Here is a 54,457-nt window from a genome sequence, read left to right as displayed (position 1 = left end):
GGGCCCCGCGGCGGGCCCGGCATGCGCGAGATGCTCGGCGTCACCGCCGCCGTGGTCGGCCAGGGCCACGAGGACGACGTGGCGCTGCTGACCGACGGGCGGTTCTCAGGGGCCACGCGGGGTCCGATGATCGGCCACGTCGCGCCCGAGGCCGCGGCGGGCGGTCCGATCGCGCTGCTCGAGGAGGGCGATACCGTCACCGTGGACATCTCCGATCGTACCCTGTCGGTCGACCTGAGCGAGGAGGAACTCGATTCCCGGCGCGATCGCTGGGAGACGCCGTCGCCGGCGTACGAGAACGGCGTCCTCGCGAAGTACGGCGCCACGTTCGGTTCGGCCGCCAACGGCGCGGTGACCAACCCCGGCGTGAAGCGCGAGGCGAACGAGCAGTGAGAAGCCGGTGGCGGCGGGGCCGAACCCGCCTCACCGATTGACCAGGACGATCCCGATCAGCGCGACCCCGGCGAGAACTATTCCGATCCCCGAGAGACCGGTGCCGAACGCGACGTCGGCGATGGTGTGGACGACGCCGACGAAGCCGAGACCGAGCAGGAACAGGCTGATCGCGATCGACCGTTTTTCCATGCCGACGCGTAGGACGCCGCCGGCATCAACCCGTCGCCGGGCGTCGAAACCGGCGGCGTTTATGTCGCTTCGCCGGCTCGTCGAGACCGTCAATGACCCTGCCCGTCCACGATCCCGTGTTGATCTTCGGGCTCGCGATGATCGTCTTCCTCGTCGCGCCGCTCGTCCTCCAGCGATACGAGCTCCCCGGGATCGTGGGGGTCATCCTCGTCGGCGCGGCGATCGGGCCCAACGCGCTCGGCGTTCTCGAGCGCGACGAGACGATCGTGCTGCTCGGACAGGTCGGGCTGATCTACCTAATGTTCGTCGCCGGCCTCGAGATCAACCTCGATCAGTTCTTCGCGAAGGCCGACCGGAGCGCCGTCTTCGGGCTGCTCTCGTTCGTCGTGCCGCAGGCCGTGGGAATGGTAGCCGGCGTCTGGGTGCTCGATCTCTCGGTGCCGTCCGCCGCGCTGTTCGCGTCGATCTTCGCCTCGCATACGCTGTTGGCCTACCCGGTTGCCAACAGGTTGGGGATCGTGGGCGACGAGGCGGTGACGGTCTCGATCGGGGGCACCATCCTGACGGACACGCTCGCGCTGCTGGTGCTCGCGGTAGTCGCCGCCTCGGCACAGGGCGCGCTCGACGCCGCGTTCTGGGTTCGCCTCGTCGTCGGCCTGACGCTCTTCTTCGCGGGCGTCTGGGTGATCGTCCCCCGTCTCGGCGAGTGGTTCTTCCGGACGCTGGACGAGGAGAGCTACTTCGAGTTCCTGTTCGTGATGGCGGTGCTGTTCGTCTGTGCGTACCTCGCGGAGGTCGCGGGCGTCGAGCCGATCGTCGGCGCCTTCCTGGCGGGGCTCGTGTTGAACCGGCTGATCCCCGAGAGCGGGCCGTTGATGAACCGCATCGAGTTCGTCGGCAACGCGCTGTTCATCCCCTTCTTCCTGCTCTCGGTGGGGATGCTCGTCGATCTGGGTGCGCTCGCGGACGGGCCGAGGACGCTGGTGATCACGGCGGTGCTCGTCGTCTCGGTGCTGGCGACGAAGCTCGCGGCCGCCTGGCTGACCGGCGCGCTCTACGGCTACAGCACCGACCAGGTGCTCTCGATGTTCGGCCTCTCGCTCGGGCAGGCCGCCGCCGCGCTCGCGATCGTCCTCATCGGGTTCGAACTCGGGATCGACGGCTTCGATCAGGAGATGATCAACGCCGTCGTGCTGATGATCCTCGTCGCGAGCCTCGTCAGCCCCGCCGTCGTCGAACGCGCCGGGCGAGGGATCGCCCGCTCGACCGACCGCGGAGGCTACGATCCCGACGCCGCACCCCAACGGATCCTGATTCCGCTCTCGACGGACTCGGAGCACCGCGAGAAGCTGGTCGACCTCGCGCTGGCGATCCGCGATCCACGATCCGTCGAGCCGCTCCGCGCGCTCACCGTCGTCCGACCCGGCGAGCACGCGGAGGCCGGGGTTGCGCGGGCGGAACGAGCGCTCGAACGGTCGGCGGAGCACGCCGCCGGTGCGGAGGTGCCGGTGAACACGCAGACGCGGATCAACCACAACGTCGCCTCGGGGATCGTCAACGCGAGCGTCGAGAACCGGATCACGACGCTGGTGATCGGGTGGGACGGCGCGCGCTCGCGACGCCAACGCGTCTTCGGCGACACGATCGACCAGGTACTCCGGCGGACCGACCGGCTGGTGTTGGTCTCGCGCGTCCGCGATCCGCTCAACACCGCCCGCCGGATCGTCCTCCTGCTCCCGCCCGGGATCGACGCCAACGCCGGCATCGCGGAGGCACTCCACGCCGTGAGCGTCGTCGCCGGCCACACCGGCGCGCGGGTGCGGGCCGTCGTCGTCGAGGACGACCCCGAGCGTTACGAGCCGTTGTTCGACCGGATCGAGCCCGAGGTCTCGGCGACGTTCGAGCGCGTCGCCGACTGGAAGGCGCTGCTCGCGCTGCTTCGCGACGAGCTCTCTCCGAGCGATCTCGTGGTCTGCATGAGCGCTCGTCGCGGCAGCCTGGGGTGGCACCCGCAGCTCCAGACGCTGCCCAAGAGCGTCTCGACGCTGTTCGAGGGGAGCTTCATCGTCGTCTACCCCGCACGGGCGAAGCGCGACGACGATCGACGGTTCCTCCGGCTGCGGTAGACGGTCGGCTCCACCCCGATGGACTCGTCCTCGAAACGCGTCGACGGGTTTCGGCGCGGCCGACGAAGATATAAGCGGGCGGCCGCCGAACGCCGGATCGATGTCCATCGACGCGTTTCTCGAGGGGTTCACCGAGCGCGACTGGCAGGAGATCGACGCCGACGGGAGCGAGCGGGTTCGCTTCGCGATGGTCGGGATGGGCTGGTGGACCACCGAGGAGGCGATCCCCGCGGTCGTGGGGAGCGACTTCTGCGAGACGACCGTCGCCGTCAGCGGCTCCGTCTCGGATCCGAGCGAGGTGGAGGCGACCGACGTCGAGCGCGCGATCGACTACGAGGAGTTCGTGGCGGGCGAGGCGGCAGACGCCTACGACGCGGTATACGTCTGTACGCCCAACGCGATGCACCTCGATCACGTCCGTGTGGCCGCCGAACTGGGGAAGGACGTCCTCTGTGAGAAGCCGATGGAGGTCTCGACCGAGCGCGCCCGCGGACTGACGGCGGTCTGTGAGGAGGAGGACGTCGCGCTGATGATCGCCTACCGCGTCCAGACCGACCCCGCCGCGCGGCGGGCGCGCGAACTCCTCCGCGATGGGGTGATCGGCGAGCCCGTGAGCGTCCACGGCGGGATGTCCGACGAGATGCTGAGCTTCGTCGACGACCCCGATCACTGGCGCCTCGATCCCGAGCTCTCGGGCGGGACGACGATGCTCGACATCGGGATCTATCCCCTCAACACGACGCGGTTCCTGCTCGACGCCGAGCCCGTCTCCGCGTACGGCCGCACGCGGAGCGACCAGCCGGAGTTCGAGGGCGTCGACGAGCACGCCAGCTTCGAGTTCGAGTTCGAGGACGGCGTCCTCCTCACCGGATCGGTGAGCCACAGCGCGTGCGAGGAGAGCCACCTCCGCGTCGTCGGCACCGACGGGCAGCTCCTGCTCGATCGGATCTTCTTCCCCGGGCGACCGCGGGAACTCGTCGTCGAACGCGAGGGAACGCGCTCGCACGTCACCTTCGATCAACGAAACCAGATGCGAGAGGAGTTCGACTACTTCGCCCACTGCCTGTTGACCGAGACGGAGCCCGATCCGAGCGGCGAACACGGTGTCGGCGACGTCCGCGCGATCGAGGCGGTCTACGAGGCTGCCGAGCGCGGCGAGCGGATCGAGCTATAGCGCTACAGCGGGTTGGGCCCGTCGTCGAGCGGGCTCTCGACGTCGAGCCCGTTCTCCGCGAGCAGACGGACCGCCAGCCGATCGTGGAGGAAACGCTGCTCGTCGACGTCGAGCCCGCGGTAGGTCACCTCGGTGATCCAGCCCACCGTTTCGAGGTCGGCGCCGGCCTTGTGAACGAGCATCGTGTCGGCCTCGTCGCTCTGGGCGATGTCGTCCTGGCCCTCGAGATCGATAACGACGAACTCGTAGCCCTCCAGGTCGCCGTCGAGTCGCTCCTTCAGATAGCCGTTCGCGTACTCGGCGGCGACCTCGGCGTCCTCGACCGAGCCGTCGGTTCGTGCGGGAAAGATCGCCTGGCCGACCGATCCGGAGTGGAGCCGATAGACCCCCCGGGAGGTGTGCATGTCGATCAGACAGTCGGGGTCGTGGCGCTCGAGTTCGTCCCAGAGCGCCCGGGCGATCTCGGTGGTCGGCTCCTCGCCGACCGGGAACTGGCGGTTCAGGTTGCCGTCGGGGCCCTCGCGCTCGCGCGTCTCGACCGCCGGCGCGTTCGCCTCGGGGATCACGACCAGCCGTCCCGCGGAGAGTCCGTAGTCGGGGACGAGGCGCGCCGCCTCGATCCCGCCGACCTCGTTCCCGTGGACCCCGCCCAGCACCATCCCCGTCGGACCGGCGCCCGCATCGAGCACGTGAACGTCCGTCTCGTACTCGGTCCCCTCCATGATCGCGTACGTCTCCCGATCGAGTCCGGACGACTCGTTCGTCGAGTCGTTCGCGTCGTCGGTGTCGTTCGAGCCGTCCGTCCCGCCGGAGGCGCCGCTATCGTCGATGCAGCCGGCGAGCGCACCGAGCGTTCCGGACCCGATGCTCGTCAGCAGGCGCCGTCGGGAGACGAAGGGGAGGGTCATGGAGCGGTCTATGCCCGCTCGAGCTATAAACGACTCGTGGCCACTCGACGGGGGAACTTCCGCGTGCACCTCGACCGGGGCTCGAGACCCGCCTCGCGGCCGGGGACGTCCGGGGTACCGAGTCGAACGGTGCTCGTGCTCGCGTTCGGCCGATGCACTTTTTGCGACAAGTATCGAATAAAATTTGAATGTCCAATTCATGAGAACGCTTCGCGAAACCGGTTCGTCGTCCGAAGCGGACACGCTCGACGCGGACCGGTCCGACCTGGGGCCGACGGCCACCGCCCGTACGCTGCTCGAGGCGTACTACCTACAGGACGAGCGGGAAGGGTGTCTCCTACTCGGAAAGCCCCAGGAGGCGGCGGCCGCCGGGGCGAGGGCGCTCGACCGGATGGCGACCACCTACGAGGTGGAGTTCCCCCACGTCGATCGGCGTCGAGCGCGCCGGGCCGGCGAGTCGTTCATGCGGGCGTTGTTCGTCCAGGACGAGATCGAGAACTGGGAGCTGTTGCGGCGCGAGGCCAGGTCCGATCTCGGCGACGTGCTGGTGAGCGACCCGAGCGCGTCGTACGGGTCGAACCCCGCGGCCGACGTCCGGTGGGGACTCGTCAAGACCTACCTCCGGGAGGCCTGCGAGCGAACGGGGATCGACGAGCGCTACGCCGAGAGACAGACGGAGTTCTGGCTGCTCCACGGACAGCTCGACGAGTACTGGGAGGAGCTCGCGCTCGAGGCACACGAGTACAAACTACGGGCGATGGTCGAGGACCCGCCGAACGAGGTCGTCGAGCGGACGGGTGCCCGGTTCGTCGACGGCGTGAGGATTCACGACGGCTGGAGCCACCGGAACGAGTCGAACGACCTCCGCGAGGCGATCGAACTCGTCGCGGAGTACTACCGGGAGGTCTTCGGGCTTCGATCGAATGAGTGAACGACCATGACCGGCTTCGACGTCCGGGTGTACGAGAGCGCCTTCCGGAGCATCGACACCCCGGCGCTCATCACCGACACCGGGCTCGTGATTCGGGACGTAAACGAGGCGGGCCTGGCGTTCACGGGCTACGAGTACGAGGAGTTCGTCGGACAGTCGGCGACCCTCATTTCGGAGGACGAGGAGATCTACGCCGAGATCGTCGAGACCATCCTCGACGACGAGCCGTGGAGCGGGGACTTCGAGCTCCGGACGAAGGGGGGAGACACCGTGTTCGGCCAGGGCTCCGTCGCCCCCGTGGTGCTGGACGGGGAGACGAAGGGCTACGTGGCGGTGTTCATCGACACGACCAGACAGCGTCGCTACGAGAACGCGATGGACGTCCTGAATCGCCTGCTACGACACGACCTGCGAAACGACCTGAACGTGGCGTACGGCCACCTCCAGAACGCACAGTCGCAGGCTGACGACGAGGACGTCTCCGACGCTCTCGAGCAGGTGGAGGTGGCCCTGTCCCGCGTGATCAACAGAAGCGAGCGAGCCCGGAACCTGGGGGCGCTCCTCGAGCAGGCCCACGAGCTCGACAACCGACCCGTCCGGCTCGACCAGGTGTTACACGAGGCGCTCATCGAGGCGATCAACCGGTTCGAGGACGCCCACTTTCGCTTCGAGACGTTCCCCGAGATCCACGTCGTGGCGGACCACCTGCTCAGAACCGTCTTCAGCGCCGTCCTCGAGAACGCCGTGATCCACAACGACGCGGACTCGCCGATCGTCGACGTCGACGTCGAGGAACGCGAGGAGGACGTCGTCGTGCGCGTGACCGACAACGGCCCCGGCGTGCCGGAGGGAACGGCGGACCTGATCTTCGGCCGCGAGGAACTGGACCAACTCCACCACGGGAGCGGCATCAGTCTCTTCTTCGCCGACACCGTGGTGAAGAGCTACAACGGCGACATCGACGTCGATACCGACCGCTCGGAGGGGGCGGAGTTCCGGATCAGACTGAACAAGCCCTCGAAGACCGACCGGTAGACGACGGTCGGCCGCCGAGGGGGCGATCAACGCGGCGGGTGCTCCTCCGTTCGCGTCGCCCCGAAGGGGTGGGACCGCCGAGAGTCGAACACCGTCGTTTCGCTCCGCTCACGACGAGCTTCGGCCTCGCTTCGCTCGGCCGACATCGGCCGCTCCGCGTCGAGGCGACGCTCGTCGTTCGTAACGGATCGGCGCGGAACGAAAGTGCGCCGCGCGATCAGTGGGACCGCTGAGAGTCGAACTCAGGTCCTACCGACCCCATCGGCAGAGGATACCACTACCCCACGGTCCCGTGTTCTGGACGAGGGGAGTCGCTTAATTAAGCGCTTCGCTTCCCGTCTCGCACGCCGGGGAAACGAACTAACCGTCGGGCCAGCTAGTCGGAGACATGACCGACCCGACCGAGCGACGACGGATCGAGGTCGACGGGCACGAACTTCGATATCTGCGCGCGGGCGAGAGCGGATCGCCGGTGCTCCTGCTCCACGGCGGGCAGATCGACGCCGCCCACGTCATCTGGGGGGAGGCGATCGAACCGCTCGCCGAACGCCACCGGGTGTTCGTCCCCGACCTGCTCGGCTACGGCTACAGCGACGCGCCCGACGTCCCCTACACCACCGAACGCCACGTCACGATGGTCGAGGGGTTCATGGACGCGGTCGATCTCGACCGGGCGCGCGTGGCGGGCGTCTCGATGGGCGGGGGGATCGGGATCGGCCTCGCGCTCCGATCACCCGATCGGGTGTCACGGCTCGCGACCGTCGCGAGCCACGGCCTCGGCCGGGACCTCCCGAACGGGAAGCTCACCTACCTCATCTCGCGTCAGGGAGCCACCAACCGGCTCTCGGTCGCACTGCTCGCGCGCAGTCGTGCGGTGACGAGAGCCGGGCTCGCGGCGCTCGCGGCCGACTCCGCGAGCATCGACGACGAACTCGTCGAGCAGGTCCAGGAGCTCGCGCGGCTCCCGAACGCCGGGCGCGGCTACCGGAGCTGGCGACGAAACGAGGTCGGTGTGAGGGGCTTCCGAACGGACTACACCGACCGGCTGGAGGGGCTCGAGATGCCGACCCTGTTCGTTCACGGCACCGAGGACGAGGTGTTCCCGGCCGAGTGGTCCGAACGCGCCGCTCGGATCGCGGACGGCGAATCGCTGCTCCTCGAGAACTGCGGTCACCTGGTCCCCCGCGAGCGTCCCGCCGCGGTGAACGATCGACTGCTCGAGTTCTTCGCCTAGACCAGCACGCGCTCGAGTGCGACCGCCCGTCCGGCGTCGGCGTCGGGATCGCCGACCAGCCGGCCCAGACAGACCGCCGCGCCGTCGGGGGTGTAGCAGGCGACCAACGGTTCCTCGTCGGGATCGCCCTCCGAGTCGATCACGCCCGGCGCGTACACCTGTGCGCCGTTGGCCACCTCGCGGGCCGCGCTCGGCGCGATCGTCACCCGCGGGAGGTGGACGAGCGCGTCCTCGGCGGGTCGAAGCGTCTCTCGAAACGGCTCCTCATCACCCCCCTCGGCGAACTCGATCGCGTCGACGAGGTCGTGCATCGAGCGCAGGTCGGTGTCGTCGAAGGGGTCGGTCGCCGTCCGCCGCAGGTGGCCCATGTGCGCGCCCGTGCCGAGCGCGAGGCCGACGTCGTGACAGAGCTTCCGGACGTAGGTACCGCTCTCGCATCGAATGCGCAGCAGCGCCTGACGGTCCCGGACCTCGAGGAGGTCGAGCGCGTGGATCCTGCGGGTTCGAAGTCGACGCGAGACGGCGCTCTTTCTGGGCGGCTTCTGGTAGATCTCGCCCTCGAACTCCGCGACGACGTTCTCGACGTCAGTCGGCGCCGGCCCGTGGAGTTCGAGCACCGCGACGTACTCCTTCTCTCCCTCGAGGAAGACCTGTGCGAGCCGGGTAGCCGTGCCGGTCAACGCGGGCAGACAGCCGGTCACCTTCGGGTCGAGGGTACCCGCGTGGGCGGCCTTTTCGACGCCGAGCGCGTCGCGAATCCAGCCGGCGACCTGGTGGGCCGAGGGGCCGGCCGGCTTGTCGAGGTTGACGACGCCGAACTCCCGCAGTTCCGCGAGCGAACGTTCCTCGGGCGGGCCGCGAAGCGCCATCAGAACTCGTAGCGGACCCCGTCGACGGGGAACGCTCCCTCGTCGGTCTGAGGATCGTATGCCTCGGCGACCGCGACGAGGAGTTCGGTCGTCTCCGCGGGGCCCCACCGGGCGGTGTTCAACGTCAAGTCGTAGATCGAGAGGTCGTCGATGTCGATGCCGTAGTACTCCCGGTAGCGAAGTGCCTCACTCTCGGCCCGGGTGACGGTCTCCTCGCGGGCCTGGTCGATCGGCTTGTCCTCGCGCGCCGCGATCCGTTCGGCGCGCACGTCGAGAGGGGCGTCGAGCCAGATCCGCAGGTCGGCGTGTTCGGCGGCCATCCAGCCCGAGAGCCGTGACTCGAGAACGACCTCCTCGCGCGTCTCCCCGATCTCGCGAAGCCGCCGATCCAGGTCGCGGTCGATCGAGTCGTCCTCCTCGGCGAGCGCGTTGAACTCGCCGAGCGACATGCCTCGTTCCTCGGCGAGGTCGCGAAAGACGTCGCCTCCGCTGACGTGCTCGTAGCTGAGCGCGTCGGCGAGCGCGGCGGCCGTCGTGCTCTTGCCGCTGCCTGCCGGGCCCGAAACGGTCAGTAACATATCCGATCTCTTGCCGAGAGGTTGAAAGAGGTTTCGTCAGCCGGTCGGCGACGTGCTGACGTTGAGCGACTTGCGGAGGATCTGGGTGAACGCCATCGAGCAGACGAAGTACCAGACGATCCACGCCTCCATCGGCCCGATCACGCCCGAACGCCAGCTCTCGATCTCGCCCACGATGGGGAAGACCGCCGTCTCCAGCGTCGACGGATCGCCGTCGAGCAGCTTCCAGTACATCCAGAGGAAGACGGGGATGGTGAGCAGCATGATCCACACCATCGGCCGGAACTGGGTCTTGAACATGTCGAGCTGATCGCCCATCGCCTCCATCTGCTCCTGCTGGATGCGCTCCATCGCCTCGTCGTCGCCGCGCTCCTTCGCGCGCTCGCGTTTCTCCTGGATCGCCTTCATCTGCTCCTGGTACTCGCTCATCTTCGAGGTATCCATCAGGTTCGCCTGAAGCAGCGTCGAGTAGAGCCCCGTGAAGAGCGCGAGCACCAGGATCACGGCGTAGAAGGGCAGTACGGCGTTGAGCGGACCGATGAACGTGTCCATCGCGCCGCCGATCGCGCTTCGCGCGGGCCCCCACGCGTAGCCGAGGAAGGTCAGCGCGACGCCGCCCGCGGCGACCTTGTCCCACTTCGTCCAGGAGGCGTCCTCGTCGTCGGCGTCGCTGGTGGCGCTCTCGGTCGTCGAGACGGTCTCCCCGGACTCGTTTACGACCGAGCGGACCTCGTCTGGGTCCCGAAGCTCGAAGCCGTGTGTGCCGTCGACCAGCAGCCCCTTCTCGATCATGCGGCCCCACTGGCCGCTCGTGATGTCGTCGCGGACGTCCGCCCACTCGACCTCGTGCTGGCCGCCGTCGGTCTCCCGAAGAACGACCGCGACGGCGTCGGCCATGTCGGGGTTCGTCTCGACGAGCGATTCCACCTTCCCCGCGGTTCGTCCCATTATCCCGTCCGTAGGAAATCGGGGCTAATCAACCTGTTCGTCTGGGCTTTCGTCCGACCTACGCCGTCCGTTCGTTGACCGCCTCACGGATGTCGTCCCAGACTTCATCAGGACTCTGCTCGCCGTCGATCCGGACGTAGCCCTCGTGGTCCTCGTAGTTCTCGATCACCGGCTTCGTGTTCTCCTCGAAGACGCGAAGCCGCTCTCGCACCGTCTCCTCGGTGTCGTCGTCGCGCTGTTCGAGCCGTTCGCGGATCTCCTCGTCGTCGGGCATGTCGAACTCGACGTGGTAGTTGTCGCCCGTCTCCGGGTCGACGCGCCGGCCCGTGAGCCGGTCGACCAGCGTCTCCTCTCCGACCTCGAGGTGGAGCACGACGTCGAGCTCGGTGATGCCCTCGAGGTACTCGACCTGCGACTCGTTTCGCGGGTAGCCGTCGAGGACGTAGCCGTCCGCCGACTCGAGCGCCTCCTTGACGATCTCGTTGACCAGCTCGTCGGGGACGAGCTCGCCGGCCTCCATGTACTCGCGGGGCGTGCCGTGTTCGGTCTCCACGTCCTTGTTCTCGCGGAGCGCGTCGCCCGTCGTGACGTGCTCGAGGCCGTACTCCTCGGCCAGTCGCTTGCTCTGGGTTCCCTTGCCCGCACCGGGGGCGCCGATGATCAGTATCTGTTGGTCTCCCATATCAGGGGCCAATCCCGTCCAGCGTTAAAGAGATACAGGACCCAGCATGGCTTGCGACCCTCCGAACGGAAACGACACGGTGAAGTCCGCGACGGGCGATCCTCTTACCAACGGATGACACCGAGCCAGCGAAGCGAATCGGGTCCCTTCGGCCCGCTCCAGGCGGTCGGCGACCGGCTCGTGGAGCGCTGGTGCCGGCTCGATCGGGGCTGGCAGGCGGTGCTTCTGGGATTGGGGATCGTCGCCACGCAGTTGCTCGTTCAGGCCGTCTGAATGGCCGATCGAACCCTCCGAGGACAGCTCCCGGGACTCGGGCTCCTCCTCGGCATTGGCGTGACGGCCCAGGCCGTCGCCGCGACCGTCGGCGGGAACGCACTCGTGCTCGCGATCCTCGCGGGCGTGGCCATCGGGAACGCGCTCGGCACGCCCGCGTGGGCAGCCCCCGGCGTCCGGAACCACTCCCTCTTCCTCGAGACCGGGATCGTGCTGCTCGGCGCGTCGATCGCGATCGACGACCTGATCGGCGCCGGTCCGCGGGTGCTCGGGCTCGTCGTCGCCACGGTCGCGTTCAGCCTCGTGCTCGTCGAGGCGATCGCTCGCGGCGCGTTCGGCCTGCGCGAACGGACCGCATCGCTGCTCGCGGCGGGAACGAGCATCTGTGGCGTCTCGGCGGTCGCGGCGGTCGGGCAGGTGATCGACGCGCGCGGCGACCAGCTCACCTACGCGGCCGCGACGATCGTCCTCTTCGACGCGATGACGCTGGCGGTCTACCCCGCCCTCGGCGGGCTGCTCGGGCTGGGCCCGCGCGAGTTCGGCGTCTGGGCCGGCCTGAGCATGTTCAGCACCGGCCCCGTCGCCGCCGCGGGGTTCGCCCACTCGCCGGAAGCGGGTCAGTGGGCGACCGTGACGAAGCTCGCGCGCAACACGCTGCTGGGCGGCGTCGTCGTGGCGTACTCGCTCGCGTACGCCACGCGAAAGGCGAACGATCCCGGCGTGAAGCGCCTGTGGCTCCAGTTCCCGAAGTTCCTCGTCGGTTTCCTGCTGGTGGCGCTGATCGCGAACAGCGGCGCGCTCACCGCCGCCTCGATCGACGCGATCGGCCGGGTCTCCGAGTGGCTGTTCGTGCTCGCGTTCGTCGGCCTCGGCCTCGAGATCCGCCCGACGCGAATGCGCGAGAGCGGGCTGGCGCCGGTGGCGATCGTCCTGTGTGCGTTCTGTCTCATCAGTGGGGCTACGCTACTGGCCGTCCGGACGGTGCTCTGACGCCGGCGGCTTCGTCGGCCTTTTGTCCGGGCCGCCGTAGACCCGTACGTGAGCCGATTTCGCGCCGACTCGCCCGACGAACGCGAGGCGCTGTTCGCCGACGCCCTCTCGGCCCATCGCGAGCGCGCCAGCCCCTTCTGTACGTTCGAACTCGAGACGGCGGAGGACGAGGAGCCCGCCTGGATCCAGTTCGGCGACGGAACGGTGAACCTCGACTGTTCCGACGAGGAGCTCGACAGGCTGGAGGGGCTGCTCGAGTCGTTCCCGGCGTTCACGATCGAGGAGCTCAACCGCCCCGAGAGCGCCGAGGGGACGAACGTCAGGATCAGCGCGTACGCCGACGAGGAACGCATCGCGATGCTGATCGAACGCTGTTTCCGCGAAGTGTACGGACGGCGGGAGGGGTACGCGGTCTGGGCGACGGAGGTGTAGGCTACTGCTCGATATCGACCGGTTGGGCGGCGAACAGCCACGCCTCGGCCGACGCTCCCGAGCGGAGTTCGAGCCCGTCGTTGCGGTAGTACGCCGTGATGCGGTCGACCGCGTCGAGTCCGGTGGCCATACGCGTCGTTCGCCACGGAGGGTCGTTATTACTCGTCGCCTACGTGCGGGAGGCCCCCCGTAGATCACGGTTCGCGCTCGAAGCGTCGTCGTGCGTTATCGCGCGCATAACCGTGAACTCGAGGAACGGCCGGAGTCGATCGACCGGCGCGGCGGAACCGCTATCGAGACGGCGTCGCCACGGACGGTTCGAGCGGAGCCGCCGTCGCGGATGGGCGGACGCCGGTCCAGTTCGGCCCGCGGCGACATGGAAACGCATATTACGGACTCGCAGAACGTCTCTACCGGGAAGTCGGACGCGGAACGCGGTTCGAGAGGTGGCACGAGACATGCACTACTGCACTGAATGTGGCTGGTCGACGGAGGGGACCGGTCACGTCAGCGAGCACGAACGGAACCTGCGAGCGATCGAACACCACGTCGAAACGGGACACACCGTCGTCTCCCGTTCGCCACCGGCACGATCACAGGATTCGACTGACGACACATCCGACCGTCGTCCCGCGAAGTGAGGATCGTCGGGCGGTCGGCCTCGCCGAACGACGGCGGTCGGCGTCGACGGGGAGACGTCGGGGTCACTCCCGGGAGCCGCGAAACGGTCGCACCAGACAGACCGACCGCTCGGCCAGCTCGTCGTCGAGCACGAACTCCACCGTCTCGCCCCGCTCGAACAGCGGTACCGAGGTCGCCGGCCCGTCGTATCTCGGGAAGAACTCCCTGGGGACGGTTATCGAGCGGTTCTCGTCCAGCGTCGAGTAGGAGATCGAATGGAACCACTCGTCCTCTAGAAACGGCTCGCGGTGCTTCGAGATCGCCGCCGCGTCGTCCGCCTCTGAGTACGCCCAGAACACCAGCTCTCCCGGGTCGACGATGCGCTCGTCGATCAGCGCCTCGGGAAGGACGACTCGATCGACCTTCCGGCGAATGTTTGCAGTTAGCATGCACCACGATACGGCGACCTCGGTAAAAAACGCTCACCCGGCTCGATGCGGAATCCGGATGGGTGAGGCGGGGGAGGCTACTCGAGTCGCGATCCCCGCGGTGCACGCCCTCTCTCGCGTTCGAGGACGACGTGTTCGGCCTCGATCCCCCGTCGGTCGACCAGCCCCGCCGTCGGAGCGGAATGGGGGACCACACGTAAGGGTGGGTGAGACTGCCGGCCCAGTGACTAAGGACGTGCATCGAGTCGACGTACTGTGAACCAAGTAGAGCGAGAGACGGAGATCGAGGGAGTCGACGTCGCCGGGCCGGCGGACGCCCAACCGATCGTGTTCGTCCACGGTGCGATGTTCACGGGAAAGATGTGGGCGCCACAGCGCGACGCGCTCTCCGAGGAGTTCCGGGTGATCGCACCTGATCTCCCGGGCCACGGCGCGCGGTCGGACGAGACGTTCCGGCTGGAGCCGGCGCTGGACCTGCTCGACGAGGTGATCGACACGTTAGCCGGCGGCCACGCGATCCTAGTCGGCCTCTCGCTCGGCGGCTACGTCTCGACCGAGTACGCGAGCCGCCACCCCGAGAAGGTCGACGGGCTCGTGGTCACGGGAAGCAGCGCCAACCCCGTCGGCCGGATGAAATTGGTCACGCGGGCCGTCGGCGGCGTCTCGCGTCTCGCGACCAGGAGCGATCGCGTCGAGCAACGCGTCCGGAACGCCGGGGAGAAGTGGGTCCGGGAGCGCGACCTCTCCCCCGAGATCAAGGAGGAGATCATCGATGCCGGGATCTACCCACGGCAGTTCGGCGAGGCGGGCCCGGATCTCGAAGGGAAGGACTTCCGGGCTGCCCTGGCCACCTATCCCGGGCCGACGCTCGTCCTCAACGGGTCGCGAGACCTCGTCATGCAGCGAGGGGCAGAGGATCACGCCTCGGCCGCGAACGACTCCTACCTCGCCTCCATCGACGGCGTCGGGCACATCGCTAACCTCCACCGGCCGGAGACGTTCACCGACGCGATACGGCGGTTCAGCACCGAGATCGTCGGCGCGTCGGACGACGAATCGACGGATATGACCGCGTGACGTCGCCGAGGCGGCCGTCCACCGCCCGAGGGTTCCGGTAGTCGGCGTCCGGCGGATCGAGAACGAGTAGCGCGAGAGCGGTCAGGCCGAAACTACAAGCGACGCCGTTGCGTACGCTCGGACATGGCTCAGGAGCTCGCGGACCAGGAGTGTGAGGCGTGTACCTCGGATAACGAGCCGCTCTCGGAGGGCGAGTACGCGGAGTACCTCGCCCAGCTCGACGACGAGGTCTGGGAGGTGGTCGACGATCACCACCTCGAGGGCACCTACGCGTTCGAGGACTTCCGCGATGCCCTCGAGTTCACCTACGAGGTCGGCGAGCTCGCCGAGGAGGAGTGGCACCATCCCGACCTCCACCTCTCATGGGGCGAGGTGCGCGTCGAGATGTGGACCCACAAGATCGACGGTCTCCACAAGACCGACTTCGTGATGGCCGCCCGGATGGACCGGATCCACGAGGAGTACGCGCCGGAGTGATCGACGGTACGGACTCGTGATCGATCGGCTCCACGATCGATCGGCGAGACGCTTCGACGGCGACGGGACGCGCGGCTAGATCGCGGTCGAAACCGTCGGCCAGCACGGCCGACGGGACGGTGATCGAGCGGGCGAACGACCCGTCGTCGCTACCTGCGGAACCTCTTCAGGAGCTTCCGGAGCGCTTTGAGGGTGAGGATTCGCTTGAGCAGGCTTTTGAGTCCTACGTTCATACCGGTAGTTGACTGCTCGATCACTAATGCCTTGGCCCGTCACCTGAAAGGAGGCCGTCCTGTCGGACCGATCGAGGAACCGCGGAGTCCGACGACCGATCGTTTCGGACCGGCCTTCGACGTCGGCGGATCGGGAGGTGAACCGCTGGATCGGCAGCGCTCTCGATCCGTCCCGAACGGGACTATGAAACGCCGTACTCGACGGGGGGCGGAGGGTCAGTGGCGGGCTACCGGGCTACGCCGCCCCACTGGCCTCGATCTCGACGTCCTCGAGGTCGTCGAGGTCGCCCTCCTCCTCGGCGGCCTCGATCTTCGAGATCTCCCTCGCGTAGTGGAGGAAGGTGTCGACGGACCCGATCACCACTCGGGCCTCGATGGTGAGGATCTCGATTCCCACCAGCGAGACGCGAGCCCAGAGGTCGATGACCGCACCCTTGTCCAGGATCCGATCGAGCACCTCCGCCAGACTCGTCGTGCTTGGCCGGCGACTACGGCGGCCGGCCTTCTTCTCGGAGAGACTCATGGCGTGTCCTCGTGAACCACTCTCGATACGCTGGGTCTTAACCTTTGGTGAGACGTCCCACGGCGGGTCGGGATCGAACGCAGCCCCCGTTCGTGGTCCCAGTGAGTACCGACGTGAGATCATCGCCACTGGATCCGAAAGCAGGCCGATATCGGAGATCCGAGGAACGGATGCGTCGAATCAGCCGATAGGAGCTCTCGCGCATTCGAACGAGGCCGCCGTTCGATCGGATCGCGCCTCCCACCTCCTCCGGAGGAGACTCGAAACGACCGCGAACGAGTGAGCGGATCAGCGGTAGAGCCGGCTGACGAACGGAAAGCCTACTCGCGTTCGTCGTCAGCGATCACGGGTGCTCGGATGCCGACTCGAACCCGAAGCGTTCCGATGATGTCGCCGGAAATCACAGATTTCCAGCTGCTGGCCGGATTCCGTTGGAATCCGGTGATGTGGTCAGAGCTCTGCCCCGACCGCTTGCCGAATGGAATCCGGTAGATGTGCAAGATACCAGCGATCGTACCGCTCGAAAGAGTCGTGAAGAGAATCCATCGTTGATCTCCATCGGGGTCTCCGAATAGTCCGGTGAGAAGAGACCCCACCGAACCGTTCCGCTGCGAACGGGGCCTTACGCGGCGACGGTGAACGTCTCGCCGTCGCGCTCGATGAGGTCCTCGCCTTCGAGGGTGTCCAGCGTGGGAAACAGCGCGAGCTGCTGCATCTCCAGCGCCGACTGGAGGTCGCCGATCGTTGCCTCTTCGACGGTCGCGAGATAGAGGTAGACGAGCTTCGAGTTGGGTGAGTCGAGCGTCGCGGGAATCGGGGTGATCGTCGTGGTCTTGGTCGCAGTCGCGGTCGTCTCCGCCTGGGCGAGTGTTGCTGGGCTCATTGTGACTACCTGAATCGATGGTGGTTACACGTATAAGTTCTACCCATATACATTTAATACTCCTAGTTTGTATATATGTATCATATTAACACGGTAGCAAAGGGCAACGCCGCTCTTCTAACGGAGGTCCTGAGAGATGAGTGTCCGTACAGAGCGGATGAGTACCGAGATACGCGCTCACCGGTTCGATACTCCGTGGATCGTCTCCAACCGGGTAGCGCCGTAGGGATCTCGATCGAGGAGGGACGTCCGTAGAGACGTACTGCTCGCAACTGAACCGGAGCTACGTTCGGCGACCTCGAAACCGCCGGTAGCCGCTCCTCGTCGCGAACCTGCTCGACTTGCTCAGGCGTAAGTCGAGTCGGGCCTGTTTGAGCGCCTGAGTTTCTTGTGGACGCTCTCAGCTCGTGGCAGCATGGAAAGGGTACATCGGGTTCAGCCCCCTAGTAGTACAGAGCGCCTGATTAGGAACTCAGGCGCTCGTCTGAAGGGGAGCACGAGAGCAGGAAACACACCAGCTGAAGGTGACGAATTTTTCTTCCGGCTCGTACCGCTCTCTGAGCACCCTTCCGATTCCGAGTTTAGATGTCCAAGAACAGAGCCTCTACGGCCCTCGAAACCTTAGGAAAAAAGGAGAGTGATGTTTTCCGATGTAGGAGATACAACGGTAGTAGCTGAAATCGATCATCTGATCGACGAGATTGCTGAATCTACCGTTAATTGCCTCGAAGCAGTACGACTTCAGAAGGCAGCTATCCACCCTCGTCGAGTGGGTCCTCGAGTTCCCCGACGACCGCCTCCATCGCGTCCGTGGCGGTCACCAGCCCGACGACCTCCTCATCCGAGACGACAAGCGCCAACTCCTGGCTCTCGGTCTGGAACCGATCGATAACGTCGCTCACGCTGATGTCAGTGGAGACGGTCATCGGCGGCGCCGCGAGCTCCTCCAAGGTCGTATCACCCGACCGAAGGTCGTCGATCCGGTCGAGGGCGGCTGAGACATATACGATTCCCCGGAAGTCATCTGGATCGTCGCCGATCAGCGGATAGCGGTTGTGCAGCGACCCGGAAAGTCGATCGAGGTTCTTCGAGAGGGGGATCTCCGTCGAGAGGAAGACCCCCTCCTCGCGGTCGACCATGACGTCCTCGACGGTCATCCGGCCGACTGCGAGCGCGCCGAGGACCTCCTCGTGGCGCTCCTCGTCGAGGTCGCCCTCCGCGAGCAGCGAGTCCATCCGGTTTCTGAGGTCGGCACGGCTCTCGATGACGTCCTGTTCGGTCTCGAGCCACGCCCCGGTCATCTCGACGCCGAACAGCTTGAGCGTCGCCGACCGCGGCACCGGACAAAATCCCGAAAAAGACGTAGAGCGCAGTAACGATGACGTGGTCGAAGGGCCCGAGGATCAATACTACTCCAACGATATAGGCCCTGGTGATCCGGCTCGATACGCTATTAACGCTCTCCAGGAGGAACGAGGGTGAGCTCACGAGTGAAACCCCGATGATGGCACTCGCAAACCCAGCGAGAGCTCTCCGATGCACGATCTCCTCGGCAACCTTACTCAGTCCGTCCGCCTTCCCTCTGGGAAGGACACCTTCGACAGAGAAGACGAGTGCGCCTGCGATCCGAGCAACGTCACCGAAACGTGGTTCGACCAGTGCGTGAACGATTCCGAGTGCGACGATACCGAAGACGATCGCGAGCCCCGCGGTGAAACTCGTCGAGACGAGTTCAAGCAGCTATTGGTCACGGCGCCGTTCACCTTCCTCGACTGCACGATGGAGTATTTCAGCGGCATCTGGCGCTATAGACCCATCTCGATTATCAAATGGTAGGTGGATGTAAGTACATCATGAACATGTCACCGACATCGGGATACCCCGATTTGGGAGTCATGCAGAGAGATCATCGTATCCCTCCCTCATTTGGCCACACAGCCACGCACGGTAGTGGCCCGATGGCGAATCGACGGTACTAGTCGCTTGCGTATCAGCGTCGACACAGGGTATTAGCGTGCGCATTCCATAGATCCTCGTGATGGACCATGGGGACGGAGAAACACCGGATAGAGAGACGCAGGAAACACGGCAACTCGTTTTGAATCCAGTCAGCGGAGGTGGTGGCCACACCGAGCAAGCCCACCAACTCGCACAGTCCTATGGGTTTTCAGTCATCGAGACTGATCACACAGGACACGGCATGGAACTAGCCAAACGGGCCGCAGCCGACGGGGTCGACCTGCTCGCCGTCTGTGGTGGCGACGGCACCGTTCACGAGGTCATTCAAGGACTCGTCGCGGCCGAGGCCCTCGACTCGGTGACCCTCTGTGTCGTCCCTGCCGGGACGGTGAACATCTTGGCCGACGGGCTGGGGATCCGCGGCATGCGACACAGATTCAAGCTGGCCGAGAGCGGCGACACGAGACGGCTCGATCTCGGGGTCGCCAACGACGAGCCGTTCGTAATTTCGGCCGTCGTCGGAGTGCCGGCGGAGGCGAGCGCCAGCGTCTCACCCGGGCTGAAAAACCGGCTGGGACGGCTCGGGTTCGTGATCGAGGGGATCCAGAAGGCCAGGAGATCCGGCGATCTCCGGGTGGAGGTGGATGCCATCTCCGAAGGCGAGGAGATCACCTGGAAGGGGAACGCCCTGTCCGTGTTCGCCGGAAACCTTCGGCGGTTCATGGAGGCAAACGAGCGGGCGAACGCCGAGGACGGGACGCTGGAGATCACCATCGTCGAACCGCTGTCGGGGATCGACGCGGTCATCGAGAGCGTAACACGGCGGCTCCTCCACCGAGAGACGTCGCACGTGACGGATCTGCAATCCGATCAGCTCGAAATCATCGAACTGGATGACGCACGGGTGACGTACAGTCTCGACGGGGAGATACGGAGCTACGAGACGGTCCGGATCTCGGTACGGCCACGAGCCCTCAGCGTTCGCGTGGGAGACGAATACGTTCCTCAGGTCGAGTGATGACTCGAGGAGATCGAACGAAGAGAGATAGACGGGGCGGATGACCGACGCTCGACGAATCTCATGTAGGGCAGTACTCGTTGCGCCCGTCGATTACGCTCAAGCATCATCCAGCAGACATCGTCCATCGCATCGACTGCACCGTCTCGAAACCGGGCCACTCTGGTTCCGATCGTGGTGAGCGATAGTCGTCTGGCCTCCCATCCGCTCCTGCTGGTCAAACGGAGGGCATCGACGAACTCTCGTGAATGGGGGTCGATCGGGGACAGAGTAAAGCACCGGACTAAACGAGAGTGAGGTATGGGGACCCTGTTCGTCGCGTACGGGAAGGAGTCGTCTCGAAAACCGGTACTCGAGTTCGCAGCACAGCGCGCGGCGGCCACCGGCGATGATCTCTTCGTCTATCACATCCGCGAACAAGAGGATCCGCCCGACGACCGGCTCCGAACCGAGGTCCAGGAGGCGATGCGGCGAACGGCTCCCGACGTCGATTTCGAGGTGTCGATCGACGATCTCGATACGCAGGAAGGCGAGTACGAGCGATCGAGGGTTTCGAAACGCAAACAGCTGCTCGATACGATCATGGCAGAGGACTGCGACTACGAGTACGTCGTGATGGGTAACGTCGAACAGGGACCGATCGAGGAGTTCGTCTTATCGAGCATGTCCGAAGCCGTTCTCGACACGCAGCGGATACCGGTTCTGTTGGTCCCAGTCACCACGGACCCGACCATGGAGGCCTGACGGGCGATGTCCCCCGCCGGGACGAAGCGGTACGACCGTCCGTATCTCGGCGTGAACGCGCTAGCAACCCCCGAGATCCTGACCGTCCGGACTCCATGACGTCGAGTCCACGAGGCCGTCCTCAATGGTCCCGGCGATCGGGACGTCGTCGAACGAGGATCGCCATGGCTTTCGATTTATCCGTTCCGTTCACGTAGATCCGGTATGGTACGGCTACGGGCAGTCGTTCACGACGAACGGATGAACGCTCTCATCGGCTGGATGCTAACGGGCATTGTGGCTCTCACAGCCGTGGAAAGCCTCCTGACGGGTGCCTTCCTCTGGGGCGGAGTTGCACTTCTCGTCGTCGTCGTTATCGCCGTGCCTACAGTGGTAACCGGAGAGTGGACCGTGATGGTTCCCTGGCCGCTCCCGTTGGTCGCGGCCGCGGCCATGATCGTTCGGGCGCTCGGGATCTACGGTGAGATAGCAGGGTATTTCGCTATCGCGACGCTTGCGCTCATCGTGGTCATCGAGCTCGACGCGTTCACCCTCGTCGAAATGACTCGACGCTTCGCCGTTGCTTTCGCCGCCCTAATGACCCTCGCAGTCCAGGGGATCTGGACGATCGCCCAGTACTATTCGGATCTCTGGTTAGGAACGGGGTTCCTTCACTCTCAGAGGGAACTTCAGCTGGACATTGTCATCGTCACGGGCATCGGAATCGCGATGGGTGTGCTTTTTGAATGGTACTTCGAGAAGATGGAGCACGTGGGATCACATACGTCCCCGATCGACTTATCCGAGTGAGCATGACCCTCAGTGATACCCTGGGTCTGTCCGAGTCTCAGGAACAGCTGTTCGCACGGAGTTTACAGTTCGTCCTGGGGAGTCTGGTCGTCTATGGGTTGGTGACGCTCCAGTTACGAATGGTAGCGAACGCGGGGCTTCCGCTGGTGGTGACGTTCCTCCCAGCATTGTTGCGCCGGGAGTATGGATATTCGATGGATGCCGGACTCGTGCTTCTGATCACGATCGCGATCTTCCTTCACGTCCTTGGCTCGCTCGGCCCCTACAGGTGGTTCTCGTGGTACGACGAGGTGACGCATACGGTCTCGGCGATCCTCGTCGCCGGTATCGGCTATGCCGTTCTCCGGGCGTTCGAGTGTCACTCCGATGAGATCGCCGTGCCGTCGAGATTCCGGGCGGTGTTCATTCTCGTCTTCGTACTCGCGTTCGGCGTCATTTGGGAGGTCTTCGAGTTCGGAGCCGTCTGGCTGTCTCAAAGACTCGGTATCGGCTCTCCCGTCCGTGTCTTCGGTATCGATGATATCGTGACGGACATGGTATTCAACACGGTAGGGGCAGTGATCGTAGCGATCTGGGGGACCGGATACTTCGTCGATTTCGTTCCGTTCCTCAGACGGCGGATCCGCTCGAACGACGATGAGTGATGAAGCGAAGGTCGAGTCCCTCCTCTAAACGTGGTCGTTGTATCCGTCCTCCGCCCGTGACGGATATCGTTGATGATGAGAGGAACTCAACGAGAAGGAGAGATATCACTCAACGGAAGGTCACGGTAGTACTAGACCCTGTCAACGAACAGCGAAGCGACACGAACGCGGACCGGCTGGTAACGGGTCCGGTCGTTGAATCACGATCTTCTTACAGCGTATGTAGCGGGCTACGGCAAGCAGGAGTGGTAAGTAATGGAAATAGTGATGGCCGATTCGCAATAGTACTTACTCGGAGAGTTCACGCTGAGATGAAAACAGCCCTATAGGAGGTATACACCGTCTCACGACTCATGGATCGTCCGTCTCATCACCAACGATCGGTGTTGACTCGACAAGGCTGTTCGCCGCTCGGCGTAACCGTTCCGAGAGCGCCTGATGTGATAAGTCCATTTGGTTTGATACGTCACTCAATGAGCTCTATCGTGGAACCTCGAAATGACCGACGTTAAACGCCGCTACGAGCGTATCACGCTGTGTTTCGGTGAGTCCGTACTGAATATGGCCATCGTCTTGTGGCTCGTAGATCGCTTGGATTGTCAGCGAAAATCGGCTTTCTGGAGATAGTCATGGACCTTCGAGAGGGAGTCATGATCCGAGGATAGGACACGAAGACGCCATCCATCAGCCGAGCCGCTTGCATGAGTGACCGTCCCCTCGTGGTGCGTCAACAGTGGAACGATCTGCCCAATCGATCCGATTCACGTCATCTGATACGAACGCTTCGTTCATTTCGGAAAGCGTCTCCAGACGTTCGACTGTCGGATCATCGTCGAAGGCAGCTTCAAGCGCGTCGAAGTCCTCGACGAGAAGAATCCCGTCGCCCGGCGAAAGGTCGCGCTCTCGCCATAGCTCTCAAACGCGTTATATGTGACAACATCGTCATCGAGAGTTGCCGAGACACCAACACCGTGAGATACCGGTGCTGGACGGGACTTTTGAATCGTCCCATTACCAGCAGAGGGTTCTGCTGGACTAACCTCGCTGACCGGTGCCGATTCGATACTCACGCTGACTACCTCTGCGCGGCCACAGCTCGCCCAGCCTGATCGACCGTGTTCGCAGAGCTAGGCGTAGTGAATGTGGGAGGTGAAGGAAACGATCGAAGCCTAGGCCGGGATTTGAACCCGGGCTCTCGTCCTTACCAAGGACGCGCTTTACCGCTAAGCTACCCAGGCGCGCATCGCTGTCTTTGCCGGATGGCTCTTTATGGGTTTCGATTACGGGTCGGTCGCCGACGGTCGGGCGAGGTCGTCGATCGGGTCCGACGCCAGCGGCGGACTCGCGTCGGCGCCGAACAGGACGGCGGCGTCGGGCAGCGGCTCGCCCTCGGTCGAGCCGGCTAGTTCGTTGATCGCGACCCGGACCGCGTCGCCGGGCGGGGCGTCGACGACGGTCGTGCCAGCGACGGCCGCGAGCTCGAAGACGTCGGCCTCCAGGCTCCGATCGAGCGCCTCCCGGTCGGCGTCGGGCTCGCGTCGGCGGGTCTGGTCGCGGCCGAACGACCGAACGGTCTCGACGGCCTGCCCCGCGGCGTCGGTCATCGCGAGCAGGTAGAACCCGCGGGCGACCAGCACGTCAGCCGCGAGGACCGCGATGTCGGCGTCGGTATCGGCGTCGGCGGGGTCGGCGTCGGCCCACGGCTCGGCGTGGGCGAGCGTCCGGGTGAGCCGGAGCCCCTCGTAGATCAGCTGGACGCCCGCGGCGCGGTCCTCGACGCTGGACGGATCGATCTCCGGGTCGACCGACTGGGCGCTGAGGATCACGAGAACACCGGGAACCATCGAGGCGTCGGCGAGGATGGAGTCGATCCGTTCGTGTAGTTCGCGCGGCTCGATGTCGGCGACCGCCTCGCGCGCGCCACGGCGAGCCAGCACGGCCTGTTCCATTGACGGCGGTAGGGATGGAAGGGGCAAAGACCTTTGGAAACCAGGGTTCGGCATGATCACGACCGACCTCGTGGACGACGTCAGACGGGTAACGATCGACCGGCCCGAGCGGCGAAACGCGCTCACCTCCGCCGGCCTCGACGCGCTCCGCCGAACCGTCGAGGAGGCGGACGCGTCCGTGATCGTGATCCGCGGCGCGGGCTCCGCGTTCTGTGCCGGCGCCGACCTCGACGAGGTCGCCGACCTCGGTCGGGAGGGGGCCGCCGAGTTCGCCCGCCGGGGCCAGCGGACCGCCCGGGCGATCGGCGAGACCGACGGCGTCGTGCTGGCGGCGATCGACGGTCCGGCGCGGGGCGGCGGGCTCGAACTCGCGCTGGCCTGTGACCTCCGCGTGGCGACTCCCGAGGCGACGTTCGGCGAGCCGGGGGTCACCTTCGGGCTGTTCGGCGCGTGGGGCGGCACCGTCCGGCTTCCCCGCGTGCTCGGGGAGGGTGCGGCGATGGACCTCGCGCTGTCGGGCCGGGTCGTCGACGCCGAGGAGGCCCTCCGAATGGGGCTGGTCTCGCGGATCGTCGACGATCCGTGGACCGTCGCCACCGGGATCGCTCGGAACGACCCCTACGCGCTGGCCGCGACCAAACGGCGGCTTCGCGACGACCGCCCGGTCGCGGAGCAGGAGGAACGCGAAGCCGAGGCGTTCGCGGAGCTGATCGCGCGATACGAGCCCGAGGACCGCTAGCGTTCCGGCGCCGGCGGCACCCGGCGCTTGTGGGCGCTTCGTTCGTACATGCCGACGATCCGGTCGACGGCGTCGGACTCGCAGCCGACCGCCCGCGCCGTCGCGGCCTTCGAGAGCGGGCCGTCGACGTGGAGCGCGAGGACGGCGTCGAGGGTGTCGTAGTCGACGCCCATCTCCGACTCGTCGGTTTGGTCGGCCCAGAGTTCGGCGGTAGGGGTCTTCTCCGCCAGGTCCTCGGCGATGCCGACGTGGTGGGCGAGCTGGCGAACCTGCTGTTTGTAGAGGTTGCCGATCGGGTGGCAGTCGACCGCGCCGTCGCCGTACTTCGTGAAGTAGCCGACGGCGGCCTCCGCACGGTTGCCGGTGCCGAGCACGAGGCGGTTCTCGTGGTTCGCGAGCAGGTAGTTGAGCACCGCCCGAACCCGTGCGCGGGCGTTTCCGACGGCGACGTGGTCGCCCTCGACCTCCGGAAGCGCCCCGACGAACGCGTCGACGATCGGCTCGATCTCGATCACGTCGTAGGAGATGCCGAGTTCGCGCGCGACCCGCTCGGCGTCGCTCATGTTGTCCTCGCTGCTCACCGTCGCGGGCAGGACGAGGCCGTGGAGCCGGTCGGTACCGAGCGCGTCGACGGCGAGATGCGCAGTCAACGTGCTGTCGATCCCGCCCGAGAGCCCGAGCACCGCGCCGTCGGCCCCCGCCTCCCGAACCGTGTCGGCGATGAAATCGGTGATGCGTTCGTTGACCGTCTCGAGTTCCTCCTCCGAGAATCGCAGGTCGACCATGTCGGGGCGTTGGACGCCTGGACCCTAATAGCCACCTGCACGACCGTGGAAACCGAACGGTCGTCCAGCCGTCTCGAGCGCTGAAGCGCTACGTTCAAGTGCCACGATGGGCTACCGGCGTGTGAGCGCGGACGACCGGATCGGGCTTCCGTGAGTCGTCGCGCGGACGAACCGTGCGCTGGTGGTCTAGTGGTAGGACATGAGCTTCCCAAGCTCATAGCCCGGGTTCAATTCCCGGCCAGCGCATTCCTGCAGCGTGAACTCGACCGACGGACCGTTTCGTTCCACCGTCTTCTCGTGACCGTGCGAGCCTCCAGCACGGCCGGTACCCGTTCTACGCCGGATAGCGGCCGTTTCACCCCCCCATAAAAATGCTAGAACTTAACCGTTCTCCGAACCTAATCCGACTGTGAGTGAAGAATCTGGGCGCCGGAACCTTCGGATGCCCGATGAGAACGAGATGTTCGCCGTCGTGACCGACATGCTCGGCGGCGGACGCGTTAGGTTGCAGTGCAACGACGGTAAAGAACGCATGGGTCGGATCCCCGGCCGAATGCGGTTCCGTACCTGGATCAACGAGGACGACGTCGTCCTCATCGAGCCGTGGGACTGGCAGGACGAGAAGGCCGACATCGAGTGGCGCTACAAGGGCCAGGACGCCGCACAGCTCCGACGCGAAGGCCACATCGACTAACCCTTTTTAGCCGCGACGATCGAGGCCACGCTTCGGTCGGCATGCACACCCCGCAGACGAGTACGCCTTCGAGCGCTCCCACCGCGACGACGTTCCGTAGCCTGCGTCTCGTCCACTGTTGAGGTCGCCGGCGTCGGTCGAGGTCGCCGGCGTCGGTCGATGCACCGGCCTCGGCCGCCACTGGACGGACGGTATCGGCATCGAACGACGCGAAGAACGTTCGTTACGGCTTCCGGTTCGGTCCCGGACGACGGAGACGAGACCGCGGCTCCGCGGCTCGTCTCCGAAGCTCCCTAGCGAACGCCGCTCTCGTCGTCGGTATCCGGCTCGTCCGAGGCCACGTCCTCCTCCTCCTCGTCGCTCTGGAGGCTTCCCTCGTTGAGGTCGTCCTCGTCGGCGTCGACCATCTCGACGTCGTCGGCAGGGTGACCCTCGGAACCGCCCTCCTTGGTGTTCTCCGGGACCGCGTCGCCGGAGCTCGGGCCGGCGATCTCCGCCTCCTCGCCGGCGCCCTGCTCTGCGGATTCGGGCGTGTCGCCCGTCCCGGGGTTGCCGAAGTCGCGCGGCTCCTGCGCGTTCGACTCGGCGATCACGCCGCTCTCCTCCTCCTTGGGTTCGTCCTCGTCCCCGTTCCCGTCCGTGCCGACGTTGAACTCCTCGTCGACGGACTCCTCGAACTCCGCGACGTCCTCGCGGAGGGCTGCTTCGGGGTCCTCGTCGCTTGCCTGCTGTTGGGCGCGGCCGATCGCGATCCAGGCCGCGCCGACGGTGAGCTGTTTTACGGCCCGGGCCGGGCTCTTTCGCAGCGCCCCGAGTCCCTTGAGGACCGCCCAGCCGCCGGCGACCAGCGAGAGCGTGCCGAGCTGTCCGTGTTTCACGACGATCGGGCGGAGCGTCTCGAGCACGGAGCTGACCTCCTCGGGGAGCCTCCGGTCGATCTCCTCGATCTTCTCGTCGAGCTGTTCGTCGATGTCGCTTCCGTCGTCCGCGTCGACCGCCGTCACCAGCGGTACGTACTGTCCGATTTTCATCATCGATTCTGGTTAGGACTCCCGGCCGGTTAAAAGCACGACCGGCCCCTGCCAGGGAACCGTCGCGGTCGTCCGGCTCAGTCGGTCAATCGTCCGAGACGACGCCGACGGAACGTCACGTTCGGATGGACGTTGTTCTCGCTCCCGCAGTACGGACGGCGAACGCCATCGCCGCCGGCGCCGGTAGCGTCTCCCGCCGCCCCGTCCGGATCGGCGGGCCGACCGTCGGCCGCGAGCGAGCCGTCGTCGAGGAGCCGTCGGTAGGCGAACATCGTCGACAGGCTCGCTCCACAGACGGCAAGCGAGAGCAGCCCCACCGGGTTCACCATCACTCGTGTGATCCGGTATCGCGGTACCTGGCGTTACCGTCCAGGGGGGGTCAGGTCGCGCTGGAACTCATCGAACCGATCGAGGTTCTCGGGGAGATCGTACTCGATCTCCCGTTCGCCCTGGCGGCTGGGGTTCGCGTCCTCCAGCGGCTCCGCGACCTCCTCCCAGCCCGGCTTCACCCGCACCGACCGGGCGGGCATCCCCACGACGACGTGGTGGGCAGGAACGTCGCCCTGAACGACTGCGCGCGCGCCGACGATCGAGTTCTCGCCGATCCGACAGCCCGCACGCACCATCGCGTCGTAGGTGACGCGGGCGTCGTCCTCGACGACCGTCTCGAAGTTCCGGACCTCGGTCTGGTCGACGATGTCGTGGTCGTGGCTGTAGAGGTGGACGCCGTCGGAGACCGAGACGCGGTCGCCGATCTCCAGACGGCCGCGGTCGTCGAGGTGGACGTCGTCGTGGACGACGACGTTGTCCCCGACCGTGAGGTTGTGGCCGTAGGTGAACGTGATTCCCTTGAAGAACCGACAGTCCTCGCCACACTCCTCGAACAGGTGGTCAGCGAGCATCCGACGGAACCGGAGCGCGAACTCGACGTTGTCGGCCATCGGCGTGGCGTCGAACTGTCGCCAGAGCCACTGGAGGTGTTTCGACCGTCTGAACTTCTCCTCGTTCTTCTCGGCGTAGTACTCGCTCTCGAGCGTCGCGTTACACGGGTCGTACCCCTGGAGCCTGACCCGTTCCGCCGGCGAGACCTCTCCGCCGTCCTGCCAGCGTTCGTAGGCGTCCCGGTCGCCGTAGAGGTCGACGAGCACGTCGCGAACGACGTTGCAGGTGTCCTCGTCGCTCGCGAGTCGCTCGTCGACCTCCTCGATGAACGTCTCTACTCCCGCGTTGGCGTCCTCCGGGAGCGAGACGTGGCGCTTCGTCATGCCGATCCGTTCGGCTCGCGCCTTCAAATGGGTTCGGTTACGGGCCACCCTCGTTGCGGGCCGCCGTTCGGTTCGGACCGCTCGGCCGGCTCCCGTCGAACGCGGCGGTCCGCACCCGATAAGTGCCCTCGCTCCCTACCGTCGGACATGCACTATCGGACGCTCGGCGCCTCGGACGTGGAGGTAAGCGAGGTCGGCTTCGGCGCGTGGGTCGTCGGTACCGACTGGTGGGGTGACCGCAGCGAGCAGCAGGCGATCGGCATGCTCGAACACGCGCTCGATCGGGGGATCACCTACTTCGACACCGGCGACGTCTACGGCCACGGGCGCTCGGAGGAGCTCGTCGGCGAGGCGTTCGCGGATCGGCGCGATGAGGTGACGATCGCCACCAAGGTCGGCTACGACTTCTACAACAACCCGCAGGCAGGCCACGGCGAACTCCCCAAGGAGATCACCGCCGACTACGTCCGCGAGGCGACCGAGAAGAGCCTCGAACGCCTCGACACGGACTACGTTGACGTCCTCCAGCTCCACAACGCGGACGTCGAGGAGGTCGATCGGGACGTCCTCGAGACGCTCGACGAGCTCCGCGAGGAGGGGCTGGTCCGCGCGACGGGCTGGGCGCTCGGCCCCTCGATCGGCTGGCTCGCGGAGGGCGATCGGGCGATCGAGGAGGAGTTCGACGCGGTCCAGCTGGTCTGGAACCTCCTCGAACAAGAAGTAGGAAATCACTTCCTCGAGACGATCGAACGGACCGGAAGCGGGACGAGCCTCGTTCCACGAGTACCGCACTCCTCGGGACTGCTCAACGAGCAGGTCACCCCCGAGACCGAACTGGGTGAGGGCGACCACCGCGGCTTCCGACCCGACGAGTGGTACGAGACGGGCTGGGAGAAGATCGAGACGCTGCGTTTCCTCGAACGCAGCGCCGAGGGGACCTCGACTGGCTCCCGAACGCGGGCCGGGAAGGACGGAGAGAGAACGATGGGCCAGGCTGCCATCCAGTGGCTGCTCGCCCACGATCCCGTCGCCACCGTCACCCCGACGTTCCGCACCGAGGCCGACATCGACGAGTGGGCTGCGGCCAGCGAGACGCCGCCGCTCTCCGAGGAGGAGCTACGGCGCGTCGCCGACCTCTACGCCGAGAACTTCCGAATCGATCGCGATGACGGGATGGACAGCCTCCGCTCGTCCGTGGACGGCGAGGACCTCCGCGCTGCGGGCGTCGACGCCGAACCCGCCGACTGAGGCCGGTCGGGGAGACTGGACTCCGTCAGCTCTCGTCGACCGAGCGACGCCGTCGGTGGCCGAGCGCGTTCGTCACCAGCGCGTGGCCGAGCATCGTCGTCGAGTGATCGAGCACGCCGAACGGGTGGAGATGCGACTGCCTCGCCGTCGGGAGCAGCGAACCGATGACGTTGATCTCGCCGTCGCCGTGGGACAGCGAGCCGACGGCGACGCCGGAGGCCGATTCACCCTCGCCCTCGCCCTCGCGCTCCATCGCCGCGCCGACCGTTCCGCCCGCCGCCTCGAACGCCTCCCGCTCGACGAGCGTGACGGGCGCCTCCTCGTCGGTCGCGTACCCCAGCGGTGCGACCGTCCAGAGTTCGTCCTGAATCGAGCGAGTTCCCTCGAGCAGTGGGTGATCGCGCTTCTCGTCGAGCGCAGCGAACGCGCGACGGTCGCTCGCCACGCTGTCCGCGAGGCCGTCGTCGAGCCCCTCCAGCAGCGAGACGCCGCCATCGGTGAGCAGGAGCGACCCACCCGCCTCGACGAACGCCGACAGTTCCTCGACGTACGCGTCGTCCCCCTCGTCGTGGATAACGACGACGTCGTCGTAGGCTGCGTCCCCCTCGCGACGGAGCGCGCCGTCGCGGACCTCCTCGACCGAGAGCGTATCGAACGGAGAGGACGCTCCTCCCCGTTCGACCCGTGCGTGCTCGGCGTAGGACTCGAAGTACTCGAACGGCGTCGCCTCGTAGTCGCGCTGGGCGTATCCCACCACGTCCCGCGGGTTCGGGACGCCCTCGCTCTCAGCGACGAGCGCGTCGGTACAGAGCTCGACGGCTCCGCCGCCCGTGTCGGCGTTCGGTCCGAAGTCCTCGAGCCGTATCGTCCACGTTCCCGGCTCGGGGCGGCCGATCGTCCAGTCCGGACCGTCTCGTTCGTCGGTCGGTCGGTGCGTGCGGACGAAGTCGCCGTTCGGGTCGAGCAACGTCGCCTCGAGCGCCACGTCCTCCCGCGGATTCGCCGTGATCGACAGCTCCCAGGCCCCCTCGTCGACGGCGACCTCCTCGGCGAAGCCGCCCGCGTCGACGGTGACGGTTCGACACGCCTCCTCGTCGGTCGTCTCGGCGAACGCCAGATCGGCGGACGACCTCGTCCGAGCCTCGGCGTGGACGACCGCCGTCGATCGATCGCCGGTCTCGATCCACGCGGTGGCCTCGCTGGCGGCGTGATCCGCGACCGTCCGGATCGAAGCGGTGTACGCCCGAACCTGTAGCCCGACGAGCTCCGAGGCGTACTCCTCGTCCGTCGACGCGATCGTGTTCCCGAACGCGATCTCCAGGCCGATCGAGCGGGCTCCCAGCCCGCCGAACTCCTCGGGGTGGGCGGCCCAGGCGATGAGGCCGCCGGTCGTGCCGTAGCCCAGCGCGTCGTGGATCGTCCCCCAGTCGTACCACCGGTCGGGGAGCATCCCCTCGACGGCGGGTATCTCGTGGGCCGTCTCATCGCGGACCGCGTCGTATCGCTCGGCCCCTCGCGAGAGCGCGTCGACGTTCTCCTCTACGGTGCCCAGTTCCCCCGCGATCGCCTCCTCGATCGAGCGGTTCATCGCGTCGACGTCGTGGAGCGCCTCGTGGTCGTACTGGGCGTCCGGGACCAGCCCGAGGACGAACTCGTCGGACCACTGCATGCCGTGGAGATCGACGAGGTAGTTCGCGTTCTCGTAGGTACGGAGGTGCTCGACGATCGAGAGCGTATCCGGCACCCGTTCGGCGATTCGATCGGGCACGTCGTCGTCGATCTCGTCGGGTTGGTCGTCCGTGAGGTTCGCGCCGTCGGGCTCCGCCGGATCGTGGTTCGGATCGATCCAGCCCGCGGTCGGGCACTGGCGGGCCGGGTCGACGCCGGTGGCGGTGGTCCGCTGGAACGCCGGCCGATCGCTCCCGTAGATCGGCTCGCGGGCCACCCAGCCGTCCGGATTCGCGTAGACGAACACGAGCGCCACCTCGTCGAGGAGCGCGTCGAGTTCGGGCTCCTCATCCGCGAGGGTCCGCTCGATCAGCCGCGAACCCGCCTCGACGCCGGTCCGCTCGTCACCGTGGATCGACGCGACGAACGTCACGGTCTCCTTCTCCCGAAACGCCGTCCGGTCGTCGACGTCGTTGGTCAGCTCCGCGACGTGGATCGGCTTGGGTTGATCCTCCCCCTCGTGGCGGTTCTCGTGACCGGGGCTGTCGCCGATCGAGAAGAAGCGAAGTCGGTCCGCGTGTTCGTCCGCGAGGTGTTCCATCCCGCGGACGTGTTCCTCGAAGCCGACGTGATCGACGCTCGCTTCGGGCTCGGGGAAGACGCCCTGCGGGTAGGCGTCGAGTCGCCACCACGGGTTCGCGCCCGGGGAGTACTCCAAGCGCTCGACGCCCTCGACGGCGTTGATCTCCTCGATCGTCCCGGCCGTGAGCCGGCCGTACGCGGCGGGTTCGGGCTCGGTCGTCGTTCGGTCGATCCCGTCGATCCCCTCGAGCGTCTCGAGTGCATCCGAACCCGCGCGAACGAGCGTCGGAACGGCGTACCCCTCCTCGGTGTGTTCGGCGACGAACCGGTGGCGGTCGGTCGACCGGGGCGCGTCGAGCCGTGCAACCGCCTCGCCCGGGAGGGCGATCGCACCGGCCGTCGCTGCCGAGAGTCGGACGAAACCCCGGCGCGAGATCGGCGCGTCCGAGAACCGATTCGCCTCCGCTGATCCCGAGTCATCGTGAGCCATCGAACGTTACTAACGGTCGTCAGGAACCGTGATCAATCGCGACGTTCCGGCCAGTATGACCGATAGGCGAACGATCGCGAGCCGGCTCAGCCGGTCAGCCGGTCGTGGACGGCGACCGACAGCGCGAGCCCGAAACCGATCCCCGCGCCGATCACCAGCCCCGAACGGACGTTCCCCGAGAGCGCGCCGATCAGCGCCGCGACCAGGAGTGGAAAGCCCGCGAGCACGGCGATTCGGAGCCTCCCAGCACTATGGCCCTCGGTGGGCTCGACGTTCCTCATGCGAGGAAGACGTGGCGCGGGCGATCCGCGAGCACGTCACGGCCCCACTGGACGGTGTCGCGGAAGGCATCCGAACGGAAAAAGGCCATCGCGTCCTCCCGCGAGCGCCACTGGCTGGCGATGAACATGTCGTTCTCGTCGCCGACGTTCACCATCAGGGCGGTCTCGTGGTGGCCCTCCATCTCCTCGAGGAGACCGCCGACGGTGCCGAACTTATCGACGAACTCCTCTCTGTGTTCGGGCTTCACGGTGTAGAACATCCCCATCGTCCCGAAGCCCGGCTCCTGGCCCGCGCGACTCGCGGGTCGTTCCTCCCCGCTCGTTTCCTCCGCGGGACCCTGTCCCGCGCGGGCGACGATCCCCGGGAGGTCGGCGAGAAAGCCGCCGGCGGTGTCGGCGGCGTCGGCCGTCTCCCAGATGCTCACGACCGCGGACCGGCCGCCGTCGCTCGCCCGGTAGGTGGCGGTCTTGACGTGGGTGTCGTAGCGGTCGAACCCCTCGGCGAGGTCCTCGACCTCGGGTCGGAGCTCCTCGGGGTCGGCCTCCGAGTAGAGCACCATCGCGTAGACGTCCTCGCCGTGGGGCTTGCCCGCGTAGATGTCGAGGTCGGCGAGTTCGCCGCGGATGTCGTCCTCCGATCCGGACTCGCCGGTCTCTGCGGGTTCGACGTCCCCGCCGAGCGCGCCCGCGATCACTTCCGTGACGCCCGGAAGCTCCTCGAGGAAGCCCCGCGCGGTGTCGGCGGCGCGCTCGGTCTCCCAGACGCTGACGACCGTCGTCGAATCGCCATCGTACACCTCCGTCAGCACGTGGCTGTCGTAGTGCTCGAAGTTGCCTCGGAGCCCGTCGACCTCCTCGCGGACGGTCTCGACGTCGGCCTCCGAGCGAAGCACCAGTCCGTGGGCGCCCGCGGGCGCGTCGATCTCGACGCCGAGGTCCGCGAGCGTCCCGGCGAAGCCGGCGTCGATATCGTCGGCAGTGTCGTCCGTGTCGTCGACCGGTACCGCCTCGCCGGCGAGGAACGCCTCCAGGTCGGCGGGTGGGAAGCGCCGGCCGGTGTAGAAGCGGCCGAACTCCGCGTACTTCGAGGAGGAGGGGTCGAAGCGCATCTCGTAAAGCAGGTGTTTGATCTCGGTCATGTCGTCGGCGAAGAGCGTCACGCCCCACTCGTGGTCGTCCATGCCGACGCTGCCGGAGATGATCTGGGTCACCTTCCCCGCGTACTCCCGGCCGATGTCGCCGTGGGCCCCCATCAGCTCCGCGCGCTCCTCGAACGGGAGGTCGTACCAGTTGTACTCCGGGTCTCGGCGCTTCGACATCGGGTAGAAGCTGACGAACTCCGTGTCGGGGAGCTTGGGGTAGAGCCGCGAGTCCATGTAGCGCCGGAGTCCGGGGTCGGCCTCCGCGTCGGGGTCGAAGTAGTCGGCGGCGGCGTCGGTGTAGCCCGACGCCTCCGTCACCGAGACGTAGGAACTCGCCCGGTCGGTGAACTCCGCGAGCGCACAGCCCTCGAACTCCCGCTCGGCGGTGTCGAGTTCGGCGAGGGTCGGCCGGAGATGCAGGATCAGCAGGTCGGCCTTGTGTCCGAGCACGCTGAACACCGCCGAGTCGCCCTCCTCCGTGTCGACGTGGGACTCGAGGAATGCGACGCCCTCCTCGATCGCTGCCTCCCGGTCGCGCTCGGCGGCCCCACGCCAGGCGTCCCAGTCCACGCTCCGCAGGTCGTGTAGCACGTACAGCCCCTCCTCGGTCCGGGGCGGCTCGCGTCGTGACATGTGCGGCGGTTCGGACGCGGGCGGGAAGGACCTTTCTACACGGCGTCGTCGGGGTCGTGGCGCTCCCGGACGCGCTCGACTTCGGCCGCGTACCGCTCGCGGGTCTCGGGGTCGCTGACGCTTCCCAGGTTGTCAGGATCGCCCTCCACCGCCGCCGTCGTCGGTCGGTCCCCGCCGCTGAAGCTCGTGAGGGCGCGCTCCTTTCGGAACTCGCGTTCGCCGTCGGGCGTCGCGTAGGTGAGGATGATGACGTTCTGCTCGTCGTCCGAGTAGGTCCGCTCGACGAGCCAGACGCGAACCACGTCGTGATCGTCCATGCTAGTGATACGGTCTCCGGTGGGTCGTGATTGTCGCCGCCGGAAACGGGGACGGGGACGGAACCGAGTCGGTCGGACTCACACCAGCAGTCCCTGGCCGAAGATCATCACGAGCAGTCCGACGAGCATCGTGACGCCGACGGAGATCGTCACCGTCTTCGTGAGTTCGTAGCTCGCCTCGAACGGCAGCCGTGAGACGATCGCCTCGGTGCTGGTCCGGAGGATGTGTCCGCCGTCGAGCGGGAAGGCGGGGATGCAGTTGAAGAAGGCGAGGTTGAGGTTGATCCAGCCGGTCCAGAACAGCAGGTTCGCGAGCAGGAAGACGCCGCCGCCCAGCGGTGCCAACGCGCCCTCGACGACGTAGAAGTTCGTCACGTAGCCCGTGAACCCCGCGAAGTTGAACGTCGCGAACCCGGTGACGGAGGCGATCGGCAGCAGGAGCGCGACGCCGATCGCGCTGATGAACGTGCTCGTTCCCCCCTCCCCGCCGCCGAGCATCGAGAGGAACGCGTTCGCCGGATAGGGCTGGATCCCGAAGTCGTTGACCACGACGCCGGTGACGCCTGGCTGTACCTGTATTCCTATGGCGCCGTGGTCACCCTCGGGGTGCTCGCCGAGTTCGACCGTGTACGTCGCTGGTTCGCCGTCGACGTAGGCCTCGACCTCGACGGTCTGTCCGGGCTCGGTCTCCTGGAGGGCGGCGGTCAGCGCGCTGCTGTCGACGACTCGTTCGCCGTCGATCGCCGTTATCACTACCTGCTCGCCCGTCGGCATCCCGGTCTCGCTCGCGGCGCCGTCCTCGCTGACGGTCGAGAGCGCCCCTGCGGGGAAGGTGTGCTCCTGGCCGTCGTCGGTCTCGACGGTGACGACCCCCTCCTCGGAGATGGCGCTGCGGAACTCGCTCTCGGTGGTCACTGGCTCGCCGTCGACTGCGACGATCGTGTCACTGGTCGAGAGCCCCGCGGGGCCGTCCTCGGCGGCCCCGACGACGAACGCAGAACGCTCGACGGTCACCTCGCGTTCGCCATCGACGGTGACGGTCGCCGTCGCGTCGCCCTCCGCGACTGCCGACTCGAGGGCGGCCTCGTCGTCGATCGGTTCGCCGTCGATCGCGGTGATCCGGTCGCCGGCGTCGATCCCCGCCTCTGCGGCCGGCGATCCCGGGAACGTGCCGCCGACGGCCGCGCCGGGAGCGACCGCGATCGCACCCGTCACCGGGCCGAACAGGAGCCCGAAGGCGACGATCATCACGACCATGTTCGCGGTGACGCCGGCGGCGAACATCCGCGTCTTGCCGCCGCGGTCGGCGCGCCGCTGGCTCTCCTGGTCCGGTTCGACGAACGCGCCGATCGGGACGATCGCCAGGAGGGCGATCCCCATCGAGTCGATCTCGATCCCCTCGACCCGACAGAGCAGTCCGTGGGCGCCCTCGTGGACGACCAGCGCGACGAGCAGGCCGAAGACGATCTCGGGGGCGACCGAGAGGGGGAGGAAGTCGTTGACGCCGGGGATGACGACGACGTTTCTGGGCTCGGTGACGGCGGTCTGTTCGGAGGCGTACAGCGCCGAGATCGCCGCGAAGAGGACGAAGACGAACGACAGCATCATCACGACGAGCGCGATTCCGACGCCGACGTTGCTGAACGCCCGCCAGAACCGCTTCGGTCGCGAGAGGCGATCGAGCACCGCTCGACCGCGTTTGGTGTGGAGGGTAATTATCGGGCCCTGGGTGCCGACGTAGCCCGGCAGCGCGCCCCGGTTACGGAGCGCGAGCAGCGCCGTCCAGTAGACGACGACGCCGAGCAGCACCCACGTGAGCGTACTCATTGTCCCTCTTTCGGCGGGCGGCGCTCAAATGGGTTGTGATGGGCGGACTACCCCTGGAACTGCTTCAACACCGCGAGGTCGTGATCGGTCCGGGTGAACTCCGAAAGACGGCGCTCGGTCTCACAGTCGTGACACGCGAAGTCGTGGTCGTGGGTGGGCAGTTCGCCGGGCGGCCGTTTCCAGGTCGTCTGACAGCCGGGACAGATGAGCCGGACGAACGTCTCGTCCATGGACGTCGTGTGATACCGATTGGCAAAAAGCTTCGGTCGGCGTCAACGCTCGCGACGCAGCCGCGCGAGGACGAACTCGCGGTCGAGCTTCGCGAGGAACGGGCCGAGCTTCGGCCCCTGCTCCTGGTCGAAGAAGAGCCGATAGCCGGTCGCGAAGAACTCGCCGACCGGTACGTCGTGGCGCTTCGCGGTCTCGTAGATCTCGCCCTGGATCGCCTCGGGGTCGTCGTGGTCCTCGACGAAGTCCGCGAGCTCCGAGAGCGCCCGCTCGACGGCAGGGTCGAGATCGACTGCGGGTAGCTCGGTCCGCTGGAGCTCGTAGTCGTACTCGTTTCCGGTCTGCCGCGCCCAGGTGCGGGCCCGTTCGACGCGCGAGAGCGCCTCCTCGATCGCCCATTCGGGGGTCTCCGCGGAGATGTGTCCCTCACGGCGGGCGATCTCCTCGCGGAGGTCGGGATCGTCGGTCATGCCCAGCACGGCCGCGAACGTGTACGGCAGACGGATCCGGTCCTCGCGTACCTCCTCGACGCAGAACGGATAGACCCGTTCTGCGCGCGCTCGCTCGCGCTCGCTCGCCTCCTCCTCGCCGAAGTAGATCCGTTCGAGCCGGTCGAACTCGTCCACGAGGAGATCGATGCGTTCGACGTCGAAGTCCCGGGCGCGGCTGGGGTCCTTCGCGAAGAAGTAGCGAAGCACTTCGGGCTCGATCAGCTCCAGCACCTCCGAGACGAGCATCACGTTGCCCGCCGAGGAGGAGAAGGGCTCGCCGTTGAGCGTGAACCACTCGTAGACCATCGGCACCGGCGGCTCGAATTCGAAGACGTTTCGCGCGATGTCGACCCCGCTCGGCCACGATCCCTCCGCGTGGTCCTTCCCGAACGGCTCGAAGTCGACGCCGAGGATCTCCCACTGGGCGACCCACTCGAAGCGCCAGGGGAGCTTTCCCTCGCGTAGCGTGGCGGTTCCCTCGTGGCCACAGCCCTCGATGATCTGCTCGCCGGCCTCGACGTCGACGCACTCGTACTCGACGGTCCCCGCCTCGAGATCCACGGCGGTCACCCGGTCGGTCAGGTGGCCGCAGCTCTCACATCGCGCGAGGAACGGCACGTACTCCTCGTCGACGCCGCCCTGGTACGCAGAGAGCACCTCGCGGGCGTGCTCGCGGTTTGCGAGCAGCCGGCGGGTCGCGTCCTCGAACTCGCCCTCCTCGTACATTCGGGTGTTCGAGGCGATCTCGAGCGGAACGTCGATCGCCTCGGCGCTGCGTCGGATCAGTTCGGAGAAGTGTGCGCCGTAGGACTCACAGCAGCCGAAGGGATCGGGGACGTCGGTGTAGGGTCTGCCGAGGTTGCGCCCGAGCGCGCCCGCGTCGACCTCGCCGAGATCGACGATCTCGCCGTCGAGATCCGCGAGCTTGCGGGGCAGCCCTCTGAGGCGGTCACGGTCGTCCGCGGTGAACACCTGCCGGACCTCGTGGCCGCGCTGGCGCAACACCTCGGCGACGAAGTAGCCCCGGAGGATCTCGTTGACGTTGCCCAGGTGCGGCACGCCGGAGGGGGAGATGCCGCCCTTGACGATGATCGGCTCGTCGGGGTTCCTCCCCTCGATCTCGTCGGCGATCTCGTCGGCCCAGAAGACGTAGCCTCGCCGTCCCTCGTTCGGCTCGTCCTCGTGGAGCGTGTACGGGTCCGCGTCGGTCTCAGCGTTCATTCTCCGCCCAGTAGGTGGGTTCGTCGCCGACGCCCTCGGGGATCACGTCGGTTCCGTCGTGATCCCCGTATCGGACGGCGCTCGTGATCCGCGCGGGCTCGGTGCCGTCGAGGACGATCGTGCGCATCCCCGAGCGCTCGATGATCTTCGCGGCGAGCAGGTCCACGGGCGCCGAGGAGCCGGCGGTCATCTCGATGTCCGCGATGGTGTCGACGAGCTCGCTCGCGGTGATCCGGTCGAACCGCTCTGCGTCGTCGTCCTCCTGCGGATCGGCGTCGAAGACGCCCGGGACGCTCGTGGCGTAGACGAGCAGGTCCGCGTTGACGTACTCCGCGAGCGCGGCGCTGACCGCGTCGGTCGTCTGCGCGGGGGCGACCCCACCCATCACGCAGACGTCGCCGTTCCGGAGCACCTCTCCGGCGTCCTCGTAGTTCGTCGCGGGCGCAGGGGCGACCGACTCGCCGAGCGCGGCGATCAACAGCCGGGCGTTGATCCGGGTGACGTCGATTCCGATGGTGTCGAGCTCGATCTCGTTGGCTCCGATCTCACGGGCGGCGGCGATGTACGCGCGGGCTACCCCGCCGCCGCCGACCACCGCGCCGATCGAACAGCCGTCGTCGGCGAGGTCCTCGATGACGGCGGCGTGCTCCTCGACCCGGTCGTCGCCGAGATTCGGCGCGAGCACGCTGCCGCCGATAGAAACGACCACGTTCATGCTTGCTTCGGGTTACCCGGACGGCGGCTTAAGGATTATCAACTCACTCCGGCGACACCTACAAACCACCACCGGACGTCTACGCACGTATGTACACGCTCGGAATCGTCGGCCCCGCCGGCGCCACGACGGCCCTCACAGGACGGATCGCCGAACACCTCGCGGAGCGCGGCCGGGTCGCGACGGTCGAACGCCTGGACGAACCCCCGGCGGACGCGACCGGACTCGACGCCGACGAGCGCGAGACGAGTATGGGGACGACCTACGGGATCGCCGACGACGGAAGCTGGGTCGCGTCCGGGGCGGATCGAGGCCTCGAAGCGATCCTCGACGATCTCGCTCCCGAACACGACTACGCGGTCGTCGAGGGGTTCGACGACGCCATGATCCCGCAGGTGGTGCTCGGGGAGCGCGGGGGCCGTGGACCGGTGCTCGCCGAGGCGACCGACGCCGGGGACGTGGACGTCGAGCGCGTCTGCGACGCGCTCGAGTCGACCGAGCCCCACGTCACGCTCGAGACGCTCGTCTCGCGGGTCAAGCGCTCGCCCCGGGCCGACCGCGCGGGTGCGATCGCCACCTTCACCGGTCGGGTGCGCGAGAAGGACGGCGCGGACGACGCCCCGACCGAGGCGCTCGAGTTCGAGACGTACGAAGGCGTCGCAGACCGACGTCTCACCGCGCTCCGCGAGGAGCTCGAATCGCGCGACGGTGTCTACGAGGTTCGCATGCACCACCGGACGGGCCTCATCCCGACGGGCGAGGACATCGTCTTCGTCGTCGTCCTGGCGGGCCACCGCGGTGAGGCGTTTCGCACCGTCGAGGACGGCATCAATCGGCTGAAGAGCGAGGTGCCCATCTTCAAAAAGGAGGTCACGACCGACGAGGAGTTCTGGGTCCACACCCGCGACTGACGCGAACGCGGGCGAAGCGTCGTTAACTCTCCGCGATCGAGGCGAATTCGACAGATACGTAAGTCCGGAACTCGTAGTGGTAAACGAACGTCGCTAATCCGATTATAAAACGTCTACGGCGTTTTTGAAGCGTCGTGAACGATTCCTTTCGAGTTACTTCACGTTAAAGATACCCTAAACATCCTCAGGGTATATCATTAGTGGGGGGTTAAGGAGGTGATGAGGAGAAGATGAGCACAACGACGCAGCCCTCTACGACGGCGGAATCGAAGGAAGAACGGCTTAAGCGGTACCTTAACCAGCGCGCTGCCGGCGGCGAGCTGTACTTCAAGGGCAAGTTCATCGCGGACGAGGTGGACCTCTCGCCCAAGGAGATCGGCGCGATCATGGTGAAGCTCCGCGACTCGGCCGACGACCTGAACATCGAGAAGTGGTCCTACACGAGTGCGACGACCTGGCGCGTAACCCCCGCCCAGTGATCGACCGGTCCCGCTGACGCTTCGGCCCTCCACCGCCCGGATCATCCAAGGCTTATGCCCTCCCAACCCTAAGCCGATCCGATGAGCGATCTCCGGGCGGGCCCACCACCCACCGAACTCGGTCACGTTTTCAACGTTTACGAGACGGCGACCGACGGAGAGACGCTACGATACTACGGTAGTCCCCGAACCTCGAGTCGGACCGTTCTCCGGGAGCTCTGGCCCGTGTTCCGCGAGCGAGGCTACGAGGTCCGACTCACCCGCGAGTACGGCGAGTGGGTATTGGTCGCCGAACCCGTCGATCTCGGGATCGACGGGATCCCGTGGACCAACCTCGTGCTGTTCGTCGCGACCGTCCTCTCGACGCTGTTCGCGGGCTCGCTCTGGTACCACCTCGATCCGCTCTCGGCGGAGGTCGTTCACGCCTGGCCGTTCACGCTCGCGATCATGGGCGTTCTCGGCGTCCACGAGCTCGGCCACTACGTGCTGAGTCGGTATCACAGGGTGAACGCCTCGCTGCCCTACTTCATCCCGATTCCGACGCTGATCGGAACCATGGGCGCGGTGATCAAGATGAAGGGACAGATCCCCAGCCGGAAGGCGCTGTTCGACATCGGCATCGCCGGCCCGATCGCAGGGCTCGTGGCGACGGTCGTCGTCACCGTCGTCGGACTCCACCTCCCGCCGGTCACCGCGCCCCAGGCGCTCGTAGGTGATCCCAACGCCGTCCAGATCGAACTGGGGTACCCGCCGTTGCTCGAACTGCTCGCGTGGATCGTCGATCAGCCGCTCCACTACGACAACCCCGCGACGTCGGTCAACCCGGTGGTGATCGGCGGCTGGGTCGGGATGTTCGTCACGTTTCTCAACCTGCTCCCGGTCGGACAGCTCGACGGCGGGCACGTCCTCCGGGCGATCCTCGGCGATCAACAGGACCGGATCGCCGCGCTCGTTCCCGCGGTGCTGTTCGGACTGGCCGGCTATCTCTACTACGTCCGTGACGTCCCCGGCGACGCCGCGTTCATCTGGGCGTTCTGGGGCTTTCTCGCGCTGGTGTTCTCCTTCGTCGGCTCGGCCACGCCGATCGACGACCGGGAGCTCGGCGCCGGACGGGTAGTCGTCGGGGTCGCGACGCTCGTCCTCGGCCTGCTCTGTTTCACGCCGGTGCCGATCCAGGTCGTGGGTTAGTGGGTGAAGCCCCGGTCCGGGAGCGCCTCGCCGTCGATCGTGAGATCCGACTCGGTCACCTCGCCGACGACGGTGATCGGGACCTCGACGTCTCCTTCGAGGAGCCCGCTCGACCGCTCGGGAAGCGTGAACACCAGTTCAAAGTCCTCGCCGAAGGTGGTCGCGAGCGTGGTCGCCTCGCTTTCCGCGACCTCCCGAAGCGTCTCGTCGACCGGGATCGCGTCGCGCTCTATCGCGAAGCCACAGCCGCTCGCCTCGGCGAGCTGATGGAGCGAACGCGCCAGGCCGTCGCTCGAGTCCATCATCGCGCTCGCGTGCGGCGCGAGCGCACGGCCGGCTGCGACCCGGGGGACGAACCGAAAGCACTCGTTCGCTCGTCCAGCCTCGCCGCGCTCGAAGAGTCGAAGGGCGGCCGCGCTCCGACCGAGCGTTCCCGTGACGCAGACGGCCTCGCCGGGCTGGGCCCCCGAACGGTGGATCGGCTCGTCGGTCCGTCCGAGCGCCGTCGTCGCGACGGTGAACTCCTCGTTGGCGTCGAGGTCGCCGCCGACGTACTCCGCGCCGACGGCCTCGCAGACGTCGCGTGCGCCCGCGAGGAAGTCGAGGAGCTCGCGCTCGACGAACGTCGGGGCGGCGTAGACGGCGACCGCCGCCGTCGCCTCCGCGCCCATCGCCGCGACGTCCGACAGCGACGCACCGACCGCCCGCCAGCCCGCCGTATAGCGGGTCGTCCCGTCGGGGAAGTCCGTCGTCTCGTGGAGCATGTCGGTCGTGAGCACCTGTCCGTCAACCACGGCGGCGTCGTCGCCCGCGTGGTCGAGCGCGGCGGCGATCGATCCCAGCGCGGCCCGTTCGTCCATGGACGGGGTGTGCGAGCGTCGGAGAAAAGCAACCCGGTCCGCGGAAGACGATGGGTTTAACAGTCACACCGGCGAACGATCGCCAATGACGACGCTCTACGACGTGCCGGCGGACGCGCTCATCGAGGAACTCTCCGATCGACTGGCCGACCGAATCGAGGAGCCCGACTGGGCCGCCTACACCAAGGCCAGCGCCGACCGCGAACTCCCCCCCGAGCAGGAGGACTTCTGGTACGTCCGCGCCGCGAGCCTGCTTCGGCGGGTCGCCGTCGACGGCCCCGTCGGCGTCGAGCGACTCGCGACCCACTACGGCGGCGCGAAGCGCGGCTCGAACCGCTATCGCGTCGCACCGCCCCGCCAGAGCGACGGCAGCGACAAGATCATCCGCACCATCCTCCAGCAGCTCCAAGAGGAGGGGTTAGTCGGCGAGCACGGCTCGGAAGGCCGCGAGGTCACCGCCGAGGGCCGCAGCCTGCTCGACGACGTCGCCGGCGAGGTCCTCGCCTCGCTCGTCGAGGAACGTCCCGAGCTCGAACGCTACGCCTGAACCGGCCCCCCGATCGGGCTCCGTAATCGTTTTGTCGACGGCGTAGAAACGTTATCACATCATGAGCGGAAGCCCCGACGACGAGCGGCTCGAGGAGCTCAGACAGAAGAAGCTCGAACAGCTTCAGGAGCAACAGGAGGGCGCGGGTTCCGAGGAGGCACGAGCCCAGGCCCAGGAGCAACAACAGCAGCAGGCGGACGCCCAGAAGAAGGCGATGCTCCGCAAACACCTCACCGACGGCGCACGACAACGACTCAACTCCGTCCGGATGAGCAAGCCCGACTTCGCCGACCAGGTCGAGCGACAGATCCTCGGGCTGGCCCAGAGCGGACGCATCCAGGGCAAGATCGACGAGGAGAAGATGAAACAGCTGCTTCGCGAACTCACGCCGGACAGCCAGAGCTACGACATTCGCCGGCGCTGAGGCCGGAATGGATCTCGGGCTGCTCTACAGCGGCGGCAAGGACTCATCGCTCGCGGCGCTCTTGCTCTCGGCCTTCTACGACGTCACCCTCGTGACGGCCCGCTTCGGAATCACCGACGACTGGCGACACGCGGAACGAGCGGCGGAGGGAACGGCGTTCGACTTCCGACCCCTGGAGCTCGATCGGGCGGTGGCCGAGGCCGCGGTCGAACGGATGCTCGAGGACGGCTACCCACGAAACGGCATCCAGCAGGTCCACGTCCACGCGCTGGAACGGCTCGCGGGCGAGGAGTTCAACGCGGTCGCGGACGGTACCCGTCGGGACGACCGCGTCCCCTCGGTCTCCCGGGCACGGGCCCAGAGCCTCGAGGATCGCCACGGCGTCGACTACGTCGCACCGCTGTCGGGGTTCGGACGAGGTGCGGTCGACGGGCTGGTCGAGGAGAACCTGACCGTCGAGGTCGGTCCGAGCGAGTCGATCGAGCGCGCCGACTACGAGGCCGAACTCCGTGCGCTGCTCGCGGAGAGGGCGGGAGCCGAGGCCGTCGCCGACGTCTTTCCCGACCACGAACAGACCTCCGTCACCGGCTTCCGATCACGATAACGAACCGCTCTTTGCCCGGGCGGGAGAGCGCCCGGTATGGACCCCGGACTCGCCGTCGCCGTGCTCGCCGCGTGCGTCTGGGGTAGCTATCTGTTCGCGCTGAAACGCTACTTCCCGTCGTACTCCGCGAGCGTCATCGTCACCGTCGTCCACCCCCTCGCGATCGCGCTCTACCTGCCGGTCGCGGTCGGCTCGATGCCCGCGGCCGGCCCGTCGCCGATCCGGCTGTTGCTCGACGGCGGCGTCGGTATCGCGGTGATCGTCGTCTCGAACTCGCTCGCGTTCATGGCGTTCATCCGCGCGATCGCGGTCGGCGAGATCTCCTACGTCGCGCCGATCAGCAAGATCGTGCCGGTGTTCGTTCTGCCGCTGGAGATCCTCCTGCTCGGCGAGCATCTCACCTCGCTCCAGCTGGCGGGGATCGCGCTGGCGACGGTCGCGGTGTACGTCGCGAACTTCCAGGGCGGCGCGTGGCTCGCGCCGCTGCGTCGGGCCGCGGGCTCGCGGGCCGCGGGGTTCGCGTTGCTGAGCGCGGCGCTCTACGCCGTCGGCGACGTCGGCCGCCGTGTGACCCTCCAGGAGCTCGCCGTCCCGCCATCGCTGTTGGTCGTCTCGCTGCTCGGTGGGATGGCAATCGTGCTCGCCCCGCAGGCGATCCGGACCTGGCCCGGCGGCGTTCGCGCCGATCTCCCGAAGTTCCTCGCCGCGGGAGCCGTCGTCGCCGTCGGCGAGCACACCACCGCGATCGCCTTCTCGAGCCTCCCGGCGAGCATCGCCTCGCCGATCATCAACACGCAGGCGATCGTCGCGGTCGTGCTCGGGGGGCTGGTGCTGCGCGAGGAGGCGTTCGCGCTCCGGCTGTTCGCGGCGGCGCTCGCGATCTGTGGCGTGACGCTGATCGCGATCTGACCGACGGACGTCGGCCTCCCCGCAGCGCCGACCGATACGCTCACCTCGCTCGCGGCGCTCGTCTCGTGAGACACTACGGCGGAGCGATCGAGCGGACTCGAGAACGCCCTCGAACGGGCACCTATCGGTTCACGGAACGGACCGGCGGTGAAAAAGGTAGAGGGATCTCAGACGGCGGGATCGTTCAGCGTCTCGTGGTCGCGACGCGGCACCGTAGACACGTCCGCCCAGGTGTGGCCGATCACGGAGTAGGCCGCGATCGCGAAGTAAAACCCCACGAACGCCCCCGCGATCGTCCCCAGAACCGGAACGACGTTGAGGACCGCCGTGACGAGCCCGCCGATCAACAACACGAGGAACGCGGTCGCCCAGCCGAGGGCGTACGTCCGGGACAGCCAGACCGGCTTCAGCGTTCCGAGGTCGAATCCGGCGCCGAGCGTGGGCGTCTCGGCGAAGTTCGCCAATGCCGCCGGAACTAGGTAGGCGACCAGCAGCGAGAGAGCGAACCAGAGCAGCCCCCCCAGCATCGCGCCGAGCAGCCCGAGACCCGCGATCGCCCCGTCACCGGAGACGCCCACCCCGAGGACGCCGACGAGAAAGACGCCCCCGCCCACGACCGTCGGGAGCAGCATGTAGACGAAGCCGATGACGACCGCCTTGAGGCCGGTCACGGTCATCTCTCCCCACGCGTCGAACGTCGGCGGGGCGTCATCGCCGCTCGCGGTACGGTCGAGTACCCTGATGGCGTATCCCCCGACGACGAACAGCGGGACGACGAGAAATCCGAACAGCATCAGCAGGCCGCCGATGGCGACGGTTCGCACGACGTCGTCGCTCTCCGTGGGATACCTGATCGCCTTCTCGACGCCCGCGATCACTCCGGATCGCTCGCCGTGGCTCGCTACTCTCCGGTCGGTTCCGCGTTTCGGATCGTCTTCTCTCATGGATATCTCCTCCCGGACCACCCTCTCGAGGGGCGGCCCGTGGAGGGTGTACTACCCCATACCACATAACATGCATCGATGAAAACGATCCGAGATAACACAGATCGGGTGAACGAACGCTAATATCACCACGAACGAGCTAATTTGGACGGAAGCCGCTAACGACCACGGGATTCAGCCGGTTCGCGCCGGATGAACGAAGCCGTCGCGAATCGGCTTCCCTCCTCGATCGTACCCGTCCCGAACCGCGATCGATCGTCGACGGTTACCGGCGTCGCTCGCGCCACTCGTGAACCCGTCGACGGCGGCTGAGCGTTCGGCCGACCCCTCCGGCACGGTGACGAACGGAGAGGAACAGCTTCAAGCGCCGGAGCCGCGAAGGCCCGCGCATGTACGAGCGGATCAAGGGCTTTCGTGACTTCTACCCCGGCGAGATGCGCGCCCGGCGTGTGGTGATCGACGAGCTAGAGGCTGCCGCGCGGCGCTACGGCTTCCGGGAGATCGGGACGCCCACCCTCGAACCCACGGAGATGTACGTCGACAAGAGCGGCGAGGAGATCGTCGACGAGCTCTACAGCTTCACCGATCGCGGGGGACGCGACGTCGCGATGACGCCGGAGCTGACCCCGACGGTCGCGCGGATGGTCGTCGCGAAACAACAGGAGCTCTCGAAGCCGATCAAGTGGTTCTCGACCCGGCCGTTCTGGCGGTACGAGCAGGTCCAACAGGGTCGGTTTCGCGAGTTCTACCAGACCAACGTCGACGTCTTCGGCTCCGCGGAGCCCGAGGCCGACGCCGAGATCCTCGCCTACTGCGCCGACGCCCTCTCCGGGCTGGGACTCACCGCCGAGGACTTCGAGTTCCGCGTCTCGCATCGCGACATCCTCGGCGGGCTGCTGGAGTCGTTCGACGCAGACGTCGAGACGCGCGAGGCGATCCGCGCGGTCGACAAACGCGAGAAGGTCAAGCGGACGGAGTACCACGCCCTGCTCACGGAGGCCGGACTCTCGCGGGAGCAGGCCGAGGAGTTCGACGCGCTGCTCGACACCGACGACCTGGACGAGCTCGTCGAGTTCGCCGGCACCGAGCGCGTCGAGCGCGCGGTTGCGAACCTCGAGAACGTGCTCGAGGCCGTCGAGGACCTCGGCGCCCGGGAGTTCTGCTCGGTCTCGCTCGAGACCGCGCGCGGACTCGACTACTACACCGGCGTCGTCTTCGAGTGTTTCGACTCGACCGGCGAGGTTAGTAGGTCGGTGTTCGGCGGCGGACGCTACGACGACCTGATCGAGGGCTTCGGCGGCCAGCCCACGCCCGCGGTCGGCGTCGCCCTCGGCCACGCCACCCTCTCGGAGCTGTGTCGGCGCGCCGGCGTCTGGCCCGACGAGTCCCTCGAGACCGACTACTACGTCCTCCGGGTGGGCGACACCCGTCCGGTCGCCGCACGGATCGCCCGCGAACTGCGCGAGCGGGGCAACGTCGTCGAGACCGATCTCTCGGGGCGGAGCTTCGGCGCACAGATGAACTACGCCGACTCGATCGACGCCGAGACGGTCGTGATCGTCGGCGAGCGCGACCTCGCGAACGACGAGATCACGGTCAAGGGGATGGCCTCGGGCGAGCAGACGGCGGTTCCGGTCGACGCGTTCCCCGGCGAGTTCGAACGACCCACCTACGACGACTTCGAGTGATCGAATCGCCGGCGACCTCGATCCCGACTCCGATCGCGAACGCTCGTCAAAAACGGTCCCGTCCCGGGACGAGATTCTCCCCTCGACATATATCACAGGCGTTTTCAGGCGAACTTCTTTAACCGCGTCCGTGTCCGATCGCCCCAACGTCTGTCTGATCCACTGTCACGATCTCGGACGCTACCTCGGGTGCTACGGGGCCGACGTCGAGACCCCGCGGATCGACGCGCTGGCGTCCGAGGGTGCGACCTTCGAGAACGCCTTCGCCACCGCGCCCCAGTGTTCGCCGAGCCGGGGCAGTCTCATGACCGGCAGATGCCCTCACGAGAACGGGTTGGTGGGACTCGCCCACGACGAGCCGGATCTCAACGACGACGAGCGCGTCCTGCCCACCTACCTCTCGGAGGCGGGCTACGAGACGCATCTCTTCGGGCTCCAGCACGTCACCGAGAACCCCGAACGCCTCGGCTATGACGAGTTTCACTCCGATCGGCTCCTCTCGCCGGACGTCCCGCCGTCGATCCACGAGACCGACCGCGCCGAGAAGGTGAGCGGGACGTTCGCCGACCGGCTGGAGGACGGCGGACTCGACGATCCCTTCTTCGCCTCGATCGGCTTCTTCGAGCTCCACCGCATCGAGGACGACGATCGGTTCCTCTTCGCGGACGATCCCTACGACCCGTCCGATCCGGACGAGGTCGAGCCGCTGTCGTACCTCCCCGACGAGCCCGGTATCCGACGCGACCTGGCCGACGCGCAGGGGATGGTCAGGGCGATCGATCGGGGAGTTGGACGGGTCATCGACGCCCTCGAGGACGCCGGCATCGACGAGGAGACGCTCGTGATCTTCACGACCGAGCACGGACTCGCGATGCCCCGAGCCAAGGGCTCGCTCTACGATCCCGGCATCGAGATTGCCCTCCTCGTGTCGCTTCCCGGTACGATCGAACCGGGGACACGGTACGAGGAACTGATCAGCAACGTCGACGTGCTGCCGACGATCCTCGACCTGCTCGACGAACCGATCCCCGAGCGGATCTCGGGACGGAGCTTCCTTCCGCTGCTACGCGAGGAGGAAGACGAGTACGACGCCCGCGAGCGTCTGTTCACCGAAATGACGTGGCACGACGCCTACAATCCGGTACGTGCGATCCGCACCCGGCGGTTCAAGTACGTCCGGAACTTCTGGCGGCTTCCGAACGTCTATCTCACCCACGACGTCCGCCACAGCCCCTCGGGCGAGGAGGTCCGCGACGAGTTCGAGCGTCCGAACCGTCCCTACGAGGAGCTCTACGACCTCGAGGCCGATCCCCACGAACGCGAGAACGTTGCCGACGCCGACGGCTACGAGGGGACGACCGCGGAGCTTCGCGAGGAGCTCCGCGAGTGGATGGAGGGGACCGATGACCCCCTCCTCTCGGGGCCGGTCCCGCCGAGCAATTTCGACGAGGAGATCATGGCGTGGCCGTCCGACTGACCATCGGAGTCGGACCCTCCGGCCGGAGTCCCCGAAACCGTCAGGTGTGAGCCGGGAACGCTATACGGGTCGGCTCCGGTAGCGTCCGTATGCGCGCGTTTCGGGTCGCATACGACGGAACTCCCTATCACGGATTTCAGCGCCAGCCGAGCCAGCCCGACGTTTCGACCGTCGAGGGCACCCTCTTTCGTGCGCTCCGCGAACTCGGCGTACTCGAGGACGAGAAACCGGAGGGCTACGCCGCGGCCGGGCGTACCGATGCCGGCGTCTCCGCGCTCGCCCAGACGGTCGCCCTCGACTGTCCCGAGTGGCTCACGCCGGCCGCGCTCAACGGCGACCTCCCGGCCGACGTACGAGCGTGGGCCTCTACGGAGGTCGGCGAGGAGTTTCACGCCACCTACGACGCCCGCTCGCGGGAGTACGTCTATCACCTCCACGCTCCGGACCTCGACGACGAACGCGCGAGGGCGTGTCTCGGCGCGCTCGTCGACACCCACGACCTCCACAACCTCACGTCCGACTCGGGCGACACCACTCGAACGATCTACGAGGCGCGACTCGAGCGCGACGGCTCGTACGCGATCGTGACGCTGTGCGCGGACGGTTTCCTGAGACAACTGGTCCGACGGATCGTCTCGCTGGTCGAGGCAGTCGGCAGGGGCGAGCGCGACCTCGCGTTCATCGACCGCGTCCTCTCGGAAGAGCGGCTGTCGGGACCGGAGGGGATCGCCTCGGCTCCGCCGGAGCCGCTCGTTCTGAGCGACGTCGACTACGACGTAGAGTTCGAGGTCGACGAGCGGGCAGCGGAGAGTGCTCGCGCGGTGTTCGAGGCGAAGCGAGTGGAGCGAGAGACCGGCGCGCGGGTCGCCGCTCGGATCGGGCAGCGGATGGGTTAATCCCAGCCCTCGGGCCAGACCTCGGCCGCACGCATCCCCGCCTCGGCGTCCGTCTCACGAAGCTGTTCACGGAGCGTCTCATTTCCGATTCGCGGGAACTCGCTTCGCGTGAGCTCGCGGACCAGCAACGCCGCGAGCATGGCGTGTTCGCGGAGGTTTCGCGGATCGACCTTGTCGCGGGTGTCGGCGTGGGTGTGGCCCCAGCCACGACCACGTTCCGCGCCGCTCGGTGCCTGGCTGTGGAGCTGGAGGGCGGGCACGCCCCGGTGGAGGAACGGCCAGTGGTCGCTGTAGGGATGGGGATCGCGCGAGAACGCGACGGGTTGGTCCCACTCGTCGCACGTCTCCTCGACCAGCGTCTCGATCCGATCGGAGCCGTGGGTGTACGCCTGGAGGTTTCTGAACCGACCCGCCCCGTCGACGTTGACGACCGCCGCCACGCTCTCGAGATCGAGTTCGTCGGCCAGCGCCTCGCTTCCCATCAGGCCCACCTCCTCACAGCCGACGCCGGCGACGCGGACCCGGCGTTCGAGCGCGGGCTCCATCCCGGCGAGGATCCGTGCCGTACCGACGACGGTCGCGATCCCACAGCCGTTGTCGAGCGCGCCCTCCGCGATGTCGTGGGCGTCGTAGTGACCGAGCAGGACGATCTCCTCGTCGGTCTCGGGTCCGAGCGTGCCGACGACGTTCTGGCTGGTATCGCGCTCGGTGGTGGCGGAGACCGAGAGCTTCGCCCGGCCGCCACGCTCCGCGTACTCGGTGAGCCACGCGCCGGCCTCCTTCGAGACGCCGACGCCGGGCATCGCCGCCTCAGCGTTGAACCGCAGCGCCCCGGTCGGGGGGAGCTGGCCGGGGACGTGGTTCGCGAAGACGAACGCCTCCGCGCCCGCGGCGGCGGCGTGGCCGAACTTCTCCATGCGGTGGACGAACCGTCCCTTCTCCGGCGGCGTGGTCGTGCTCGCGACCGCGATCTTCCCCCGAACGTCGCTCGCTTCGATCTCATCGGGGGTGCCGTAACCGACGTCGACGAGCTCCGTGTGTACGTCGCCGGCGGGTGAGTACGGTAGCGCGAGCGTCCCGAAACTCCGCTCGATCGGCTCGGTGACCGCCAGTTCGGCCCGGCCGCGGTTCCAGCGCCACATCTCGAACTCCCGTAGCTTCACGCGCTCGACGCCGCTTTCCTCGAACGCGCTCGCGACGAGGTCGGCGGCGCGACGTTCGCCGGGGTGGCCGCCCATGCGCTCCTCGAGTTCGGTCAACCGGGTGAGCAGCTCCCAACTCGTTTCGTCGTGCCAGGCGCGTCCGAGAACCGCATCGATGTCGACGTCGCTCATACCGTCACGTACGGGGCTCGCCTCATGGTGGTTACGTTCGTACCGTGCTGCTGGCGGTCGCGGGTCGTCCGCGATCGAACGCGGTGAACGCCAAAGCGGGGCGCTCGAGTCTCACCCCGACGTCGGACACTCATTCGATCCGTACCTCGAGGTAGGCTGCCCCTTCTTCGGTCGAGAGCTTCGTTATCGTGACGTTGGCGTTGTTGAGTAGCCCCACCAGGTCGCTGCTCGTGGAGGAGTCCGGCGCGAGACGGATCGTCAGTTCCTGTCCGTTTCCGAGCGGCAGTTCGTCGACGATCCGCGTTCCCGGCGAGTCTTCGACACAGCGCTCGAAGTTCCGGACTCGCACCTCACTCAGCGAATCCGGGAACAGGTTTCGAATCCAGTTGCTCACTCTCGTCATCTACGATCTCCAGCCGACTGATATTCGATGCATTCGTTGTTGATTTAATTCTTGGCACGTATACGTAAATGTCGTTATAGTCCCGATGGTAGAGGTCCGCCGAACGGATGGAGCACCCCCTTTGCTCCGAGCTGACGAGCCTACCGAAGCTCCCGCCTCTCGGACCGGGCGATCCCGAACGACCGTGGCGAGGCGATCCGCATGCGGTTGTACCGACGGTGTGCGGCGAGCGACGAGGTCGGCCGGTCCCCGATCGAGGGCCGACGTGGTGTAGACCGCCAACGTTTAGAGCGCTCTGACACGTAACACGCCCATGAGTTCGGTTCCCGAACGCGCCGAGATCGCGGAGGAGTACGTCTGGGATCTCGAGAGCATCTACGCCACCGACGAGGACTGGGAGGCCGCCTACGAGACGGCCGAAGCGAGGATCGAGGAGCTTCGGGAGTACGAGGGCCGGACCACGGAGGACGGCGCGACGCTCCGCGAGGTGCTGGAGCTGCGCGAGACGCTGATGCGCGAGGTCTCGAAGGTGGCCGCCTACGCGCGGATGCGCCGCGACGAGGACACCCGCGACCAACAGTACCAGGCGCTCACCGCTCGCTCGCAGTCGCTCGCCTCGGAGGCCTCGAGCGCCGCGAGCTTCATCGAGCCGGAGCTCCAGGAGCTTTCGGAGGGCGAACTCGAGGCGCTGATCGACGAGGAGTCAGCCCTCGAGGAGTACGAGCACTACTTCGACGACGTGCTGCGAATGAAACCACACACCCGTTCGGCGGAGATCGAGAGCCTGCTCGCCGAACTGGGCGAGGTGACGGGCGCGTCGGGCGAGATCTACAACATGCTCGCGAACGCCGACGTCGAGTTCCCGACGGTCGAGCACCCCGACGGAGAGGCCGTCGAGATCACCCAGTCGAACTTCACGAAGCTCCAGAAGCATCAGGATAGAGAGTTCCGCCGCGAGGTCTACGAGGGGTTCTACGACACCTGGGCTGACGTCCGCAACACGGTCGGAAGCGCGTACAAGAACAGCGTCAAGGCCGACGTGAAGCTCGCGCGCGCACGGAACTACGACACCGCCCGCGAGGCGGCGCTCGACGGGCCGAACGTCCCCCCGGAGGTGTACGATACCCTCGTCGACACCGTCCGGGAGAACCTCGACGTGCTGCATCGCCACGCCGAACTCAAGCGCGACGCGCTGGGCGTCGACGAACTCCGGATGTGGGACCTCTACATGCCGATCGCCGGGAGCGAGAGCCCCGACCTGGAGTACGAGCAGGCGACCGATCACGTCGTAAGGGCGCTCGCTCCGCTGGGCGAGGAGTACCAGTCGCGCGTCGCGGAGGGGCTCGACTCGCGGTGGGTCGACGTCTACGAGAACGCCGGCAAGCAGTCGGGTGCCTACTCGGGCGGGACGTACGACACCCAGCCCTTCATCCTGATGAACTACCAGGACGACATCCCCTCGATGTACACGCTGGCCCACGAGCTGGGTCACTCGATGCACTCCGAGCTGACGAGCGAACGCCAGCCTTACGTCTACAGCGGCTACGAGATCTTCGTCGCGGAGGTCGCCTCGACGGTGAACGAGGCGCTTTTGACCCACCACCTGCTCGAGACCGTCGAGGACGAGGAGTTCCGGCTGCACGTGCTCAACGAGTACCTCGAACGGTTCCGCTCGACGCTGTACCGCCAGACGATGTTCGCCGACTTCGAGCATCGCGCCCACGAGATCAGCGAGGCCGACGGCGCGCTCACGCCCGATCGACTCGACGAGCTCTACGGCGAGCTCAAACGCGAGTTCTACGAGCCCGCCGCGGTCGACGACCGGATCGACCGCGAGTGGATGCGCATCCCACACTTCTACCGGGCGTACTACGTCTACCAGTACGCCACGGGGATCAGCGCGGCCGTCTCGATCTCGCGGAAGATCCTCGAGGAGGGCGAGCCCGCCGCGGAGCAGTACCGCGAGTTCCTGCGTTCGGGCTCCCGGAAATATCCCCTCGAACTGCTCGACGTCGCGGGCGTTGACATGCGATCGCCGGAGCCGATCGAGGACGCCCTGTCGGTCTACGACGAGTACCTCGACGAGATGCGTTCGCTGATCGAGGCGTGAGGAGCACCGACCGGTAAATCGACCGCGACCCAAAGGCACTTTTAACGCGATTCCTTAGAGGGTACACAAATGGCCCACAGCCCTTCCGTTCCCGATCGACCACATCTCGAACTCGACCCCGAGATGTCCGACGGCGAGCGTCTCGCCGCCCTCCGCGACCACTTCGTCGACGTCGTGAAGATCAACGACCAGCTT

Annotated in this window: 59 protein-coding genes and 3 tRNA genes (2 of these 62 running past the window's edge); 32 read left to right on the top strand and 30 right to left on the bottom strand. The window is 66.8% G+C overall.

The features are described 5' to 3' along the window. Positions 1-393, top strand: the end of a protein-coding gene (gene ilvD, locus V0Z78_RS05755) for a dihydroxy-acid dehydratase (protein ID WP_336343671.1). The gene continues 1,368 nt to the left of window position 1, outside the view; 393 of the gene's 1,761 nt are visible here — the last part of the coding sequence; its start codon lies off the left edge, out of view; its stop codon occupies positions 391-393. 30 nt (positions 394-423) lie between these two features. Here the strand turns inward: ilvD and V0Z78_RS05750 are convergent, their stop codons facing one another. Further along, positions 424-585, bottom strand: coding sequence for a hypothetical protein (locus V0Z78_RS05750; RefSeq protein WP_336343670.1), 162 nt, complete (start codon positions 583-585; stop codon positions 424-426). Between the two features lie 92 nt (positions 586-677). Between V0Z78_RS05750 and V0Z78_RS05745 the strand changes: the two genes are divergently transcribed. Both V0Z78_RS05745 and gfo6 read left to right on the top strand, forming a co-directional pair. Beyond that, positions 678-2,711, top strand: coding sequence for a cation:proton antiporter (locus V0Z78_RS05745; protein ID WP_336343669.1), 2,034 nt, complete (start codon positions 678-680; stop codon positions 2,709-2,711). A gap of 100 nt (positions 2,712-2,811) precedes the next feature. Further along, entirely contained in the window at positions 2,812-3,885 is a 1,074-nt protein-coding gene (gene gfo6 / locus V0Z78_RS05740; RefSeq protein ID WP_336343668.1) for a D-xylose 1-dehydrogenase Gfo6, read from the top strand. Between the two features lie 2 nt (positions 3,886-3,887). Here gfo6 and V0Z78_RS05735 read toward each other — a convergent pair whose 3' ends face one another. Continuing rightward, positions 3,888-4,793, bottom strand: coding sequence for a succinylglutamate desuccinylase/aspartoacylase family protein (locus tag V0Z78_RS05735; protein ID WP_336343667.1), 906 nt, complete (start codon positions 4,791-4,793; stop codon positions 3,888-3,890). A gap of 199 nt (positions 4,794-4,992) precedes the next feature. On the opposite strand from V0Z78_RS05735, the gene V0Z78_RS05730 reads away from it, so the two are divergent. Both V0Z78_RS05730 and V0Z78_RS05725 read left to right on the top strand, forming a co-directional pair. Then, complete coding sequence (locus V0Z78_RS05730; RefSeq protein ID WP_336343666.1) at positions 4,993-5,724, top strand: hypothetical protein; 732 nt, start codon at positions 4,993-4,995, stop codon at positions 5,722-5,724. Positions 5,725-5,730: 6 nt separating this feature from the next. Continuing rightward, positions 5,731-6,759 (top strand): PAS domain-containing sensor histidine kinase, encoded by a 1,029-nt coding sequence (locus tag V0Z78_RS05725; protein WP_336343665.1) that lies wholly within the window; start codon positions 5,731-5,733, stop codon positions 6,757-6,759. A 221-nt stretch (positions 6,760-6,980) separates the two neighbouring features. Here the strand turns inward: V0Z78_RS05725 and V0Z78_RS05720 are convergent. After that, positions 6,981-7,051 (bottom strand) — tRNA-Pro (locus V0Z78_RS05720). A 96-nt stretch (positions 7,052-7,147) separates the two neighbouring features. Here V0Z78_RS05720 and V0Z78_RS05715 point away from each other — a divergent pair. Then, positions 7,148-7,993: an alpha/beta fold hydrolase gene (locus tag V0Z78_RS05715; protein WP_336343664.1), complete on the top strand. Its 846-nt coding sequence runs from the start codon at positions 7,148-7,150 to the stop codon at positions 7,991-7,993. On the opposite strand, the gene V0Z78_RS05710 is transcribed toward V0Z78_RS05715, so the two are convergent. From V0Z78_RS05710 to V0Z78_RS05695, 4 genes are read right to left on the bottom strand one after another with little or no spacing between them, the layout of a single operon-like run. After that, on the bottom strand, positions 7,990-8,862 hold the full coding sequence (locus V0Z78_RS05710; protein WP_336343663.1) for an RNA-guided pseudouridylation complex pseudouridine synthase subunit Cbf5: 873 nt from the start codon (positions 8,860-8,862) through the stop codon (positions 7,990-7,992). The two genes, V0Z78_RS05715 and V0Z78_RS05710, sit on opposite strands and share 4 nt — an antisense overlap. Continuing rightward, positions 8,862-9,440 (bottom strand): (d)CMP kinase, encoded by a 579-nt coding sequence (cmk, locus tag V0Z78_RS05705; RefSeq protein WP_336343662.1) that lies wholly within the window; start codon positions 9,438-9,440, stop codon positions 8,862-8,864. The genes V0Z78_RS05710 and cmk overlap by 1 nt, the downstream gene beginning before the upstream one ends. Positions 9,441-9,476: 36 nt before the next feature. Then, positions 9,477-10,388 carry a DUF106 domain-containing protein gene (locus V0Z78_RS05700; RefSeq protein WP_336343661.1) on the bottom strand — a complete coding sequence of 304 codons (912 nt, stop codon included), beginning with the start codon at positions 10,386-10,388 and terminating at the stop codon, positions 9,477-9,479. A gap of 58 nt (positions 10,389-10,446) precedes the next feature. Next, complete coding sequence (locus tag V0Z78_RS05695; protein ID WP_336343660.1) at positions 10,447-11,070, bottom strand: adenylate kinase; 624 nt, start codon at positions 11,068-11,070, stop codon at positions 10,447-10,449. Positions 11,071-11,184: 114 nt separating this feature from the next. Here V0Z78_RS05695 and V0Z78_RS05690 point away from each other — a divergent pair, with 114 nt between their 5' ends. From V0Z78_RS05690 to V0Z78_RS05680, 3 genes are read left to right on the top strand one after another with little or no spacing between them, the layout of a single operon-like run. Beyond that, positions 11,185-11,343 carry a hypothetical protein gene (locus tag V0Z78_RS05690; RefSeq protein ID WP_336343659.1) on the top strand — a complete coding sequence of 53 codons (159 nt, stop codon included), beginning with the start codon at positions 11,185-11,187 and terminating at the stop codon, positions 11,341-11,343. Next, complete coding sequence (locus V0Z78_RS05685; protein WP_336343658.1) at positions 11,344-12,333, top strand: YeiH family protein; 990 nt, start codon at positions 11,344-11,346, stop codon at positions 12,331-12,333. 48 nt (positions 12,334-12,381) lie between these two features. Next, positions 12,382-12,765 (top strand): hypothetical protein, encoded by a 384-nt coding sequence (locus V0Z78_RS05680; RefSeq protein WP_336343657.1) that lies wholly within the window; start codon positions 12,382-12,384, stop codon positions 12,763-12,765. Position 12,766: 1 nt separating this feature from the next. On the opposite strand, the gene V0Z78_RS05675 is transcribed toward V0Z78_RS05680, so the two are convergent. After that, entirely contained in the window at positions 12,767-12,895 is a 129-nt protein-coding gene (locus V0Z78_RS05675; protein ID WP_336343656.1) for a hypothetical protein, read from the bottom strand. A gap of 574 nt (positions 12,896-13,469) precedes the next feature. Then, complete coding sequence (locus V0Z78_RS05670) at positions 13,470-13,835, bottom strand: hypothetical protein (protein WP_336343655.1); 366 nt, start codon at positions 13,833-13,835, stop codon at positions 13,470-13,472. 255 nt (positions 13,836-14,090) lie between these two features. On the opposite strand from V0Z78_RS05670, the gene V0Z78_RS05665 reads away from it, so the two are divergent. After that, on the top strand, positions 14,091-14,912 hold the full coding sequence (locus tag V0Z78_RS05665) for an alpha/beta fold hydrolase (protein WP_336343654.1): 822 nt from the start codon (positions 14,091-14,093) through the stop codon (positions 14,910-14,912). A gap of 123 nt (positions 14,913-15,035) precedes the next feature. Next, the gene (locus V0Z78_RS05660) at positions 15,036-15,389 is read left to right on the top strand and encodes a 4a-hydroxytetrahydrobiopterin dehydratase (RefSeq protein WP_336343653.1); all 354 of its coding nucleotides are present in this window, start codon (positions 15,036-15,038) and stop codon (positions 15,387-15,389) included. A 468-nt stretch (positions 15,390-15,857) separates the two neighbouring features. Here V0Z78_RS05660 and gvpA read toward each other — a convergent pair whose 3' ends face one another. The 3 genes from gvpA to V0Z78_RS05645 form a co-directional block, all read right to left on the bottom strand. Then, complete coding sequence (gene gvpA, locus V0Z78_RS05655) at positions 15,858-16,145, bottom strand: gas vesicle protein GvpA (protein WP_336343652.1); 288 nt, start codon at positions 16,143-16,145, stop codon at positions 15,858-15,860. A 622-nt stretch (positions 16,146-16,767) separates the two neighbouring features. Further along, a complete protein-coding gene (locus V0Z78_RS05650; RefSeq protein ID WP_336343651.1) occupies positions 16,768-17,028 on the bottom strand; it encodes a TrmB family transcriptional regulator in 261 nt (86 codons plus the stop codon). Positions 17,029-17,780: 752 nt separating this feature from the next. Further along, the gene (locus tag V0Z78_RS05645) at positions 17,781-18,368 is read right to left on the bottom strand and encodes a CBS domain-containing protein (protein ID WP_336343650.1); all 588 of its coding nucleotides are present in this window, start codon (positions 18,366-18,368) and stop codon (positions 17,781-17,783) included. Positions 18,369-18,564: 196 nt separating this feature from the next. Here V0Z78_RS05645 and V0Z78_RS05640 point away from each other — a divergent pair, with 196 nt between their 5' ends. The 5 genes from V0Z78_RS05640 to V0Z78_RS05620 all read left to right on the top strand — a co-directional run bounded on the left by V0Z78_RS05640 (position 18,565) and on the right by V0Z78_RS05620 (position 22,182). Further along, the gene (locus V0Z78_RS05640; protein WP_336343649.1) at positions 18,565-18,864 is read left to right on the top strand and encodes a hypothetical protein; all 300 of its coding nucleotides are present in this window, start codon (positions 18,565-18,567) and stop codon (positions 18,862-18,864) included. Positions 18,865-19,066: 202 nt separating this feature from the next. Next, positions 19,067-20,005, top strand: coding sequence for a diacylglycerol/lipid kinase family protein (locus tag V0Z78_RS05635; protein WP_336343648.1), 939 nt, complete (start codon positions 19,067-19,069; stop codon positions 20,003-20,005). Between the two features lie 300 nt (positions 20,006-20,305). After that, on the top strand, positions 20,306-20,749 hold the full coding sequence (locus V0Z78_RS05630) for a universal stress protein (RefSeq protein ID WP_336343647.1): 444 nt from the start codon (positions 20,306-20,308) through the stop codon (positions 20,747-20,749). A 204-nt stretch (positions 20,750-20,953) separates the two neighbouring features. Then, positions 20,954-21,538: a hypothetical protein gene (locus V0Z78_RS05625; RefSeq protein WP_336343646.1), complete on the top strand. Its 585-nt coding sequence runs from the start codon at positions 20,954-20,956 to the stop codon at positions 21,536-21,538. Positions 21,539-21,657: 119 nt separating this feature from the next. After that, a complete protein-coding gene (locus tag V0Z78_RS05620; RefSeq protein WP_336343645.1) occupies positions 21,658-22,182 on the top strand; it encodes a hypothetical protein in 525 nt (174 codons plus the stop codon). A gap of 1,166 nt (positions 22,183-23,348) precedes the next feature. Here V0Z78_RS05620 and V0Z78_RS05615 read toward each other — a convergent pair. Both V0Z78_RS05615 and V0Z78_RS05610 read right to left on the bottom strand, forming a co-directional pair. Continuing rightward, positions 23,349-23,420, bottom strand: a tRNA-Thr gene (locus V0Z78_RS05615). A 42-nt stretch (positions 23,421-23,462) separates the two neighbouring features. Beyond that, positions 23,463-24,131, bottom strand: coding sequence for a DUF7114 family protein (locus tag V0Z78_RS05610; RefSeq protein ID WP_336343644.1), 669 nt, complete (start codon positions 24,129-24,131; stop codon positions 23,463-23,465). A gap of 52 nt (positions 24,132-24,183) precedes the next feature. Here V0Z78_RS05610 and V0Z78_RS05605 point away from each other — a divergent pair, with 52 nt between their 5' ends. Continuing rightward, positions 24,184-24,870, top strand: a complete 687-nt coding sequence (locus tag V0Z78_RS05605) for an enoyl-CoA hydratase/isomerase family protein (protein ID WP_336343643.1) — start codon at positions 24,184-24,186, stop codon at positions 24,868-24,870. Here the strand turns inward: V0Z78_RS05605 and V0Z78_RS05600 are convergent. Next, positions 24,867-25,655: an NAD+ synthase gene (locus V0Z78_RS05600; RefSeq protein WP_336343642.1), complete on the bottom strand. Its 789-nt coding sequence runs from the start codon at positions 25,653-25,655 to the stop codon at positions 24,867-24,869. The genes V0Z78_RS05605 and V0Z78_RS05600 overlap by 4 nt on opposite strands. 175 nt (positions 25,656-25,830) lie before the next feature. Here V0Z78_RS05600 and V0Z78_RS05595 point away from each other — a divergent pair. Both V0Z78_RS05595 and eif1A read left to right on the top strand, forming a co-directional pair. After that, a tRNA-Gly gene (locus V0Z78_RS05595) sits at positions 25,831-25,901 on the top strand. A gap of 163 nt (positions 25,902-26,064) precedes the next feature. Beyond that, complete coding sequence (gene eif1A / locus V0Z78_RS05590) at positions 26,065-26,349, top strand: translation initiation factor eIF-1A (protein WP_336343641.1); 285 nt, start codon at positions 26,065-26,067, stop codon at positions 26,347-26,349. Positions 26,350-26,642: 293 nt separating this feature from the next. Here eif1A and V0Z78_RS05585 read toward each other — a convergent pair whose 3' ends face one another. The 3 genes from V0Z78_RS05585 to V0Z78_RS05575 form a co-directional block, all read right to left on the bottom strand. Next, positions 26,643-27,383: a hypothetical protein gene (locus V0Z78_RS05585; RefSeq protein ID WP_336343640.1), complete on the bottom strand. Its 741-nt coding sequence runs from the start codon at positions 27,381-27,383 to the stop codon at positions 26,643-26,645. 74 nt (positions 27,384-27,457) lie between these two features. Next, positions 27,458-27,709 carry a hypothetical protein gene (locus V0Z78_RS05580; protein ID WP_336343639.1) on the bottom strand — a complete coding sequence of 84 codons (252 nt, stop codon included), beginning with the start codon at positions 27,707-27,709 and terminating at the stop codon, positions 27,458-27,460. A 33-nt stretch (positions 27,710-27,742) separates the two neighbouring features. Next, positions 27,743-28,645 (bottom strand): acyltransferase, encoded by a 903-nt coding sequence (locus tag V0Z78_RS05575; protein ID WP_336343638.1) that lies wholly within the window; start codon positions 28,643-28,645, stop codon positions 27,743-27,745. 147 nt (positions 28,646-28,792) lie between these two features. Here V0Z78_RS05575 and V0Z78_RS05570 point away from each other — a divergent pair, with 147 nt between their 5' ends. Next, a complete protein-coding gene (locus V0Z78_RS05570; protein ID WP_336343637.1) occupies positions 28,793-29,893 on the top strand; it encodes an aldo/keto reductase in 1,101 nt (366 codons plus the stop codon). Between the two features lie 25 nt (positions 29,894-29,918). Here the strand turns inward: V0Z78_RS05570 and V0Z78_RS05565 are convergent, their stop codons facing one another. The 8 genes from V0Z78_RS05565 to pyrH all read right to left on the bottom strand — a co-directional run bounded on the left by V0Z78_RS05565 (position 29,919) and on the right by pyrH (position 39,488). Next, on the bottom strand, positions 29,919-32,633 hold the full coding sequence (locus tag V0Z78_RS05565; RefSeq protein WP_336343636.1) for a M14 family zinc carboxypeptidase: 2,715 nt from the start codon (positions 32,631-32,633) through the stop codon (positions 29,919-29,921). 86 nt (positions 32,634-32,719) lie between these two features. Further along, entirely contained in the window at positions 32,720-32,914 is a 195-nt protein-coding gene (locus V0Z78_RS05560; protein ID WP_336343635.1) for a hypothetical protein, read from the bottom strand. After that, positions 32,911-34,689: a heme-binding protein gene (locus V0Z78_RS05555; protein ID WP_336343634.1), complete on the bottom strand. Its 1,779-nt coding sequence runs from the start codon at positions 34,687-34,689 to the stop codon at positions 32,911-32,913. The genes V0Z78_RS05560 and V0Z78_RS05555 overlap by 4 nt, the downstream gene beginning before the upstream one ends. 35 nt (positions 34,690-34,724) lie before the next feature. Beyond that, entirely contained in the window at positions 34,725-35,006 is a 282-nt protein-coding gene (locus V0Z78_RS05550; protein ID WP_336343633.1) for a hypothetical protein, read from the bottom strand. Positions 35,007-35,084: 78 nt separating this feature from the next. Next, positions 35,085-36,833 (bottom strand): PDZ domain-containing protein, encoded by a 1,749-nt coding sequence (locus tag V0Z78_RS05545; RefSeq protein WP_336343632.1) that lies wholly within the window; start codon positions 36,831-36,833, stop codon positions 35,085-35,087. Positions 36,834-36,880: 47 nt separating this feature from the next. Then, positions 36,881-37,063, bottom strand: coding sequence for a DUF7836 family putative zinc-binding protein (locus tag V0Z78_RS05540; protein WP_336343631.1), 183 nt, complete (start codon positions 37,061-37,063; stop codon positions 36,881-36,883). 42 nt (positions 37,064-37,105) lie between these two features. Then, a complete protein-coding gene (gene lysS / locus V0Z78_RS05535) occupies positions 37,106-38,773 on the bottom strand; it encodes a lysine--tRNA ligase (protein WP_336343630.1) in 1,668 nt (555 codons plus the stop codon). Further along, positions 38,763-39,488: a UMP kinase gene (pyrH, locus tag V0Z78_RS05530; RefSeq protein ID WP_336343629.1), complete on the bottom strand. Its 726-nt coding sequence runs from the start codon at positions 39,486-39,488 to the stop codon at positions 38,763-38,765. The genes lysS and pyrH overlap by 11 nt, the downstream gene beginning before the upstream one ends. 89 nt (positions 39,489-39,577) lie before the next feature. Between pyrH and V0Z78_RS05525 the strand changes: the two genes are divergently transcribed. From V0Z78_RS05525 to V0Z78_RS05515, 3 genes are all read left to right on the top strand, one after another. Then, a complete protein-coding gene (locus tag V0Z78_RS05525) occupies positions 39,578-40,399 on the top strand; it encodes a molybdopterin synthase (protein ID WP_336343628.1) in 822 nt (273 codons plus the stop codon). 230 nt (positions 40,400-40,629) lie between these two features. Continuing rightward, a complete protein-coding gene (locus V0Z78_RS05520) occupies positions 40,630-40,878 on the top strand; it encodes a DUF7123 family protein (RefSeq protein ID WP_336343627.1) in 249 nt (82 codons plus the stop codon). Positions 40,879-40,959: 81 nt separating this feature from the next. After that, complete coding sequence (locus tag V0Z78_RS05515; RefSeq protein WP_336343626.1) at positions 40,960-42,066, top strand: site-2 protease family protein; 1,107 nt, start codon at positions 40,960-40,962, stop codon at positions 42,064-42,066. Here V0Z78_RS05515 and thiL read toward each other — a convergent pair. Beyond that, complete coding sequence (gene thiL, locus V0Z78_RS05510) at positions 42,063-42,926, bottom strand: thiamine-phosphate kinase (protein WP_336343625.1); 864 nt, start codon at positions 42,924-42,926, stop codon at positions 42,063-42,065. The genes V0Z78_RS05515 and thiL overlap by 4 nt on opposite strands. A gap of 85 nt (positions 42,927-43,011) precedes the next feature. Here thiL and V0Z78_RS05505 point away from each other — a divergent pair, with 85 nt between their 5' ends. From V0Z78_RS05505 to V0Z78_RS05490, 4 genes are all read left to right on the top strand, one after another. Continuing rightward, a complete protein-coding gene (locus V0Z78_RS05505) occupies positions 43,012-43,473 on the top strand; it encodes a 30S ribosomal protein S19e (RefSeq protein ID WP_336343624.1) in 462 nt (153 codons plus the stop codon). Positions 43,474-43,534: 61 nt separating this feature from the next. After that, on the top strand, positions 43,535-43,897 hold the full coding sequence (locus V0Z78_RS05500; protein WP_336343623.1) for a DNA-binding protein: 363 nt from the start codon (positions 43,535-43,537) through the stop codon (positions 43,895-43,897). 7 nt (positions 43,898-43,904) lie between these two features. Further along, positions 43,905-44,501 carry a DUF7411 family protein gene (locus tag V0Z78_RS05495; protein WP_336343622.1) on the top strand — a complete coding sequence of 199 codons (597 nt, stop codon included), beginning with the start codon at positions 43,905-43,907 and terminating at the stop codon, positions 44,499-44,501. A gap of 36 nt (positions 44,502-44,537) precedes the next feature. Then, complete coding sequence (locus tag V0Z78_RS05490; RefSeq protein ID WP_336343621.1) at positions 44,538-45,410, top strand: DMT family transporter; 873 nt, start codon at positions 44,538-44,540, stop codon at positions 45,408-45,410. A 167-nt stretch (positions 45,411-45,577) separates the two neighbouring features. On the opposite strand, the gene V0Z78_RS05485 is transcribed toward V0Z78_RS05490, so the two are convergent. Then, positions 45,578-46,354, bottom strand: coding sequence for a DUF4013 domain-containing protein (locus V0Z78_RS05485; RefSeq protein WP_336343620.1), 777 nt, complete (start codon positions 46,352-46,354; stop codon positions 45,578-45,580). A gap of 389 nt (positions 46,355-46,743) precedes the next feature. Here V0Z78_RS05485 and hisS point away from each other — a divergent pair, with 389 nt between their 5' ends. The 3 genes from hisS to truA all read left to right on the top strand — a co-directional run bounded on the left by hisS (position 46,744) and on the right by truA (position 50,415). Then, positions 46,744-48,042, top strand: coding sequence for a histidine--tRNA ligase (gene hisS / locus V0Z78_RS05480; protein ID WP_336343619.1), 1,299 nt, complete (start codon positions 46,744-46,746; stop codon positions 48,040-48,042). A gap of 130 nt (positions 48,043-48,172) precedes the next feature. Then, positions 48,173-49,519: a sulfatase family protein gene (locus V0Z78_RS05475; RefSeq protein WP_336343618.1), complete on the top strand. Its 1,347-nt coding sequence runs from the start codon at positions 48,173-48,175 to the stop codon at positions 49,517-49,519. Positions 49,520-49,608: 89 nt separating this feature from the next. Next, complete coding sequence (gene truA, locus V0Z78_RS05470; RefSeq protein WP_336343617.1) at positions 49,609-50,415, top strand: tRNA pseudouridine(38-40) synthase TruA; 807 nt, start codon at positions 49,609-49,611, stop codon at positions 50,413-50,415. Here truA and V0Z78_RS05465 read toward each other — a convergent pair. Together V0Z78_RS05465 and V0Z78_RS05460 are read right to left on the bottom strand one after the other, a co-directional pair. Continuing rightward, positions 50,412-51,749, bottom strand: a complete 1,338-nt coding sequence (locus tag V0Z78_RS05465) for a M28 family metallopeptidase (RefSeq protein ID WP_336343616.1) — start codon at positions 51,747-51,749, stop codon at positions 50,412-50,414. The two genes, truA and V0Z78_RS05465, sit on opposite strands and share 4 nt — an antisense overlap. A gap of 130 nt (positions 51,750-51,879) precedes the next feature. Then, on the bottom strand, positions 51,880-52,152 hold the full coding sequence (locus V0Z78_RS05460) for a hypothetical protein (RefSeq protein ID WP_336343615.1): 273 nt from the start codon (positions 52,150-52,152) through the stop codon (positions 51,880-51,882). Between the two features lie 313 nt (positions 52,153-52,465). Here V0Z78_RS05460 and pepF point away from each other — a divergent pair, with 313 nt between their 5' ends. Together pepF and pan2 are read left to right on the top strand one after the other, a co-directional pair. Beyond that, positions 52,466-54,262, top strand: a complete 1,797-nt coding sequence (pepF, locus tag V0Z78_RS05455) for an oligoendopeptidase F (RefSeq protein ID WP_336343614.1) — start codon at positions 52,466-52,468, stop codon at positions 54,260-54,262. A gap of 69 nt (positions 54,263-54,331) precedes the next feature. Then, positions 54,332-54,457: the 5' portion of a proteasome-activating nucleotidase Pan2 gene (gene pan2 / locus V0Z78_RS05450; protein ID WP_336343613.1), read on the top strand. It continues 1,098 nt past the right edge of the window; only the first 126 of its 1,224 coding nucleotides appear in the window; it begins with the start codon at positions 54,332-54,334; its stop codon lies beyond the right edge, outside the window.

Source organism: Halalkalicoccus sp. CG83 (genome assembly GCF_037081715.1).
Taxonomy (GTDB): domain Archaea; phylum Halobacteriota; class Halobacteria; order Halobacteriales; family Halalkalicoccaceae; genus Halalkalicoccus; species Halalkalicoccus ordinarius.
Note: the sequence above shows the minus strand (reverse complement) of the source record. Positions and strands in the feature narration are given on the sequence as shown.

Bases quoted from the DNA above. Each gene is read 5' to 3' on its own strand.
- V0Z78_RS05750 (WP_336343670.1), bottom strand. From the start codon at position 585: ATGGAAAAACGGTCGATCGCGATCAGCCTGTTCCTGCTCGGTCTCGGC.
- V0Z78_RS05745 (WP_336343669.1), top strand. From the start codon at position 678: ATGACCCTGCCCGTCCACGATCCCGTGTTGATCTTCGGGCTCGCGATG.
- gfo6 (WP_336343668.1), top strand. From the start codon at position 2,812: ATGTCCATCGACGCGTTTCTCGAGGGGTTCACCGAGCGCGACTGGCAG.
- V0Z78_RS05735 (WP_336343667.1), bottom strand. From the start codon at position 4,793: ATGACCCTCCCCTTCGTCTCCCGACGGCGCCTGCTGACGAGCATCGGG.
- V0Z78_RS05730 (WP_336343666.1), top strand. From the start codon at position 4,993: ATGAGAACGCTTCGCGAAACCGGTTCGTCGTCCGAAGCGGACACGCTC.
- V0Z78_RS05725 (WP_336343665.1), top strand. From the start codon at position 5,731: ATGACCGGCTTCGACGTCCGGGTGTACGAGAGCGCCTTCCGGAGCATC.
- V0Z78_RS05715 (WP_336343664.1), top strand. From the start codon at position 7,148: ATGACCGACCCGACCGAGCGACGACGGATCGAGGTCGACGGGCACGAA.
- V0Z78_RS05710 (WP_336343663.1), bottom strand. From the start codon at position 8,862: ATGGCGCTTCGCGGCCCGCCCGAGGAACGTTCGCTCGCGGAACTGCGG.
- cmk (WP_336343662.1), bottom strand. From the start codon at position 9,440: ATGTTACTGACCGTTTCGGGCCCGGCAGGCAGCGGCAAGAGCACGACG.
- V0Z78_RS05700 (WP_336343661.1), bottom strand. From the start codon at position 10,388: ATGGGACGAACCGCGGGGAAGGTGGAATCGCTCGTCGAGACGAACCCC.
- V0Z78_RS05695 (WP_336343660.1), bottom strand. From the start codon at position 11,070: ATGGGAGACCAACAGATACTGATCATCGGCGCCCCCGGTGCGGGCAAG.
- V0Z78_RS05690 (WP_336343659.1), top strand. From the start codon at position 11,185: ATGACACCGAGCCAGCGAAGCGAATCGGGTCCCTTCGGCCCGCTCCAG.
- V0Z78_RS05685 (WP_336343658.1), top strand. From the start codon at position 11,344: ATGGCCGATCGAACCCTCCGAGGACAGCTCCCGGGACTCGGGCTCCTC.
- V0Z78_RS05675 (WP_336343656.1), bottom strand. From the start codon at position 12,895: ATGGCCACCGGACTCGACGCGGTCGACCGCATCACGGCGTACTACCGC.
- V0Z78_RS05670 (WP_336343655.1), bottom strand. From the start codon at position 13,835: ATGCTAACTGCAAACATTCGCCGGAAGGTCGATCGAGTCGTCCTTCCC.
- V0Z78_RS05660 (WP_336343653.1), top strand. From the start codon at position 15,036: ATGGCTCAGGAGCTCGCGGACCAGGAGTGTGAGGCGTGTACCTCGGAT.
- gvpA (WP_336343652.1), bottom strand. From the start codon at position 16,145: ATGAGTCTCTCCGAGAAGAAGGCCGGCCGCCGTAGTCGCCGGCCAAGC.
- V0Z78_RS05650 (WP_336343651.1), bottom strand. From the start codon at position 17,028: ATGAGCCCAGCAACACTCGCCCAGGCGGAGACGACCGCGACTGCGACC.
- V0Z78_RS05640 (WP_336343649.1), top strand. From the start codon at position 18,565: ATGCACGATCTCCTCGGCAACCTTACTCAGTCCGTCCGCCTTCCCTCT.
- V0Z78_RS05635 (WP_336343648.1), top strand. From the start codon at position 19,067: ATGGACCATGGGGACGGAGAAACACCGGATAGAGAGACGCAGGAAACA.
- V0Z78_RS05630 (WP_336343647.1), top strand. From the start codon at position 20,306: ATGGGGACCCTGTTCGTCGCGTACGGGAAGGAGTCGTCTCGAAAACCG.
- V0Z78_RS05625 (WP_336343646.1), top strand. From the start codon at position 20,954: ATGGTACGGCTACGGGCAGTCGTTCACGACGAACGGATGAACGCTCTC.
- V0Z78_RS05620 (WP_336343645.1), top strand. From the start codon at position 21,658: ATGGTAGCGAACGCGGGGCTTCCGCTGGTGGTGACGTTCCTCCCAGCA.
- V0Z78_RS05610 (WP_336343644.1), bottom strand. From the start codon at position 24,131: ATGGAACAGGCCGTGCTGGCTCGCCGTGGCGCGCGCGAGGCGGTCGCC.
- V0Z78_RS05605 (WP_336343643.1), top strand. From the start codon at position 24,184: ATGATCACGACCGACCTCGTGGACGACGTCAGACGGGTAACGATCGAC.
- V0Z78_RS05600 (WP_336343642.1), bottom strand. From the start codon at position 25,655: ATGGTCGACCTGCGATTCTCGGAGGAGGAACTCGAGACGGTCAACGAA.
- V0Z78_RS05585 (WP_336343640.1), bottom strand. From the start codon at position 27,383: ATGATGAAAATCGGACAGTACGTACCGCTGGTGACGGCGGTCGACGCG.
- V0Z78_RS05580 (WP_336343639.1), bottom strand. From the start codon at position 27,709: ATGGTGAACCCGGTGGGGCTGCTCTCGCTTGCCGTCTGTGGAGCGAGC.
- V0Z78_RS05575 (WP_336343638.1), bottom strand. From the start codon at position 28,645: ATGACGAAGCGCCACGTCTCGCTCCCGGAGGACGCCAACGCGGGAGTA.
- V0Z78_RS05570 (WP_336343637.1), top strand. From the start codon at position 28,793: ATGCACTATCGGACGCTCGGCGCCTCGGACGTGGAGGTAAGCGAGGTC.
- V0Z78_RS05565 (WP_336343636.1), bottom strand. From the start codon at position 32,633: ATGGCTCACGATGACTCGGGATCAGCGGAGGCGAATCGGTTCTCGGAC.
- V0Z78_RS05560 (WP_336343635.1), bottom strand. From the start codon at position 32,914: ATGAGGAACGTCGAGCCCACCGAGGGCCATAGTGCTGGGAGGCTCCGA.
- V0Z78_RS05555 (WP_336343634.1), bottom strand. From the start codon at position 34,689: ATGTCACGACGCGAGCCGCCCCGGACCGAGGAGGGGCTGTACGTGCTA.
- V0Z78_RS05550 (WP_336343633.1), bottom strand. From the start codon at position 35,006: ATGGACGATCACGACGTGGTTCGCGTCTGGCTCGTCGAGCGGACCTAC.
- V0Z78_RS05545 (WP_336343632.1), bottom strand. From the start codon at position 36,833: ATGAGTACGCTCACGTGGGTGCTGCTCGGCGTCGTCGTCTACTGGACG.
- V0Z78_RS05540 (WP_336343631.1), bottom strand. From the start codon at position 37,063: ATGGACGAGACGTTCGTCCGGCTCATCTGTCCCGGCTGTCAGACGACC.
- lysS (WP_336343630.1), bottom strand. From the start codon at position 38,773: ATGAACGCTGAGACCGACGCGGACCCGTACACGCTCCACGAGGACGAG.
- pyrH (WP_336343629.1), bottom strand. From the start codon at position 39,488: ATGAACGTGGTCGTTTCTATCGGCGGCAGCGTGCTCGCGCCGAATCTC.
- V0Z78_RS05525 (WP_336343628.1), top strand. From the start codon at position 39,578: ATGTACACGCTCGGAATCGTCGGCCCCGCCGGCGCCACGACGGCCCTC.
- V0Z78_RS05520 (WP_336343627.1), top strand. From the start codon at position 40,630: ATGAGCACAACGACGCAGCCCTCTACGACGGCGGAATCGAAGGAAGAA.
- V0Z78_RS05515 (WP_336343626.1), top strand. From the start codon at position 40,960: ATGAGCGATCTCCGGGCGGGCCCACCACCCACCGAACTCGGTCACGTT.
- thiL (WP_336343625.1), bottom strand. From the start codon at position 42,926: ATGGACGAACGGGCCGCGCTGGGATCGATCGCCGCCGCGCTCGACCAC.
- V0Z78_RS05505 (WP_336343624.1), top strand. From the start codon at position 43,012: ATGACGACGCTCTACGACGTGCCGGCGGACGCGCTCATCGAGGAACTC.
- V0Z78_RS05500 (WP_336343623.1), top strand. From the start codon at position 43,535: ATGAGCGGAAGCCCCGACGACGAGCGGCTCGAGGAGCTCAGACAGAAG.
- V0Z78_RS05495 (WP_336343622.1), top strand. From the start codon at position 43,905: ATGGATCTCGGGCTGCTCTACAGCGGCGGCAAGGACTCATCGCTCGCG.
- V0Z78_RS05490 (WP_336343621.1), top strand. From the start codon at position 44,538: ATGGACCCCGGACTCGCCGTCGCCGTGCTCGCCGCGTGCGTCTGGGGT.
- V0Z78_RS05485 (WP_336343620.1), bottom strand. From the start codon at position 46,354: ATGAGAGAAGACGATCCGAAACGCGGAACCGACCGGAGAGTAGCGAGC.
- hisS (WP_336343619.1), top strand. From the start codon at position 46,744: ATGTACGAGCGGATCAAGGGCTTTCGTGACTTCTACCCCGGCGAGATG.
- truA (WP_336343617.1), top strand. From the start codon at position 49,609: ATGCGCGCGTTTCGGGTCGCATACGACGGAACTCCCTATCACGGATTT.
- V0Z78_RS05465 (WP_336343616.1), bottom strand. From the start codon at position 51,749: ATGAGCGACGTCGACATCGATGCGGTTCTCGGACGCGCCTGGCACGAC.
- V0Z78_RS05460 (WP_336343615.1), bottom strand. From the start codon at position 52,152: ATGACGAGAGTGAGCAACTGGATTCGAAACCTGTTCCCGGATTCGCTG.
- pepF (WP_336343614.1), top strand. From the start codon at position 52,466: ATGAGTTCGGTTCCCGAACGCGCCGAGATCGCGGAGGAGTACGTCTGG.